This is a genomic window from Collinsella aerofaciens ATCC 25986, from assembly GCF_964237925.1.
GTDB lineage: Bacteria > Actinomycetota > Coriobacteriia > Coriobacteriales > Coriobacteriaceae > Collinsella > Collinsella aerofaciens_BJ.
Genome location: NZ_CAXSKI010000015.1, coordinates 1 through 57,671 on the forward strand (window position 1 = coordinate 1; position 57,671 = coordinate 57,671).

The window sequence follows — 57,671 nt, forward strand, 5'->3', positions numbered from 1 at the left end:
GCGCCCCCCCCCCCCCCCCCCCCCCCCGAGCCGCTTCGCCTTGTCGTGCCCTGCATCGTTGCGGGCATTGGGTGCCGTCGCGGTGCGTGCGCCGAAGCGATCGAGGAGGCGTTTCTTCTCGCGTGCGGGCAGGCGGGTATCTCGCCTTCGGCCGTGCGCAAGGCGGCGACGATTGACGTGAAGGCGCACGAGGAGGGTCTGCTCGCCTTCTGCCGCGCGCGCAACATTCCGCTTGCGACGTATTCCGCAGATGAGTTGTCGCAAGTCGAAGGCAGCGTTTCGCCATCTGATTTCGTGCGCGCGACGGTGGGGGTCGACAACGTGTGCGAGCGCGCGGCGCTCGCGGACGGGGGCAAACTTATCTTCCCGAAGCTCGCTCATGGCGGCGTGACCGTCGCGTTTTCCAAGGTAACTATCGAACTTTCGTTTAAGGAGCGGTGATGGGAAAGCTCTTCGTGGTGGGGATCGGCCCGGGCGGCCCCGACGGCATGACGATTGCGGCCCGGCGCGCGCTCGAGGCGGCCGACATCGTTGTGGGGTACACGAAATACGTGGAGCTCGCGCTCGCCGCCGTGCCCGACGCGGCGCATCTCGCGACGCCGATGATGCACGAGGTCGAACGGTGCCGCCTGGCGCTTTCGCGCGCGCAGAGCGGAGAAGCCGTGGCGCTCGTGTGCAGCGGTGACGCGGGCGTGTACGGCATGGCGAGCCCCGTGCTGGAGCTTGCGGAGGACTACCCCGATGTAGACGTGGAAGTTATCGCCGGGGCCACCGCGGCTCAGAGCGGGTCGGCGGTGCTCGGCGCCCCGCTTGCCCACGACTTCGCGGTCGTGTCGCTCTCCGACCTGCTCACGCCGTGGGAGGTCATCGAGCGCAGGCTCGCCGCCGTGGCGAGCGCCGACTTCTGCATCTGTTTGTACAACCCGCGCAGCAGAAAGCGCGCCGACAGGCTCTCACGCGCGGCGAAGATTATGCTCGAATGGAAGGCCCCCGACACGCTCTGCGGCTGGGTACGCAACATCGGGCGCGAGGGGCAGCAGTCGGGCATGTGCAGGCTCTCCGAGCTGGGGGAGATCGACGCCGACATGTTCACCACCGTGTTCGTCGGCAACGCGGACACGAAGCTCGTAGGCGGCCGTATGGTCACGCCGCGCGGGTATCGGGAGATTCCATGCGAAAGGTAACGATCATCGGGGCGGGGCCCGGAAACCCCGACTTGCTCTCGCGCGCGGCGCTCGACGCGATCGACATCGCCGATGTGGTCATCGGCGCTCATCGCGCGCTTGCCGGCATCGACGTGCCGCCCGACGTGGTGAGATGCGAGCTCGTGAAGACGGCGGACATCGTCGCCGCGCTCACCGATGCGGCGTCGTGGCAGCGCGCCGTGGTCGTGATGACGGGCGATGTGGGGCTGTTCAGCGGCGCGCGCCGCCTGGTGGAGGCGCTCTCCGGCAACGCGCAGGTGGACGTGCGCGTCATTCCCGGCATAAGCTCAGCGTCGTATCTCGCCGCGCGTCTCGCGCGTCCATGGCAGGATTGGCGCTTTGCGAGCGCTCACGGCGTGGCGTGCGACATCGTGGCCGAGGGCGAGCGCGCAGGTGAGCTCTTCCTCGTCACGTCGGGCGGGGAAGACCCCTCGCGGCTTTCCGGCGAGCTTGTGCAGGCGGGCTTCGGGGACGCGCGCGTGACGGTGGCCGAGCGCCTGTCGTACCCCGACGAGCGCATCATCTGTGCGACCGCAAGTGAAATCGCAGGTCAGACGTTCGACGACTTGAACGTGATGCTTATCGATTTCGCAGGCGGCGCCGGGTCGCCTGCGGGCTCTAGCGCAGCCTCCGAGGCGCCGGCCGGCTCGTCTGCGCCCGCGGCGACTTCTTCCGTGGTGGACTCTGCGGGCGCATCCCGCGCCGCGAGCTCCCGCTGGCCGTACGCTTCCTCGGGCATTCCCGACGAGCTCTTCATCCGCGGTGACGTTCCCATGACCAAGCAGGAGGTGCGAGCCGTCGCGCTCGCGAAGCTGCGCCTTACCGCGACCGACACCGTGTGGGACGTCGGCGCCGGCACGGGGAGCGTGTCGATCGAGGCGGCGCTCGTCGCGCGAGCGGGGTCGGTATGGGCGGTCGAGCGCAACGCGACCGGCGTGCGGCTCATCCGAGAGAACGCGGATGCATTCGGGTGCGGCAACGTGTATGCGGTCCCCGGCGTCGCTCCCAAAGCGCTCGCGAAACTGCCCGTCCCCGACGCCGTGTTCGTCGGCGGGAGCGCGGGCGAGCTTCCCTCCATCGTGGAGGCGGCGCTCGAGAAGAATTCGCAGGTTCGCCTGTGTGTGCCATGCGTCACCATTGAGACACTCACTGAGGCGTGCGCGCTCCTCTCGGGTTCGCGCTTTAAGGGGTTCGAGGCGTGCCAGTTGTCGGCCGCCCGCGCCGAGGCTGTAGGCTCGCATCATCTTATGAAGGCGCAAAACCCCGTGTTCCTCGTCAGCGCGCGTGGTGCAGGTGGGGAAGGCGGTGCCCGGTGAGCACGTCCATCCCGCGCTTCATGGTCGCTGCGCCCTCGAGCGGGAGCGGCAAGACGGTCGTAACGTGTGCGCTCCTGCGCGCGCTCGCGCGCCGCGGCCTTGCATGCGCGGCCTTCAAATGCGGCCCCGACTACATTGACCCGCTCTTTCATCGCCGCGTCGTGGGTGCGCGCTCGGGCAACTTAGACGGTTTCTTCACCGACGCCCCGACGCTGCGCGCCCTGCTCGCACGCGGCGCCGCGGGCGCGGATGTCGCGGTGCTCGAGGGGGTCATGGGCTTCTACGACGGCATGGCGCCCGGCGTGGCCTACGCGAGCAGCTACCAGGTTGCGCGCGACACGGAAACGCCGGTCGTTTTAGTGGTGAACGGGCGCGGGGCGTCTTTATCGCTCGCCGCCGTAATCCGCGGCATCGCCGAGTTCCTGCCTTGTGCGAACGTGCGCGGCGTCGTGCTGAACAAGACGAGCGCCGCTGCCTGCGCCTACGCGAAGCCTGCGATCGAGAAGTACACGGGCGTCGCGGTTTTGGGTAATATCCCCGCCGACGAGGCGTTCTCGCTCGAAAGCCGGCATCTGGGGCTTGTGACCGCCGACGAAGTCAAGCAGCTCTCCGCGCGCATCGACAAGATGGCCGAGCTGGTGGAAAAGAGCGTCGACGTCGACCGCTTGCTCGAAATAGCGGCGACGGCACCCGATATCCGCGAGGAACCATACCGGTTGGAGCCGATCGCGGGAGCGCGGCCCATCGTCGCCGTCGCGCGTGACGAGGCGTTCTCGTTCTACTACGAGGAGAACCTGCGCGCGCTCGAGGACCTGGGTTGCGAGCTGGCCTTTTTCAGCCCTCTGTGTGATAGCGAGTTGCCCCGGGGGACAAGCGCCCTCTATCTGGGGGGCGGCTACCCGGAGCTCCATGCGCGGCAGCTCTCCGAGAACGCGCCGATGCGCGAGGCGGTGCGGCGCGCGGTGGAATCCGGCATGCCGACGGTCGCCGAATGCGGTGGGTTTCTGTATCTGCAGCGCGAAATCGCCGATAGCGAGGGGCGGCGCTGGCCTGTTGCGGACGCCCTTGAGGGCGCAAGCGAGAACGGGGGAAGGCTGTCCCATTTCGGGTACGTGGAGCTCACTTCTCAACGCGACGGGCTCTACGGGCCGCGCGGCACACGCATCCGCGCGCACGAGTTCCACTACTGGCAGTCCACCTGCCCGGGCGGCGACTTCTGGGCGCAGAAGCCCCGGCGCGACAAGGGCTGGCCGTGCATGACGACCACCCCGTCCCTGGTTGCGGGCTTCCCGCATGTGTACTATCCTGCGAACCCCGACGTTGTGCGCGCGTTTGCATCTGCCGCAGCGTCGTTCGCAGAGAGGAGACGGCATGGCTGAAGCAACCGAAACCGCGCTTGCCTGCATCCGCGAGGAAGTCGAGCGCGCGTTCTCGTCGGCGCCGGGCGCCGTGCTCGAAGCCGCGCTCTCCCGGATCGCGCCCGCAGACGAGTGCGCCCGCGCCGCCGCGTACGCCGCGTGGGACTCCATCGCGCACCCCTTGGGGGGATTGGGCGACTTTGAAGACGCCGTCGCGTGTATCGCCGCAGCTCAGGGGAGCGCCGAGGTGGCCGAGTTTCCCCGTGCGCTCGCGGTATTCTTCTCCGACAATGGGGTCGTTGCCGAAGGCGTGTCGCAAAGCGGACAAGACGTGACGCGAGCCGTCGCGCGCAACATGTGCGAGGGGGCCACGAGTGCCTGCCGCATGGCGGCGTTCGCGGGTGCCGAGGTCGTGCCCGTCGACGTGGGTATGGCCCGGGGCATAGAAGACGCGCGCATGGTGCTCGCGAACGTGCGGCGGGGGAGCGGTAATATCGCGCACGGTTCCGCTATGTCTCGCGATGGGGCCGTGCGCGCGATCGAAGTCGGAATCGCCGTCGCGTGCGGGCTTGCCCGCGCCGGCGTGCGCCTTCTCGCCGCGGGCGAGATGGGCATCGGCAACACGACCACCTCGGCGGCGGTGGCCGCAGTGCTCCTCCGGGCGGACGCACGGAGCCTCGTCGGGCGCGGCGCGGGGCTCTCGGACGCCTCGTTCGCGCGCAAGCGCGACGTGGTCGAGCGCGCTATCGACGCGAACTCGCCCGATCCCGCCGACCCGATCGACGTGCTCTCGAAGGTGGGCGGCTTCGACATCGCGGCGATGTGCGGCTTCTACCTGGGGGCCGCGGCCTCGAAGGCGCCGGCGCTCCTCGACGGGGTCATATCCTGCACGGCGGCCCTGTGCGCGGCGCGCCTGTGTCCCAACGCCTTGGGCTACCTCGTGGGCACCCACGCATCAAGCGAACCCGCAAGCCAGGAGCTCCTTCGCGAGCTCGGTATAAAGGCACCCCTCGACGCAGGCATGCACTTGGGCGAGGGCGCGGGCGCCATGGCGTATCTGCCCCTTCTGGATTCGGCGCTGCGCGTGTACCGGGATGGGAAGACGTTCACGGCGACTGGCATGGCTGCTTACGAGCATTTCGAGGCTGGGAAATGACGGTGACGTTCGTTATCGGCGCCGCCGCGAGCGGCAAGAGCGCCTACGCCGAGTCCCTGTGCCTCGGGCACGACGGCCCCCGCGTGTACCTGGCAACGATGGAGCCCTTCGGGGAAGAGGGCGCCCGCCGCATCGCGCGCCATCGGGCGCTGCGCGAGGGCAAGGGGTTTTCCACCCTCGAGCGCACGCGTGACGTGGGCGCCGCAGTGCCCGGGCTTCCGCGCGGCTGCACGCTTCTTTTGGAGGACGTCGGCAACCTGGTTGCGAACGAGCTCTTCGTGGAAGGCGGCTTGTCCCCACGTGACCCCGACGCTGCGGCGCGCGAGGTGCTCGGAGGCATCGAACGGCTCGCTCAGGCCGCTGCGTATACGGTGGTGGTCACCGTCGACGTGTTCGCCGATGGGATGCGCTACGATGAGGGGACCGAGGCATGGAGGCGCGCGCTCGCGCGCGTGAACGCGGGCGTGGCGGCGCTGGCCGACCGCGCAGTCGAAGTGGTATGTGGGATTCCCGTGTGGATGAAAGGCGAAGGACCTACAAGGTGAAGATAGCAGAGGCAATTGGCGCGGCGTTCGGAACGTTCTCGCGCATCCCCGTCCCGAAATCGGCCTGGACCGATTTCGGATCAACCCATGCGCTTGCCGCGTTTCCCCTGGTGGGCGTTGCGGAAGGCTTCCTCATGACGGCGTGGGGGCACGTGGCGAACCTGCTCGGCGTGCCCGCGACCATCGTCGCGGCCGTGCTCGTGGCGTTGCCTGTGGCGGTGACGGGAGGCATCCACCTAGACGGGCTCTGCGACACCTCCGATGCGCTTGCAAGTTGGGCCCCGCGCGAGCGAAAGCTCGAGATCATGCACGACCCGCAGGCGGGCGCCTTCGGGGTCATCGGTGTTGTCGTGTACCTTATTCTGCAGTTTTCCCTGTTCACCGCGCTGCCGCTTACGGCGGGGGCGTTCCTCGCGCTTCTGTGCTCGCTCGTGTTCTCCCGCGCGCTTTCGGGGCTCGCCGTAGAATGCTGGCCTGCCGCGCGGGCGGACGGTATGGCCGTGGGGCTCTCGCCTGCGAAGAAGCGCGCGGCGATCGTCGTGCCGCTTTGCGCTTTCGCTGCGGCTTCGGCTGCAGGGATGGTCGCGTGCGCTCAGGCCGCCGGCGCCCTTATGGCGGTGGCGGGGCTTTTGGCGCTCGCGTGGTACCGCCATGTTGCCCTGTCCCGCTTCGGCGGGGTGACGGGTGATTTGGCCGGATGGTTTCTGCAATGGGCCGAGCTCGCGATGCTTGCCATGCTGGTGGCGGGGAGTATGCTCCTATGATTCTCGTGGTAGGTGGCGCGCATTCGGGGAAGAGGACCTTCGTGCGCGAAAAGCTCGGGTTCGCGGCGGACGATTTCGTCGACGCGGCGCAGCTTGCGGAGGGCGGCGTGCCCGCGGCTTTTGCCGGCCGTGTCGTGTACCGTGCTGAGGAACTCGTACGCGCGCTCGACGCTGACCGGGCGCTCGAGCGGCTGATCGGCTTCGACGCAGTGATTCTGCCCTTGGTCGGTTCGGGGGTCGTCCCCATGCGTGCGGAAGACGCCCAATGGCGCGAGCGCGCGGGGCGCCTGGGATGCGCGCTCGCTGCGCGCGCCGACGTCGTCGTGCGCATGACGTGCGGGATTCCCCAGGTCATCAAAGGAAACCTTGCCGATGCGCCTCGAGGGACGCAGGGCGCGGGCGCGCCTTTGGAAGTCGTCTTCGTGCGCCATGGTGCCACGGCGGGCACGGAAGATCATCGCTACAGCGGGGCGGGCACCGACGAGCCCCTGTCGAGCGCGGGCGAGCGCGCTTTGCGCGACCTCGCGTGCGATCGTGACGTGTTCCGTGTTATCACGAGCGGTATGGCCCGCACCGACCAGACGGCGCGCATCCTCTTCCCGAACGCGGAGCTTATGGCGTGCCCCGGTCTGCGCGAGATGGATTTCGGTGACTTCGAGGGGCGAAGCGCCGCCGAGCTAAAAGAGGATGTGCGCTACCGCGCCTGGGTAGACTCCTGGTGCGAGACGCGCTGCCCGCATGGCGAGGGCAAGAGCGATTTCACCCGCCGCGTCGTCGCCGCGTTTCGGGACGCGTGCGAATCGGAGTGCGCCCAGGGGAGTGGGCGCGCCGTCTTCGTCGTTCACGCGGGTACCGTGAAAGCGCTGCTCTCCGAGCTAGCTGTCCCGAAAATGGGATACTTCGACGTGCATACCGAGCCGGGCGGCGCATGGGCCGCCACCTGGGATGGGCGCTGCCTTCGCGACGTTCGCCCCGCTTTGGGGGGCGATGCCCGGTGATGACGATTCTTGCCGTCGCCGCCGGGTTCGCGGCCGACCTTGCCTTCGGCGACCCGCGCTGGCTTCCCCATCCCGTCGTCGCCATGGGGCGCGCGATCACGTGGGCCGAAGGCCGCCTGCGGGGCGCATTCCCGCAAACGTCCGCGGGCACGCGCGCCGCAGGGCTTGTGCTCGCCGTGGCGCTTCCGCTTGCGTGTGGGCTTTTGACCTGGGGAATCCTGCATCTTTGCGGCATGGTTCACCCCGGCTTGCGCTTCGTGGTCGAGGCATGGGCGAGCTATCAGATTCTCGCGGCATGCGAGCTGCGCCGCCAGAGCCTGGCCGTGGCCAGCGCGTTCTCGAAGGGCGGCCTTGTCGCGGCGCGCGAAGCCGTCGGGCTCATCGTGGGACGCGACACGTCTGTTCTCGACGAGCAGGGCGTCGCGCGCGCCGCCGTGGAAACGGTGGCGGAGAACGCGAGCGACGGCGTCATCGCGCCGCTTTTCTACCTTTTGATCGGAGGTGCACCCTTGGGCATGGCGTACAAGGCGGTGAACACGCTCGACAGCATGGTGGGCTACAAAAACGAGCGCTACATCGACTTCGGCTGCGCCTCGGCGCGCCTCGACGATGCGGTGAACTGGATTCCCTCGCGCTTATCGGCCTTGTTCATGATCGCCGTGTGCCCGATCGTCGGGCTCGACGCGCGCGGGGCGGCGCGCATCTGGCGCCGCGACAGGCGTCGCCATGCGAGCCCCAACTCGGCGCAGACCGAGTCATCGTGCGCGGGCGCGCTCGGGCTGCGCCTGGCAGGACCCGCGGTGTATTTCGGCAAGCTCGTTGAGAAACCGACGATAGGCGACGCGTCCCGCGAAATCGAGTGGGGCGACATCGCCCGGGCGACAAGGCTCATGCTCGCCGCGTCCGTATGCGCGCTCGTCGTCTTCGGCGCCGCGCGCGCGGCGGTCGTGCTCGCCGTGGGGGCGATGGCATGAGGGAAGACCACACTGCGCTCCGGGCTACCGGGGGAATCCTGCGCGCCCGTACGCATGGGGGCAGCGCGCAATCGCTCGGCATCGGTTGCGAAGGGGGCGCCTCCGACCTCATCGACTTCTCGGTGAACGTGAATCCGGCAGGCCCATCGCCGCGCGCTGTCGCCGCAGCTTGCAAGGCGCTTTCTCGAATCGACGCATACCCCGATAGGGAAAGCCGCGCCCTCGTTCGCGCCCTAGCGCGCGCCCGGGCCATTCCCGAAGATACTATCGTCTGCGGCGCGGGCGCGTCCGACATCATCTGGCGGCTCGCTGCGGCGGTGCGCCCGAAACGCATCGTCGTGTGCGCGCCGACGTTCTCTGAATATGCGGAGGCGGCATCGTACTACGGCGCATGCGTGCAGGAGTTCCCGCTCTCCGAAGCGGACGACTTCGACGTGCCCGCCTCCTTCGCCCGCGCGATTGAGGGGCCGGGAGACGTGGCGTACCTCTGCAATCCGAACAACCCGACGGGGCGCCTCGTCGACCCCAGCGTGATCGATGCCGCGGCTTGCCGCTGCGAGCAGGTGGGCGCGCTGCTCGTCATGGACGAGTGCTTCCTCGGATTTGCGCCCGACGCCCGCGAAAGGAGCGTGGCCGCACGCGCCGCGTGTTCGCGCCATGTGGCCGTGCTCTCCGCGTTCACCAAGCTCTACGGAATGGCGGGGTTGCGGTTGGGATATCTGATCAGCGGAAACGCCCAACTCATCGAGGGGATTCGCCGGGCGGGGCAGGCATGGCCCGTCTCGTCGGTCGCCGAGGCCGCGGGCATCGCCGCCCTGGAAGACGTCGAATACGTCTCGCGCACGCGCGATGTATTGGCGGGCGAGCGAGCGTGGCTTTTCCACGAGCTCTCCTCGCTCGGGCTTTCCGTCGTGCCGTCGGATGCGAACTTCCTTTTAGTCCGCACGCCGGCGAAAGACATCCCCGAGCGCCTATATAAACAGGGGGTTTTGGTCCGCACGTGCGACTCGTTTTCGGTACTGTCCCGTTTCTGGTGCCGCGTCGCGGTGCGCACGCGCAAGGAGAATGCCCGGCTTGCGATGGCGTTCAGCCGCGCGCTTCGGGCGGAAGGCGCATCAGGCGAAGGCGAACCCGACGAACGGGGCGGCGCTTCTTGCAGCGGCGCTATGGCGGGCTCGGATGGCCGAGGCTCTGCGAAGGAGGTCGATACCCGTGGGTAGGGCGAAGCCCATCATGATCCAGGGCACCATGTCGAACGCGGGGAAGAGCCTGCTTGCGGCGGGGCTGTGCCGCGTGCTTTCGCAGGACGGCCTGCGCGTGGCTCCCTTCAAGAGCCAGAACATGGCGCTCAACAGCGGTGTCACGGCCGACGGGCTCGAGATGGGGCGTGCCCAGATCATGCAGGCCGAGGCGTGCGGCATCGCGCCCGACGTGCGCATGAACCCCATCCTGCTCAAGCCCGAAAGCGACCACCGAAGCCAGCTCATCGTGGCCGGCAAGGCGCAGGGAGCCTTCGCTGCGAGGGACTACTTCGCGCGAAAGAAGGCGCTCATGCCGCAGATTTTGGAGGCGTTCGATTCGCTCACGGAGGAAAACGACGTCATCGTCATCGAGGGCGCCGGCAGCCCCGTCGAAATCAACCTTGCCGAAAACGACATCGTCAACGTGGGGCTCGCGCGCGCCGTGTCCTCCCCCGTGCTGCTCGCGGGCGACATCGACCCAGGCGGGGTGTTTGCCCAGCTCTACGGCACGGTCGCGCTCTTTGCGCCCGAGGATCGTGCGCTTTTGCGGGGGCTTGTGGTAAACAAGTTCCGCGGCGATGTGGAAATCCTGCGCCCGGGTTTGGCCCCGCTCGAGAAGATGTGCGGGGTTCCCGTCGTGGGGGTCGTGCCGTATCTTACGCTCGACCTGGACGACGAGGACTCGCTCGCGCCGCGCCTATCTGCCCGCGAGGCGCGCGGCGTCATCGACGTCGCCGTCGTGCGCCTTCCGCATCTGTCGAACTTCACCGACTTCGACCCGCTTTCGCGCGTGCCCGGCATGGGCGTGCGCTACGTTTCCTCGACGACCGATCTGGGCCGACCCGACCTGGTGGTGCTTCCCGGCTCGAAGTCCACGGTCGACGACGCGCGCTGGCTTGCGGCTAGCGGCATCGGAGCCTGTGTACGCGCGCTTTCGGGCGCGGGCACGCCGGTGCTCGGCATATGCGGAGGCTACCAGCTTTTGGGAGACGAGCTTTCCGACCCGCACGGCAGGGAAGGCGCTGGCACCGCGCGCGGGCTCGGGCTCATCCCTGCAAGTACGGTGTTCAAGGAGGAAAAGCGCCTCGCCCAGTCGGAGCTGCGCATCACGGGCGCCCAAGGCGCGTTCTCGGTGTGGAACGGCATGACGGCGCGCGGGTACGAGATTCACGACGGCGAAACGACCGTCTCCTGCGCCCCTGCGGGCACGATTGGCGGCAAACCAGAAGGCGCGGCCTGCGGAAACGTGTTCGGAACCTATCTCCACGGCCTGTTCGACGAACCGGGGGTGGCACTCGCCCTCGCGCGCTCGCTCGCGCGCATGCGCGGCCTGCCCGAGAGCGTCGTGGGTGCTGAGGGCGCGGTGTCCGCGGCCGATCACCGTGCGCGCGAGTTCGACCGCCTGGCCGACTCCGTGCGCGGGGCGCTCGACATGGAGTATGTCTACCGCATTATCGAGGAGGGCGTATGATCCACGTGTATCATGGCGACGGCAAAGGCAAGACCACGGCGGCGATGGGGCTCGCCCTTCGCATGCTCGCCGCAGGCCGCCGCGTCGTCGTTGTGCAGTTCCTGAAAGACGGCGAAAGCGGGGAGGCGCGCCTGCTCGCCGAGCATTTCGGCGTGCCCGTGTTCGCGGGGAAGGCGTCGGACAAGTTTACCTGGTCCATGACGTCGGAAGAACTTGCCGCGACGCGCGAGTTGCACGATGGGAACCTCGCTTCCGCGCTCGCCGAGCTCGAGGGCGCGCAGGAGGGGCTGCTCGTGCTCGACGAGGCGCTCGACGCGCTTTCGAAGGGGCTTGTCGACGAGGCGCTCGTGGACCGCGCGCTCGATATGTCCGCGCGCGGCGTCGAAGTAGCGCTCACCGGGCGCGCGCCTTCCCGCAAGATCGTGGAGAAGGCCGACTACATAACCGAGATGCGGTGCGAGAAACACCCCTACGAGCAGGGGATATGTGCAAGGGAAGGAGTGGAGTACTAGATGGATTCCAAGGAGATGGCGCCCGGCGACATCGAGCGGCGCAGCTTTGAAATCATCACCGAAGAGCTCGGCGGCCGCACGTTCCCGCCGCTCGAAGAGCCCGTCGTGAAGCGCGTCATCCACACCACTGCCGACTTCTCGTACGCCGATTCCCTCGTGTTCACCCATGACGCCGCGCACTGTGCGCTCGACGCACTGCGCGCAGGGGCTACGGTGCTTACCGATACGAACATGGCGCTCGCAGGCATAAGCAAGCCCGCGCTCGCGAAGCTCGGCTGCAAGGCCGTGTGCTACATGGCCGACCCTGATGTCGCCGCGGCCGCGCGCGCTGCGGGCACGACTCGCGCCGTTGCGAGCATGGACAAAGCTTGCGGCATCGAGGGTCCGCTTATCGTGGCCGTCGGCAACGCTCCCACAGCACTTCTGCGCCTCGCCGAGCTCATGGACGCGGGGAAGATCGCGCCCGCGCTCGTCGTTGGGGTGCCGGTCGGGTTTGTGAACGTGGTCGAGGCGAAAGAGGAGCTACTCGCGCGACGCGTGCCGGCCATCGTCGCGAGGGGTCGCAAGGGCGGCTCGACCGTGGCGGCCGCCATTATGAACGCGCTGCTCTACCAGATCACGCGCACGGGCGGCCCGAAGTGACGGCCCCCGCATCCGCGTCGGCGCTGCGCATCTTCGCCGGCACCACTGAGGGCCGCCTTCTGTGCGAATGGGCGAGCGGGGCGGGCATCCCCGCCCGTGCCTACGCGGCAACCGAGTACGGAGGCGAGCTTTTGGGCGAGCTTCCGGGCATCGAGGTGCAGGCGGGCAGGCTCGACGAGGCCGACATGGAGCGCGAGCTTTCCGGCGCGCGCATCGTCGTCGATGCCACGCACCCCTTCGCTACGCTCGCAAGCGGCAACATTCGGGCCGCTTCGCTCGCCGTGGGTGCACGATGCCTGCGCCTTGCGCGCCCGGCCGAGGTGCTGCCCAAAGGCGTCGTGCCGGTCGCGTCGATCGCCTGCGCGGCGCGCTTTCTCTCCGAGAACCCGGGTCGCGCGCTTCTCACGACGGGGAGCAAGGAGCTTGCTCCCTACACGCGTGTCGCCGATTTCGCGGAGCGCTTCTTCGTGCGTGTGCTCCCGCTGCCCGGTGCTATAACGAAGTGCATCGACGCGGGGTTTTCGCCGTCGCACGTCATCGGCATGCAGGGGCCCTTCACCCGCGAGCTCAACGAGGCGATGCTTCGGCAGGTGGGCGCCCAGTGGCTTGTGACCAAGGACTCGGGAACCGTAGGCGGCACGGCCGTGAAGCTCGCTGCTGCGCGCGACGCGGGAGCGCGCTGCATCGTGGTCACCCGTCCCGCCGAGGGAGGCGGGGCCCTTTCGCTTCGGGAAGTGGAAGACGCGCTTTTACGCGAGTTCGCGCGCTAGGCGCTCGCCGCGCCTGCGCGCCCTTCCGCCCGCGAGGAGGAGCGCCCCGAGCAAGCTCGACCCGTACAAGCCCGTCATCCGCCAAAAGTTCGAGGACGACGCCCGGAACTGGCGCAAGTAGCCCTTCAATAAGTTGCGGTGAAATAGTGTCTGTTTTTGCTGCTAGATAGCATATTCAGTCCCTAATTCACCGCAACTTGTTGGTGTTGGCTTACTGGTAGCGTAGGCACTCGACGGGGTCGAGCTTTGCTGCGCGGCGAGCGGGGTAGAAGCCAAAGATTACGCCGATGCCGACCGATACGGCAAACGCGATCAACACTGTCGTAATGGAGAAGCTTGGCGTGATCGTCCCGGTGGCTCCAAACTTGCTCATGATGCCCGAGCTTGCGGCAAAGAACGTGAGTCCCCAGGCCAGCAGATAGCCAATCAGGACACCCAACAGTCCGCCGGTGACGCACAGCGCCGAGGACTCGGCCAAAAATTGGGCGGTGATATCGCGACGACTGGCGCCCAGAGCGCGGCGGATGCCGATCTCGCGGATGCGCTCAGTCACGTTGGTGAGCATCATGTTCATAATGCCGATACCGCCGACAAGCAGCGAGATGCTGGCGACAGCACCCATGATGAGCGAGAACGCGCCCATAAAGGAGTTGAGCGCATCGATGGCGCTTTTCATGGAGGTCGCCGATACGCTGTCGTACTCATCATCCTCCGCGATGCCCTTCATCGCGCGCACCTTGGACTCGATGGTCTTGCAGAGTTCATCCATGTCCGTGCCCTCGGCGGCAAGTGCCGTCACGCTGGGGAATGAAGGATTCTCGTCGCCAAACAGCCCGGAGATGGTTTCGCGTGGCATATACAGCGTGAGCGAGCCCATTGAGTCGCTGCCGCCATCTATCACGCCTACAATCTGCACCTCGCCGTTGGACACCTTGATAGTTTTCCCCAGCGCATCCTGTTCGTTGCCGTAAAGCTGATCGGCGCCGCCGCGGCTGATGAGCGCCACGCGTGAGCCTGATTGAGACTCGGCCTGGGAATAGGTGCGCCCCGCAACGAGCTTGCTGGCCCCCACGGCATCGAGCATGTCGCTATCGACACCCTGTGCCATGACGGTATAGCTTTTATCGCCGGTCTTGTACTCGGTATACGCGCTGTCGACAATGCCGATCTGCTCTATCTCCGGCACCAGTTTTTGAAGCTTCTCGATGTCCGACTCGGTAAGTTCTTGGGACGAATAGATCTGAACCATACGAGCTGCGTTGAGGCCCAGGCTGTTGACCAAGCTGTTTTGGATGCCGCCGATGAGCGAAGTCATGGCAATAACCGAGGCGATGCCGATGACAATGCCCAGGATGGTGAGCAGGCTGCGCCCCTTGTTGGCCTCGAGCGAGTGAAGGGCTTCCTGGATGAGATCGCGGGCGCTCATGCCACCACTCCTTTCGGCGGGTTGGCGGAGGCGGAAATCATGGGCAGGCTATCTACGGCGCTGCGCAGGGTCCGCGGTGCATGTGGAATATACGCGCCGTCGTGAATGCGACCGTCGCGGATGGTCACGGCACGGTCGGCCTCGGCGGCGATGCCGGGGTCGTGTGTGATAAGAACGATGGTTTTGCCGCGCTTCTGGAGCTTATGGAAGGTCTCCATCACAAGCGCTCCAGTGGCGGAGTCCAGGTTTCCCGTCGGCTCGTCGGCCAGAATGATGGGCGGGTCATTGACGAGGGCGCGTGCGATGGCGACACGCTGCATCTGGCCGCCCGAGAGCTCGGATATGCGGTGGTCCCAGTGGTCAACGGGCAGCGTGACAGCCTGCAGCGCGTGCACGGCGCGCAGTTCGCGCTGGCTACGGGGCACATTGGTGTAGGCCAGCGGCAGCATGACGTTTTCGATAACCGACAGGCGCGGCAGCAGGTTGAAGCTCTGAAAGACAAAGCCAATGCTCAGGGCGCGAACTTCGGTGAGCTCGTCATCATCGAGCTCGGCCACGTTGACCCCTTGCAGGTAATAGTCGCCTGCCGTCGGCTTATCCAGGCAGCCTAGGATGTTCATGAGCGTTGATTTGCCCGAACCCGAGGGGCCAGTGATAGCGACGAATTCGCCGGGATTTACCGCCAGGCTCACGTTGTGCAGGATGTGGGCGCAACCTGCCTCGCTCTCAAAGATGCGGTGCACGTTGCGGATGTCGATAACGGGACGCATTACATGTCCTCATCGGCAGACATACTGCCCGAATCCGCGCTGTAGCCGCCGTCAGCCGTTGCGTCCGCTCCGGTGTCCATGACGAGGGCGTCACCATCGCGCAGCTTGGTAACCGGCACGTTGGGGTTGATCTCGTTGCCCTGGTCGTCGCGCTTGACCTGTGTCTTGCCGACTACGGTTTCGTTGTCGTTTTGCGTCACGACGGTCACCTTGACGCGGCGGGTTTGCTTGCCCTCGTCATCGGTTGCCACGTTGACGTAATAGTGTTCGCCGTCTTCGGTCATGAGCGCCATCGTCGGCACCATCACCACGTCGTCGAGCTGCTCGGTCACCACCGAGACCTCGGCCGTCATGCCCGGCTTCAGGCGCGCGTCGGGCGCCTCGATGAGGATGTCGACGTTAAAGGTCACGCTGCCGCCGCCGTTGGCGGCGTCGGAGTTTGCCACCGACGCGATAGCCGTGACGGTTCCCTGGCTCACGATATCGGGAAACGCGGGATACGTGACGTTGGCGCTCTGCCCAACGGCGATCTTGGCGATGTCCTTTTCGCCCACCTGCACGGTCACCTTCATCTTGGATAGGTCGGCGATCTGCATGCACTGCTTGCCGCCGCTCGTATCGCTTTCGCCCATGATCATGCCGCCTGTTACCGTGGCGCCCACCTTGGCGTTAAGCTCCACGATGCTACCCGAGCTCGGGGCCGTGACCGTGCGACTGGCGGCCTTGGCGTTCGCCTGGTCTAGGTTTGCCTGGGCTGAAGCGAGGCTGCGCTGCGCGGCCGATACGGCGTTCGTGTCCGCTGATGCGTCAGAGACGCCAGCCGCTGCGGAAGCTCCATCGACGTCCGTCGTTGGGGTGGCCTGCGCGACAGCGGCGGCTTTCTGCGCGTTGGTGAGGTCTTCCTGGGCGGCTGCAACTGCACGCTGCGCCTCGGCAACGTTGCGATCGAGCTCGTCGTTTTTAATGGTCATAAGCACGTCGCCCTCGCTGACGGATTGGCCTGCCTGCACGTTGATCGAATCGACCGTGCCGTCGACAGAAGGGGAGACCACTGAGGACGAAATGGGTTTGAGCTGGCCTTTCGCCTCGACCGTTGTGGTAAACGTGCCCTCGGTCACCATGTCGGTCACAGGCCCGCTAGCTCCCTGTGGCTGCGCATTGAGAACCAGGGTAGCGACAATGGCAATGAGCGCGATGGCACCTACGACGCCGGCGGCAATACCGCGTCGAATCAGCTTTTTGCGTCGACGTTCGGCGCGTTTTGCCTTGAGCTTGGCATATGCCTCTTCATCGGAAATCTCGACCGTATCGTTCGTGCGTCCGCTCTGCTTGTCGGTGTGCGCGTTTGTAATCAGAGGAATCGTTTCGGTGGCATCTTCGGGCGTGCGCTCGGTATCATCCGCGCCCGGGGTGATGGTGGGGACATTCGGCATAGCGTCTCCTTTATAGAAAGAACCTCGATAATTATATGCGCCCACCGGTTGGGGCGGGCGCATAGGACGGTTTCTTTCGGAACTGTTAGATTGGTCGCAGCGGTTCCACGTTGTAGGAATGCGCGCGTTGCACTACGAGTGGACAACCACGCACAGGCCGACTTTGATGCAGTCGTGAAGTGCCTTGGCGTCTGCCAGGCGCAGGTTGATGCAACCGTGGCTGCCGCACCACTTGTACGACTCGGCATTATCGAAGCTCTTGTCGTTTTGCCAGGTGGCATCGTGGAAGCCGATCATGTTGCCCTCAAAAGGCATCCAGTAGCTCACCGGGCTCTCGTATTTGGGCTTACCGGTCTTGGGGTCCTTGGCTCCGATCAGGGTGCTGCCGCCGTCGTTGCTGTTGATCTGCCAGACGCCCTCGGGCGTGGCGTCCTCGCCCGGCTTGCCCGAGATAAAGTTGGCCTCCCAAACGATATTTCCGCTCTCGTCATAGTAGCGCGCGTGCTGTTCGGACAAGTCGACGTCGATATACGCCTTCCAGTCGGGCTCTCCCTTTGCGGTAAAGGTGTCGGCCTTCTGGGAGTACTTGATCTCGATTTCGCCGGTCTGCTTGTTGTTAATGGCGTCCTCGACCTGCTTGGCGAGCGAGCTGCTGTCGATGGACCAACCAAAGTCGCCGCCTTCGACGGCGCACTGCTTGCCATCGGCGCGCGTCCACCAGCGAGTGGAGCCCACGGTATTAAAGCCGTTGGCGAGTTCGGCTGCCCAGTTGCTGATCTGCGACGTATCGAGCGTTGGGTTGGCGGGATCGGCAAAGCTGATCCACTGCAATACGGAGCTGCCATCAACCTTGCCGGCATCCTCGCCGTTGAGCTTGAGGGTCACGTTGACGCCCAGGAAGTTGTTGGCGGCATCGCATGCGGCCTGAATCTGATCATCGGTCAGCGTTCCATTGAGCGGCTCATAGGCATCGTTGCCGAGCTTGGAAAGATCTACGGACTCGGCCAGCGAGGCAAGTTCGAGCTCGGCATACTTAATGACGTGCTCGCGGTTGAGTTTTTCGTTGGAGCGCGCCTTCTCGACGGTAAACTTGCCGGCCTGCTCGTCATAGGAGCTATTGGCCTCGAACGTGCCCGAACGGCCCTCGTTAAACTCGTCGATAGCGGCGCCCAGGTCCTCCTCAAACTTCTTTTGGTCAAAGGCGTCGGAGAGCATGGACAGGTCGACGTCTTGATCAAGATCGACTTCGTTGGAGGTAGCGGTTGTTTTGGTCTTGCCGCTTAAGGATTCCACAAGGCGGACCGGCCAAATAAAGGCTTCGTTGTGGCTGATGATTTCTTTTGCGGCAGCTTCGCCGTCGACGATGGGCTCATCGGACTCGGGCTGATAGGTCCAGCTAAAGTCATCGCCTGTCACGGTGAGCTTATAGTGCTTCCATGCCGAGTTGACCTTGGTGGCGGCAGACGAAGCGTTGGAGAAGGAGACGTCGACGCCGGCAATGGTGGTGTTGGGGTAGGCTACCTGCGAAAACGCTACGACGCCTACGATATAGACAATGACGATTAGACCCAGGATGACAAAGAGCGTCGTCTTTTTGCCCGACTTATTGTTCTCGGCGGGTTTGCGCGCGGGGCCGCGATCGCCTCGAGCGTGCGTGGGGGGCTGCTTGGGCGCATTGCCGTTTGCCTGGCGCTGCTGACGTTGTTGACGCTGCTGTCGCTGTTGGTTCGGGCGTTGGGAAGCGTTTGCCGCACCACGCTGCTGACCGTGGCTCGGCGCGATAGGACGCGGCGACTGAACGCCGCCGGTGTGCCTGCTCGGCTGCTGCGGATCGGGAATCAGTTGAGTTCGATCGTTTTGCGACATCGTATGCATATCCTTCGATTTTCGCCTTGCGGTTCATCGTGTTTTTACTGGGCTTGCATTATAGCGATTGCCCTGCTGTTTGTGGTACGGAAACGGTGGCATTCAAAAGAGGTGGGACATTTGTCCCACCTTTGAGTCGTTCTTTGCCGCTATCCGCACACACCGCATTTTGCACAGGCCGAAAGTGCGGCCGGAGCCTGCGCGATGCCGCCCTTTGCCGTCTCGCGCAGCGTGGCCGGCAACGCGTGGCCCACTGAGAGCATGACATGTGCCATCTGGTCAAACGGCACCAGGCTCTTAATGCCTGCGAGGGCGAGTTGTGCCGAGCTAAAGGCCGCTGCCACGCCGATGGCGTTGCGGTTTTGGCAGGGCACCTCCACGAGGCCACCGACGGGGTCGCAAACGAGGCCCAGCAGGTTACTCAGCGCGATGGAACTGGCGTCGAGAGCCTGCTCGGGCGTGCCGCCGAGCATCTGCACCAGAGCGGCGGCTGCCATGGCGGCGGCGCTTCCCACCTCGGCCTGGCAGCCGCCCTCGGCGCCGGCGACGCAGGCGCTCGTGGTGAGGTTGAGACCGATGGCGGCTGCGCAGTAGAGCGCGTCCATGACCTGCTCGTCGTCGAGCTGAAGGTGATCGGCGAGCGCCAGCACGCAGCCGGGCACAACACCCGCGGAGCCGGCCGTGGGGGCGGCGACGATCACGCCCATGGTAGCGGAGCGCTCGAGAACGGCCATGGCGCGGGCAACGGCGTCGGTCTGGACGGCGCCCATCAGGCTTGCACTCAAATCGTTGCGGCGGGTTGCTTCGACGAGCTTGGCCTCGCCGCCGATAAGTCCGCCGAGCGAGCGCTGCGGATTTGCGATAGGGGCTGTGGTCTCTTCGCGCATGACGTCGAGCACGCGGCGCATGGCGGCGACGGCGTGGGTCTCGCCGGTCAGACGCGCCTCGCGCACGGCCATGACGGCACCGATGCTGAGTCCCAGTTCCTCGCACGCATCGAGCAGCTGCTCGCCGTCGTCGAAGATCTCCTTTGCCGAGACACCGGGGGAGAGCGACGAGGCAGAACCGGGGAGCTCGATAAAGGTCGCGTAATCGACATTGTCGAGTTTGCGTAGCATGGGGATAACGGTGTCGTCGGGCGCGCCGTCGGTCTCAAAGACGGAGTAGGCCTGGCCGCCCACTTCGGTGCGGTAGGTACGGCAAAACGCGATGTTTACATGGGCGTAGGCGAGTAAGTTCGTGAGTGCGGCGAGTACGCCGGGAACATCCTGGTGCGCCACGAAGAGCGTGGAGTACATGCCCGAGATGTCGACGCCGACGCCGTTGATGCGGCTGATACGCATCTTCCCACCGCCCAGACTTTCGCCGCGGACCTGTGCCGTGGCGCCCGTGTCGTCTACCATGTCAATGTCGACGGTATTGGGGTGGATGGAGGCGTCGTCGCCCTTGATGTCAAAGTGATATTCGAGGCCCTGCTCGCGAGCGAGGTCGAAGGCCTGCTTGATATTCTCGTCATCGGTGTCGAGGCCTAGGATGCCCGCGACGAGCGCACGATCGGTGCCGTGGCCGCGGTAGGTGTGGGCGAAGGAGTTCCACAGGCCAAAGGTGGCTTTGGTGATGCGGCCTTCCAGCAGGCTGGCGGCAACTTGGGCGCAGCGTAGGGCGCCGGCGGTGTGCGATGAGCTGGGGCCGACCATGACGGGGCCCAAGATCTCGAATGCCGAGGTCGTAGCTAGTGTTTGCGGCTTGCCTGCCATGGCTGCTCCTTCTTTGTCCCGTCGTTCCGAGGGCTTTGGTATTTGGTCGCCTGCTCGGGCAGTCCTGCTCGCACGGAGAGCACATTAAGTGCTCTCCGGCTCGTGCGGAACTCGCGACCGACCAAATACCAAAGCCCTCGGAACTAAGGATACATGGTAGAGGCGCGTGTGCTGCAAAATTCATTAGCTGGTGACGCAGCGTGGGCTCATATCGAAGCATCTTCACCACCGTTTAAATAAAAAGAAGTACCGGTTGGGAGCGGTACTTCTTTTTTAAGCGCTTATGTCGTTGAAACCTTGGCGGTTCTTAATTACAGGCCGCAGGCTGCTTTGAGTTCTTCGACTCGATCGGTTTTCTCCCAGGTGAAGTCGGCGTCTTCGCGGCCGAAGTGACCGTAGGCTGCCGTCTTTTCGTAGATGGGGCGACGCAGGTCTAGGTCGCGGATGATTGCGCCCGGGCGCAGGTCGAAGGTCTTCTCTACGGCCTCGACGATCTTGTCCTCGGCAACATGCGCGGTACCGAAGGTGTCGACCATGATTGAGAGGGGCTTGGAAACGCCGATGGCGTAAGCAAGCTCGACTTCGCAGCGGTCGGCCAGGCCGGCGGCGACCACGTTCTTGGCGACCCAGCGCGCGGCATACGCGGCGGAGCGGTCGACCTTGGTGCAGTCCTTGCCGCTAAAGGCACCGCCGCCGTGACGGCCGTAGCCGCCGTAGGTGTCGACGATGATCTTGCGGCCGGTGAGGCCCGTGTCGCCCATGGGGCCGCCCACGACAAAGCGACCGGTGGGGTTCACGTAGATGTCCGCGTTGTCCCACGGCATGTTCTCGGCGGCCATGACCGGGGTGATGACGTGCTCGATGAGGTCGGCCTTGATCTTGCCCATGTCCTCGATCTCGGCGGCGTGCTGCGTGGAGATGACGATGGTCGTGACCTCGACGGGCTTGCCTTCCTCGTAGCGCACGGTGACCTGGGTCTTGCCGTCGGGACGCAGATAGGCGAGGGTACCGTCGTGACGCACGGCGGCCAGGCGCTCGGCCAGGCGGCTTGCCAGGTAGTGTGGCATGGGCATGAGGGTCTTGGTCTCGTTGGAGGCATAACCGAACATCATGCCCTGGTCGCCGGCACCGATCAGGTCGATCGGGTCGGTGGTAGCGCCGGTCTGGGTCTCGAAGGACTCGTCAACGCCCTGGGCGATATCGGGTGACTGTTCGTGGATGAGGCTCATAACGCCGCAGGTGTCGCAGTCAAAACCGAACTTGGCACGGTTGTAGCCAATGCGGCGGATAACACCGCGGGCGATTTCCTGTACGTCGACGTAGGCCTGGGTGCGAATCTCGCCGGCGACGATGACGGTGCCGGTGGTCACGAGGGTCTCGCAGGCGCAGCGGACGTTCTCCACGTTGGCCGGCACGCCGTTGGGGGCGATGTAGCCCTGCTCCTGGAGCTCTATTTCTTTAGCGAGGATTGCGTCGAGGACGGCGTCGCTGATCTGGTCAGCGATCTTATCGGGATGACCTTCGGTCACCGACTCCGACGTAAAAACAAAGGACCCGTGTTGGGGCGGGATGGAACGAAGTTCTTCTGACATGATTGTCCTTTCAAAAACGTGTCCCGGCGACCGTTACCATTCCGCCGGGCTCTCTATGCAAGGGCACATCATAGCGCGTAAATCAAACATTCACACCCTTTCCGCACCTACTCATTGGGGACAGACATAAATGGCCGGCCGGGTACTCATTGGGGACAGGCTTAAACGAACAGTCTTACCTAAATGCCGACAGGTTGCCCAAAGACTGGTCATTTAAGTCTGTCCCCAATGAGTAGGTCGGTGCCCTTTGTGCGGAGGTTGCTTTGATGCTTTATACTGGTGCGGTTAGACATCCATCCTGCAATCGAGGAGATTTCCATGGCATCAGACGTTCGCGTCCGCTTTGCACCCTCACCGACGGGCAAGCTGCACATCGGCGGCGCCCGCACCGCTATCTATAACTGGGCTTTCGCCCGCGCAAACGGCGGCACGTTCATCCTGCGCATCGACGACACCGACCCCACCCGCTCCACCGACGAGAACACGCAGATCATCCTGCGCGCCATGCGTTGGCTGGGCCTGGACTGGGACGAGGGTCCCGAGGTGGGCGGCGATTTTGGCCCCTACGCCCAGACCGAACGCCTGGACCTGTACAAGCAGGCTGCCCAGAAGCTTTGGGACGAGGGCAAGGCCTATCCGTGCTTCTGCACCAAGGAGCAGCTCGACGCCGATCGCAAGGCCGCGCAGGAGCGCAAGGACCCCTTCCAGGGCTATCAGCGCCGCTGCCGCGATCTTGATCCCAAGGAGGCCCGCCGCCGCATCGAGGCCGGCGAGTCCTACGTCCTGCGCATCAAGGTGCCCGAGGACCGCGGCGACGTCGTCATCCACGACGCCGTCCACGGTGAGGTGACCTTCGACGCCAAGGAGCTCGACGACTTTGTCATCTTCCGCTCCGATGGCACGCCCACGTACAACTTCGCGACCGTCGTCGACGACGCTATGATGAAGATCACCCACGTCATCCGCGGTGACGACCACCTGTCCAACACCCCGCGTCAGGTCATGGTCTACGAGGCCCTCGGCGCGCCCGTGCCCACGTTCGCCCACATCTCCATGATCCTGGGCGCCGACGGCAAGAAACTCTCCAAGCGCCACGGCGCTACCTCGGTGGAGGAGTACCGCGACGCCGGCTACCTGTCCGACGCCTTCGTCAACTACCTGGCGCTGCTCGGCTGGTCGCTCGACGGCGAGACCACGATCATCCCGCGCGATGTCCTGGCCAGCAAGTTCTCGCTCGATCGCATCTCCAAGAACCCGGCGACCTTTGACCCCAAGAAGCTCGATTGGGTCAACGCTGAGTACATCAATGGCATGTCCGATGCTCAGTTTGCCGACGAGATCATGGTCCCCGAGCTGCACGAGGCGGGTCTCATCGAGGGCAATGTCGAGTACGGCGAGGATTGGATCGATGCGCTTGCCGCCATCGTCAAGCCGCGCACCAAGATGCCGACCGACGCCGTGACCGTCGCCGCTCCCATCTTCGCTACGGCCGAGACGCTCGAGTATGACGAGAAGTCCGTCAACAAGGGCCTGGCCAAGGAGGGCATGGGTGCCATTCTGGATGCCGCCAAGGCCGCGCTCGAGGGCGTGGATGAGTGGACGGCCGCGAACATCGACGCCGCGCTTGAGCCGCTGCCCGAGCAGATGGACCTCAAGAAGCGTGTGGTGTTCCAGGCCGTGCGCGTCGCCGTCTGCGGCAACATGGTGAGCCCCCCGCTGGGCGAGACCATGGCGCTCGTCGGCCGCGACGACTGCCTGGCGCGCATCGACCGCGCCCGCACGATGGCGCTGTAGCAGCTGCGTAAACGCTTGTATCCGAGCCCCGTTCACCCGAGCGGGGCTCTTGTTTCTAAAGACGAATGGGATAGGAGGTGCTGGGGCCATGGCCGAGCAACTGTCGCTGTTTAGTTCGCCGGAACCGGAGGAGACTCCGGCGGCGCCGGCGCCCGCTGCCGCCCCGGCGCAGCCCGAGCCCTTAGCCGAACCCGTCGCCGCCTACGCGAGCGTGGTCCTCGATATCCCGACCCGAGCGCTCTCCGAGCCGTTTGCCTATGGCATTCCGCAGTCACTCGCCAACGATGCCCAGATCGGCTCCACCGTCCTAGTTCATTTTGGCAATCGTGCGGCCGCTGGATACATCGTCGACATCGCGCCCGAGCTGGGCGACCTGCAAGGTAACGACGCTCTCGACCCTTCGCGCATCAAGCCTATCGAGGCCATCCTCAGCAAGCCGCTCTTTACCGCCGAGGCTGCACGCATTGCGCGCTGGATGAGTCGCGAGTACGTCGCAACGCTTTCCGAGTGCCTGCGCCTTTTCTTGCCCCCGGGTGGAAGCCCGCGCGTGGTCAAGGGCGATGACGGCGTGTGGACCGTTGAGCGCCCCGCCGTCAAACCCATCCAAAACCGCTGGGTCATGCTCACGCCCGAGGGCTTCGACTATACGCCGCCCAAGACCGCGGTTCGCCAACGCCAGCTCATCGAGGCGCTCCAGTGCGGACCTGTCACGACGCGCGACCTCAACCTGCTCTACAGCAGCATGTCGGCGACCGTTAAGGCGCTCGAAAAACGCGGCGTCGTGGTGGTGGAGGAGCGCCGCGCCTGGCGTGGCTGCAGCGAGCAGACCATGCTGTCCTCGGCGAGCGGCAAGGCCCCGGTCGCGCTCACGAACGGCCAGCAGCAAGCACTTGCGCAGATTGAGCGCGCACGCCTGGACGCTCACGGCGACGTGGTGCTCGTGGACGGCGTCACTGGTTCCGGCAAAACCGAGGTCTACCTCTCTGCCATCGAGCGCGTGCTCGCGGCCGGCCGCTCAGCGTGCGTGCTTGTGCCCGAAATCTCGCTGACGGCCCAGACCGTCGGCCGCTTCCGCTCGCGCTTTGGCGAGACGGTCGCTGTGTTCCATTCGCGCCTTTCGGCCGGCGAGCGCCTGGACCAGTGGGATATGGTCGCCAGCGGTGCGGCCCGCGTGGTCGTTGGCGCCCGCTCGGCGCTTTTTTGCCCGCTCAGTGACCTTGGTCTCATCATCATCGACGAGGAGCACGAGATCAGCTACAAGCAGGGTTCCAGCCCGCGCTACCATGCGCGCGAAGTGGCTGCCGAGATGGCGCGCCGCTATCGCTGCCCACTCGTGTTGGGCTCGGCCACGCCTTCTGCCGAGGCCCTCGACCGCTGCCGCCGCGGCACGTATAACGGTGCCACCTGGACGCGCGTCGAGATGCCCGAGCGCCCGGGACACGCCGTGCTGCCAACGGTCCGCATTGCCGATCTGCGCCGCGAGTTCGCACACGGCAGCCGCTCCATGTTCTCTAAACCGCTGATGGAAGGCCTGGAGCGCGTAGTCGAGCGTCGCGAAAAGGCCGTGTTGCTGCACAACCGCCGCGGTTTTGCGCCGTTCCTTATGTGCCGCGAGTGCGGCTGCGTGCCCACCTGCAACCACTGCTCCACTGCGCTCACGTACCACGAGCGCACTCACACGCTGCAGTGCCACACCTGCGGATCGTCCTGGCGCGTGCAGCCCTATCCGGCGCCCACGAGTCGCTGTCCCAAGTGCGGCAGCCGCTATCTGGCAAAAATGGGGCTAGGCACACAGCAGATCGAGGACGCACTGCACCAGATGCTGCCCGACGACGTCGCCATCATTCGCATGGACGCCGATTCCACGCGCGGCAAGGACGCGCACAAAAAGCTGCTCGAGCAGTTCGATGCGGCCGATTGCGCGGTGCTGCTGGGCACCCAGATGATCGCCAAGGGTCTCGACTTTCCCGAGGTCACGCTCGTGGGCGTGGTCAATGCCGACTTTGCGCTCAAGCTTCCAGATTTTAGAGCAGGGGAGCGCGCCTACGATCTGCTGGAGCAGGTTGCGGGTCGCGCCGGTCGCGGCGATCGCCCCGGCGAGGTTATCATCCAGACATACCTGCCCGATGACCCGGTCATTCGCGCCGTCGCCGAGCATGACCGCTCGATCTTTACCGACTACGACCTGGACCAGCGCCGCGACGCCCTGTATCCGCCGTTCGTGCGCCTGGCCAACATCTTGGTATGGTCGACGAACGCGGATGACGCGCGGGACTACATCGGTCGCATCGCGAAGCTCCTCAAGCGTCGTTGGCATGCCGCCGCGCCCGACTTTTTGCGGGCGGGGAGCGCCGTGCCTCAGGTGCTTGGTCCGGCTTCGTGTGTAATCGAGAGAGCCAAGGACCGTTACCGCTTCCATCTGCTTGTAAAGTCGCCGGTAGGGTACCATGTCTCTGATGATATCGACGCCTGCCTCAAAGAGGTGGGCTCCGTGCGCGGCGTGAGCGTGAGCGTTGACGTCGACGCCTATGATTTGATGTAACAACCCGAAAGGATGGCCATGGAAGCCAACGGAATCGTACTGTCGCCCGACCCTCGTCTGCGCCAGGAGTGCGCCGTCATCGAGGAGATCACCCCGGCTATCGAGGCGCTTGCCGAGAAGATGAAGAAGATGATGTTCGACAACGGCGGTTGCGGCCTGGCTGCCCCGCAGATCGGTGAGCTCATTCAGCTCGTTACCATCGACTGCGACTACAGTGACAAGAACGACTATGACCCGTACGTGCTCATCAACCCTGTCATTGTTGAGCAGAGCGACCATCTGGTGCCGTTTAGCGAGGGCTGCCTTTCCATCCCTGGCATTAGCTGCGAGATCGAGCGTCCCGATCACGTTGTCGTCGAGGCGTATGACCTGGATGCCAACCTGATTCGCTACGAGGCCACGGGCGATCTGTTCTGCGTGTGCCTGCAGCACGAGATCGATCACCTGCACGGCAATACCATGTTCGAGCGCCTTAAGCCGATGCAGAGGATCAAGGCCGTCAAAGAGTACCAGGACGCCCTGGCCCGCGGCGCTCGACCGGGCGAGACGGAATAGGTTTGTCCGTCCCCGGGGCGCCCGCCTATATCATCCCGTGCTCAAACATTCTCGCTGCGCTGCGAAACTGCGCGCGGGACGATATAGGCGGGCGCCCCGGGGACTATGTTGACGCTGCTTGTCTCGCCCGGGTGCCGTCGGGTCGGGGAAAGGCGTCTTCGCTGATAATTGCTTTGTTGGAAGAGCTGCTTTTATTGCGGCTCTTTCTTTGGTTTTGGGTATATTTGTTCTTGTTGAATTGTTAATGCGGATGGGCTGGGTACTTGGCTTTCCGCTGTTATTTGTAGCCGTCTCGGCTTTGGTTGAGGGGAGACGTTCTTTATGCGTATTGTGTTTATGGGTACGCCTGACTTTGCTGTGCCTTCGCTGGCTTCGCTTGTTGAGGCTGGGAACGAGATTGCGCTTGTTGTTACTCGTCCCGATGCTGTTCGTGGGCGTGGTAAAAAGTTGGAGCCGTCTCCTGTTAAGGCTAAGGCGCTTGAGCTGGGGTTGCCGGTCGTTGAAGCAAATCGTATGACGCCTGAGGTTGTTGAGACGCTCCAGGCTGCCCAGGCTGACATTTTCTGTGTGGCTGCTTATGGCTGCATTTTGCCCGATGAGGTGCTGCATATGGCACCGCTCGGTATTGTGAATGTTCATGCGTCCTTGCTGCCTCGATGGCGTGGAGCCGCTCCCATTCAGCGTGCCATTCTTGCTGGTGATGAGGTTGCTGGCGTTTCTATCATGCGCATCGGGCATGGCGTGGATACTGGTGCTTATTGTGCTCAGGCTTCCACGTCGGTTGCCGGTAAGCATGCTGAGGCACTGACTATGGAGCTTGGCGAGCTGGGCGGCAAACTGCTTGCCGATACGCTTCCTTCTCTTGCCGATGGCACCGCCGTGTGGACTGAACAGGATGAGGCGCTCGTTACCCATGCTGCCAAGATTTCCAAGCTGGAGATGCGTCTGGATCCGCAGATGGCTGCGCTCGATTGCGTGCGTCATGTGCTCGCTTCGTCCGATACTGCGCCTGCTCGTTGCGTGATTGCCGGCAAGACCGTGCGCGTGCTCGATGCTGCGCCGGCTGATGTGTCGCTTGGCAAGGGCGGCGTTGACGTTAAGAATAAACGTGTTTTCCTTGGTCTTTCCGATGGCCCGGTTGAGTTGCTCGAGGTTAAGCCCGATGGCAAGCGTGCTATGGCCGCTTCCGCTTGGGCTGCCGGCCTGCAGGGTGCCGATCTTATCTGGGGTGTTTTGTCATGAGCAAGCTGTCTCCCGCGCGCAAACTTGCGCTCGATGTGCTAATGGAGGCCGATCGCCGCGGTATGTATGCGCGCGACGTGCTGTCCTCTCGCGCATCTGCCAAGGCTATTGACCAGCGCGATTCCGCTTTTGCCGCTCGTTTGGCACTGGGCGTTGCGGCTACCCAGGGTATTTTGGACGAGCTGCTCGATCAGTTTCTTGATAAGCCTAAAAAGGTTGCGCCGCGTGTTCGCATGGCACTTCGTATCTCGGCCTTCGAGATGCTCTATCTGCATACGCCTGGCCGCGTTGCGGTGAGTCAGGGCGTTGAGCTGGTGCGCAGCGGAGCTAAGTCTGCCGCCGGTTTGGCCAATGCCGTGCTCCATAAGGTCGCGGACAACGTTGAGAACTTTGCCACTGCGTCCGATGTAGATGAGTCTGAGCGACGCTTGGTTCGTCTGTCGCGCCTGATGGGTCTGCCGCGTTGGCTTTGCGCTCGTATTATGGCCTCGTTCGATACCCCAGAGGGTGCGCTCAACTTTGCTGGCAATCTGGCCCCCGCGCCGCTGGCCCTGCATGAGAACGCCTTTGCGACCAAGCCCGATCCGTATATCTCGCAGCTCGTCGCGCCTGTCTTCCCGGGCTGCCATGCCCCGGTTGATGCCCAGGTTACCGTTGCTTCGGGTGTGTTTGAGCGTGCTGCCGCGGTGGCATCTGATCTCAACGCGCAGCTTATCGCCACGGCTGCCACGCGCCCTGGAAGCTGCCTTGAGATTGGTGCCGGTCGCGGCACCAAGACCTATGTGATGATGTGCCAGGCCAAGCGTGCGGGCTATGAGCGTCAGCATACGGCGCTCGATCTGCATGATCGCAAGTGTGATCTGAATCTCGCTCGCCTGCATAAGGCCGGTATTCAGGGTGTTCGTACGGTTTCGGGTGATGCCTGCGAGCTTGATGAGGTGCTCACATCGTTTGATGCCATGCTTGGCGAGCCGGTTAAGTTCGACACGGTTTTTATCGATGCGCCGTGCTCGGGCACCGGCACCATGCGCCGTCATCCCGAGATCCCTTGGCGACTGACCGAAAAGGACGTGACGGTTGAGCTGCCCAAACTGCAACTGACGATGCTCAAGGAAGCTGCCGCGCGCGTGGCTGCCGGCGGCGAGCTCATCTATGCGACGTGCTCGGTCTTCGACGAGGAGAACACACAGGTGGTGGACGCGTTCCTTGCTTCTCCCGAGGGTGCCGGCTTTAGCGTGGCGCCGCTTTCCGAAGCACAGATTCTGCAACTCCCCGAGTTCGATCAGGCCAAGAAGCTCGTTTCCGTACGCCAGAACGATCGAGGCCTCTTCCAAAGCGTTCCCGTAAACGCCGACTCCTACGACGGCCACTTCTGCGCCAGACTGGTCCACAAGTAACGACTAAGTTGCGGTGAAATAGGGATTGAAAAGCCGCTTCTGTCCGCCAAACAGTCCTTATTTCACCGCAACTCATTAGGAAACTTGGGTAGCTAAAGAAGCAGCCCCGCGATCGGTGTCGGTCGCGGGGCTGTTTGGTTCCTAGTGGTTATGCGGGCAGTTGGCGCAGCAGCCGCTGGTGGCGCTGGTGCTGGCGCCACCGCTTCGCTGGTCGGTGTTGTAGAAACCGCTACCCTCAAATTTAATGCCGCTGGCCGAGAACGTCTTGGCCGCCGGGGCACCGCAGCTGGGGCACACGACCTCGGGAGTCTCGGACATGGGATGCTCAACCTCAAACACGTTGCCGCAGCTCGAGCACTTGTAATCGTAGCGCGCCATAATACTTCCTTTTCAGCACAAAGCGGGCAGATTACTCTGCCCGCAAAAATTCAAACGTCTGTAACTGTACCCTATATCGGGGGTTTTATCACGCTTCGCCCCAGAATCTATGGTTGTTGCGCAGGAGCTGTGCGGTTTTGTTCTCGGCGGCTGCAATGTCCGCCTCGTCAGCCTGCCAGGTCCAGTTGCCCGTGGCAACGCCCGGAACGTTCATGCGCGCGTCGTCGCCAAGCCCCAGGATATCCTGTAGTGGCATCATCACTAGGGGAGCGTCGCTTGCCAGCGCGTCGCTCATCAGCTTGGCCGCCACCTCAACACCGCTCGGCTCGTCGCCGCCCGCAAAGGAACGCGTGCACCAACCGGCCAGCGTCGACGTATCGTGCGTTGAGGTGTACAGGATCTTTCCTGGCGTGGGGTGCACGCCGCAACGGACGTCGTAATCGCTAAACTCCAGCACGTCCATGCCGGGGAAACCGCAGGTCGAAGCCATGGCGCGAACACCGGGCGTCAAATAGCCCAAGTCCTCAGCGATAAAGTTGAGCGGACCCAGCTCATCGTAGGCAGTCTGGAACAGGTCCTTGCCCGGGCCCGCCAGCCAGCGGCCGTCGGCGCAAGCCTTGCCCGCGGGGATACTAAAGTAGCTGTGGAAGCCCAGGAAGTGATCCAGGCGCACGCGGTCGTAGAGCGAAAACGCGCGACACAGGCGATCCATCCACCAGCTATAGCCGTTCTGCTTCATGTGGTCCCAGCGGAACGTCGGGTTGCCCCACACCTGGCCTTCGGGCGCAAAGTTGTCGGGCGGCGCGCCAGAAATTTCGATTGCTTTGCCGGTATCGGACAGCCAGAAGTTCTCAGGTTCGCTCCACGCGTCTGCCGAATCGTCGGACACGTACATAGGAATATCGCCGATGACCTCGATGCCTTTCTTGTGCGCATAGTTCATGAGCTCGCACCAAGCCAGGTCAAAGCGGTACTGCATGTAAGCCTGCAGCTCTGCCTCGTCGTGGAAACGCTTGTCGTCAATCAGATGCTCGTTGTAGCGCGCGACATCTGCCGGCCAATCGTGGCGCGACTCGCCCTCAAAGTTCTTTTTGACGGCCATATAGACGCAGTATTTCTCGAGCCAATCGGCATTGCGATGTTTAAAGGCGGTGTACAGCGGATCGGCATCCTCGCCTCCGCGGGCCTTCCAGGTCTCAAAGTCGGCTGCCAGCTCCTCGTGGCTCTCGGGTAGCAGGTCGATATTGCCTGCAAAGGCCGAAGGACCGGCGTAAGGGGAGCGGAAGAAGTCCGTGGGGTTGACGGGGAGAACCTGCCAGTAGCGCATACCCATGGCGGCCAGATGGTCGATAAAGCGACGCGTGGGTGCGCCGATCGTACCGGGCTTGCCGTCGTCGGTCGGCACCGATGTGATATGGCACACAACACCCGCACCGTGATCGAGCGGCTCCTGCAGGCGCTGCTCGGCATGGTGATAAATGATCGACGAGCCCAGCGGATACAGATCGAGTGTGACCGTGCCGTTGTGGATCTCGCACTCGTGACCGCTGATCACGTCACTTGCACATTCGCCGAGCGCCGGAATCGTCACGCGGTGTGAATTGCGCAGGCTGCGGTTGATGATGACGGTCGCGGACTCGCCGTCCTTACCGGTGCGCGTATAAGCGAGTACTTCGTCATTGAGCGCAAAGGCCTTGATTCCACCGTCGATCATAAACGGCAACGCGCGGCGCACAGCAGATGCGTTCTTGACGATCGCAAACGTATCGAAGTCGTGCAGGTTTTCCTTGGTCGGCATGGTGCGACGATTGCCCGGATCGGTGAGTCCCTCAAGGCCGTACTCGTCGCCATAGTAAATCGAAGGCACACCCGGGAACGTCATCTGCATGAGCGTCGCGAGCCAAAAACGACTCTTGGCCAGGCCCATGGAGTTCTCGTCCAGGCGCCACTTGCTGCGCTCGCTCTCGGGCAGCTGCGACTCGTCGGGGCCGCCGCCGAGCACCGAGATGATGCGCGGACGGTCGTGACTCGAGAGCAGATTGAGCGCGCAGGACAGGGCTTCGCGTGGATAGTTCTCACGCAGGGTTTCGATATCCTCGGCTGCCTGGTAGGCGTTCTTGTAGCCCATCAAAAAGCCGATGACCATGTCGCGGAAGGGGTAGTCCATGGCGGAGTCGAGCTCAGAGCCCTGCAGGTAGCGGCGCAAATGACCATAGCTAATCTTGTTGGAGGCGTCTTCCCAGACCTCGCCGAGCAGCAGCGCGTCGGGCTTCTCGGCGAGCACGGCTTTTTTGATCTCGGCCAGGAAGTCGTCGGAAAGCTCGTCGGCCACATCCAGGCGCCAGCCGTGAGCGCCGGCGCGCAGCCATTTACGAATAACGCCGTCCTTGCCCAGGAGCCGCTCGCGTACCAACTCGGAGCTCTCATTGATGGCGGGCATATTGCCCACGCCCCACCAACAGTCGTACGAGCCGTCCTCGTGGAAATAAAACGCATCGCGCCACGGCGAGTCCTCGCTCTGCCATGCACCGACGCCGGGATAGTTGCCGTAGCGGTTAAAGTAGATCGAGTCGTCGCCCGTATGGTTGAAGACGCCGTCCAGGATGATGGAAATGTCCAGCTTCTCGGCTGCCTCGCACAGCTCAGTAAAGTCCTGCTCGGTGCCCAGAATCGGATCGATCTTGGTGTAATCGGCGGTGTCGTAGCGGTGGTTGCTTGCGGCTTCGAAAATGGGGTTGAGGTAGATGGCTGTAAAGCCCAGCTCGGCGATGCGAGGCAGGTCTTCTTGGATACCCTTGAGCGAGCCGCCGTAAAAATCCCAGGTCTTGATGGAGCCGTCCTCGGCGCGCTCGTACACAGGCGGCTCGTTCCAGTCCTCGACCATGCGGCGCTGAATGCCCTTACGCGGTTTTTCGACCTCGGCCAGCGTGCGCTCGCGCCAGTGCTCGTCGCGGGCATAGCGATCCGGGAATATCTGGTAGACCATACCGCGCTCGTACCACTCGGGACGAACCTCACGGTGTTTGTAGACGGTGACCTGGAATGACGGCACCTCGGCGTAGTCGTAGGTTACGCCCTCGCCGCCGGTGCGGCCCTGCGGTGCGCCCAGGCGAACCTCGGGCTGGCCCTCGATATTGCAGATAAAGCTGTACCAGATAAGACAGGGCTCGGCGCACTCCAGCTCGGCGGTAAAGAAGCCGTCGCCCTCGTGCGTCATGGGATACAGAGACTCACCGATCTCATCGACCCAGGTGCGCAGCGTAAGCGTTGCCTGGTTGGGGTCGGCGTCCTCTAGAATCACCGAAAGCGAGAGGGTCGTTCCTGTGGTCACAGCGCCAAACGGAGTGCGAAACTGCGGCAGACGGCTGTTGTGAATCAATCTCATAATACGGTCCAGTTCAATAGAATCATGGCCTGCGGACCATGGGCTTTACGCACAAGTTGTAAGTATATCTGTTGTACACAGGCTGTATAAACAACATCCGTTTACCATCGGCGAACGGTTGTCCTAGAAAATCGTTTTACCAACTACCTACAGAGAAGGGGCGCCCGGTTGGAGCGCCCCTTACATAGGGTTTAATGAGGTTTTGGATCGTTTGTGGACTAGCGGCGCTTGCGGGTGGCCGTGGCCTTGCGGACGGACGTCTTCTTGGACGGAGCCTTTTTCTCTGCCGGAGCGGCGGGGGAGACCGGGGTCTCCTTGGCGGGCTCGGGCTTTGCCTCCACCTTCGGGGCAGCCTTAACCTCAGCGGCCTTCGGCGCCGGCTTGGCCTTTACCTCGGCCTTGGGCTCCTCTTTGGTGGCAGCGGACTTGGGCTCTGTCTTGGTAGCTGCGGCCTTGGTCGTGGTCTTTTTGGCCGTCGTCGTGGTGCGCTTGCGCGTGGTGGTCTTGGCGGCCGGCTTCGTCTCGACAGCCGCCTCGGTCTTGGGCTCGACGGGGGTTTCCTCGACCTTGACAGCAGACTTTGCGGCGGCCTTCGAGGTCGTCTTCGCAGCGGCCTTCGTCGCGGCAGCCTTCGTGGTCGTCGACTTCGTTGCCGTGGTCTTCTTGGCTGCCGTTGCCTTCTTGGCGGTCGTGGTCTTGGTCGCGATCGCCTTCTTAGCAGCGGTCTTTGCCGGAACCTTGGCGGCCGGCTGGGCCTCAGCGACCTCGGCCTTTACCTCGGGAGCAGCTTCGGCTTCGGCGGCCTTCTTGGCAGCGGCGGTCGTGCGCTTGCGCGTGGTCGTTGCCTTGGTAGCGGTCGTCTTTGCTGCGGCGGTCTTGGTGGCAGCAGCTTTGGTCGTCGTAGCCTTCTTGGCGGTCGTCTTGCGGGTCGTGGTCTTCTTAACTGCGGGCTTTGCAGCGGGCTTGACCTCGGCCTCTGCCTCAGGAGCAACCTCAGCCTTCACCTCAGGCTCGTCCTTTGCGGGCTCAGCCTCAACCGGCTTCTCCTCGGCCTTGGGCTCCTCAGCGGCCACCGGTTCAGCAACAGTCTCAGGCTCGTCGACAACAGCCGCCGGCCTCTCAATCTCCGGATGCATAAAGAAGTACAGGTCCAGATACTTGTCGGCCGAGCGCGTCCAGCTAAAGTCCTGGCTCATGGCCTGCGTGACCAGCTGGTTCCAGGCGTCGCGGTTATCCCAGAACAGGCGTGCCGCGCGGAACACGGCGTCGCCCATCTCGTCGCCGTTAAAGTTGCTAAACGAGAAGCCCGTGCCCTCGCCGGTAAACTCGTTGTACGGGATCACAGTGTCCTTCAGACCACCGGTCTCGCGAACAATCGGCAGGGTGCCGTAGCGCATGGCGATAATCTGCGACAGGCCGCAGGGCTCAAACTTCGAAGGCATCAGGAACATGTCGGCGGCAGCATACATGCGCTGCGACAATGCCGGATCGAACTCGATGCGAGCCGCCATGGTGCCGGGGTACTTGTCCTGGAAGTATCGCAGGCCGTCCTCGTAGTCGCGGTCGCCGGTGCCCAGCACCGCCACCTGCACGCCGCCGGTCAGGATGCGGTCGAGCGCGTACATGACCAGGTCTAGGCCCTTCTGGCGCGTCAGACGCGTGACCATGACCATAAGCGGACGGTCGTCGCGAACCTCGAGCCCCAGCTCTTCCTGCAGCTTGGCCTTGCATACGGCCTTGCCGGAACGGTCCTCCACGGTGTAGTTGGCGGCAATGCGCTTGTCGGTCGCCGGGTCAAAGCCCGCGACGTCGATGCCATTCAAAATGCCCTGCAGCGCGTAGGAACGCTCGCGCAGTACGCCGTCCAGGCCCTCGCCAAACTCGGGCGTCTGGATCTCGCTCGCGTAGGTGGGGCTCACCGTGGTGATGGCGTCGGCATAGTGCAGCGCGCCCAGCATGTAGTTGATGCTGCAGGCGTCGCAGCGCAACTGCGTGGCGGCCGCGGGAATATGCGCCACTCCCAGGATGTCCTCCATCACGGTGTCGCTAAACTGGCCCTGGAACGCCACGTTGTGGATCGAGAACACAGTCTTGACGCGGTCGTACAGCGGCAGGCCCTGGTAGAACTCGCGCAAGAACACGGGCGCCAGTGCCGTCTGCCAGTCGTTACAGTGCAGGATGTCGCACTCAAAGCCCTCGGGCAGGTGCTGCAGGCTCTCGGTAATGGCCTTGGAGAAGAACGCGAAGCGCTCGCCGTCGTCGAAGAAGCCGTACGGATAATCGCGCGCAAAGTAGCGCTCGTTGTCCACGAACATATAGGTGACGCCGTCGTGCTCGAGCTTCTCCAGCCCGCAGTACTCGTTGCGCCAGCCCAGGCTCACGTAAAAGTCGGAAAAGTGCTCCATCTGCGCCTTGTACTCATCCTTGATGGTGGCGTACTTGGGCACCATCACAATGACTTCGGCGCCGGCGCGCACGAGCGCCGCAGGCAGCGAGCCCGCCACGTCGCCCAGGCCACCGGTCTTAACAAACGGTGCGCACTCGGCCGAGGCAAACACGATCTGCATCTTTTTGCTGGAATCTGCCATATTGTCTCCCATGTTGCAATTCGAGAATAGCCGCCTGGCGCTAACCGGGCGGCTATTCTACCTGTTACGAGCGATGTTGCGGTGCCAACGTTAACGTACGATGGTGGTGTCGGATGTTAACGGAGCCTTTCCCAGCACCAGGATGTTCTCGGGCGTGCCGCGAAGCTCGGTGTTGGTGGGAACCACGTTGTTCTTGTCCAGAATGGCATTCTCGACACGGGCGCCGCTCTTGATGATGCAGCTCTGGTTGATGATCGAGTTGGTCACCGATGCGCCTTCCTCAACCACGACGCCGCGAGACAGGATCGAGTTGCGCACGGTGCCCTTGATGATGCAGCCGGCCGAGATGATCGAGTTGCATGCGTGACTGCCGGTCGCATAGCGCGAAGGCGGCACGTCGTGAGCCTTGGTCAGGATCGGACGCTCGGGGTCAAAGAGATGGTCGGCCACGGTCTGGTCGAGCAGGTCCATGCTGCGGCGATACAGCGACTTCTCGCTAAACACGCCCACGACCTCGCCCTTGTACTCGTAGCTGCACACGTCGATGTTGCCAAAGTCGCCCTGGAGTGCCTCGAGCAGGTCCAGATAGTCGGCGGCCTGGTAGTGGTCGATGATCTCGAGCAGCGTCTCACGGTTGATGATGCAGCAGTCCATAGAGGCGTTGTCGCCGTATACGACGCCGGCGCTCACGCCCGTCAGGCGGCCGTTCTCGTTAATTTCGAGTTTGGTCTCGTCATCGACGTTGTGCGTGGCCTTGCAGTACACCACGGTCATCTGGGCACCGGAGTTCTCGTGCGCGTCGATGATGGTGTTGAGGTCCATGTTAAAGATGATGTTGGTGCCCATCATCACAACATAGGGTTTGTCCGAGCGCTGGAACAGCGTCTTGTTGGAAATGATGTCGCGCAGCAAGAAACGCATGCCGCCCTTGGTGGTGCCATACGCGTTGCCGGGCACCATAAACAGGCCGCCCTTCTTGCGGTCCAGGCCCCAGTCCTTGCCCGAGCCCACGTGGTCGATCAGTGAGCGGTAGTTGCCCGGCATGACGACGCCGACGGTCTTAATGCCGGCATTCATCATGTTGGACAGCGGGAAGTCGATCAGGCGGTAGCGGCCCAAAAACGGAACGGACGCGATGGGGCGGTCCTTGAGCAGCACGCTGCCGTAGGTCGAAGAGTAGTTAGCGGTGATATAACCGATGGCCTTGCGATTGATCATCGGATCATTCCCCCTTCCCGATAACGACGTCATTTCCAACGACGGCCGTATCCTTGGTGGTATCGACAGAGCCGAGCTTCACGCCCTCTTCGACCGTGGAGTTCTCGCCCAAAATGGCGCGGCAGATGTGCGCACCGCTCTTAACGTGCGCGCCCGGCAGCAGCACGGAGTCCTCGACCACGGCGCGCTCCTCGATGATGACATCGGTCGAAAGGATCGAGTGGCGAGCGGTGCCGTAGATCTTGCAGCCGTTGGAGACCAGGCAGTCGTCCAGGCGACCGTCAGGGCCAATGTAGTGCGGCGGACGCGTGGTGATGTTGGACATGATGGGGAAGTGCTTGTCAAACAGATCGAACTCGGGGTTGTTGCCCAGCAGGTCCATCGAGGTCTCGTGGAAGCTGGCGATGGTACCGACGTCCTTCCAAAAGCCGTGGAACTCGTAGCTGTACAGGCGCTTGCCTTCGCCGAGCAGCTTGGGGATGATGTCCTTGCCAAAGTCGTGGCTCGAGCGCTGGTCCAGAGCGTCCTCCTCGAGCGCCTCGATCAGCACGTCGGCCGAGAAGATGTAGATGCCCATGGATGCGAGGTTCGAATCGGGCTTATCGGGCTTCTCGGTGAACTTGGTGATGCGGCCGTCCTCGGGGTCGGTGGTCAGGATGCCAAAGCGGCTGGCCTCCTCCCACGGCACGGGCATAACGCTCACCGTGAGGTCGGCGTTGTTCTCAATGTGCGTCTTGAGCATCTTGCGGTAGTCCATGCGATACAGGTGATCGCCCGAAAGAATCAGGACGTACTTGGGGTCGTTGGCCTTGATGTAGTCGAGGTTCTGCGTAATGGCGTCGGCCGTGCCCGCATACCAGGCGCCGCCGGTCTGCGTCTCGTACGGCGGCAGGATTGACACGCCACCGTCGCGGCTGTCCAGATCCCACGCCTCGCCGGAGCCCACGTAGGCATGCAGCAGGTAGGGGCGATACTGCGTCAGAACGCCCACCGTGTCGATGCCCGAGTTGGAGCAGTTGGACAGCGAAAAGTCGATAATGCGGAACTTGCCACCAAAGCTAACCGCCGGCTTAGCGATCTTTTGGGTGAGTGCCCCCAATCGGCTGCCCTGTCCTCCTGCGAGGAGCATCGCGATGCATTCTTTCTTACTCATCGATTTCTCCTTCTGTCATCGATGTTCCTAAACCCATTAGCGACGGGCACGGCGCCTGGTCGCGCCCGTCGAGTAATGCCGTGCTGGCATAAGGGAACTCGCGCGCCTTTACGCGTGCCAGATCTCGTCGCGGTACTCGCGAATGGTGCGGTCGCTCGAGAACCAGCCGCTCGAGGCGGTGTTGAGCAGGGCCTTGCGGTTCCAGGTCTCCTGGTCGCCGTAACTGTTCGTGAGCGCCTCCCAGGCGTCGACGTAGCTGCGGAAGTCTGCCATGACCAGGTCGGGGTCGTTGTTGTTCATGAGCTCGTTGTAGATGCTCTCGAAGTTGCCCGAAAGACCCGCAAAGGTGTTGTCCTTGAGCTCGTCCATCACGCGGCCCAGACGCTCGCGATCGTTGTTGAGCGTATCCCACGCAAAGTAGCTGTTCGACGCCCAGAGCTGCTCGACCTCGGGAGCGGTCAGGCCAAAGATGGCCTCGTTCTCGCGGCCGGCCAGGTCGGCGATCTCGATGTTGGCGCCGTCGAGGGTGCCCAGCGTAATGGCGCCGTTCATCATGAGCTTCATGTTGGACGTGCCCGAGGCCTCCTTGCCGGCTGTGGAGATCTGCTCCGAGATCTCGGCGGCGGGGTAGATGAGCTGGGCGTTGCTCACGCGGAAGTTGGGGATAAAGCAGACCTTCATGACCTCGTTGACGCGGGCATCGTTGTTGATGACGTCGGCCACGGAGTTAATGAGGCGGATGGTCTCCTTGGCAAAGGTGTAGCTCGAGGCCGCCTTGCCGCTAAAGATGAAGGTCGTCGGCGTCACGTGGAAGTCGGGATCGGCGATGCGACGGTTGTAGATGTCCATCACCTTCATGATGTTCATGAGCTGGCGCTTGTAGGCGTGGAAGCGCTTAACCTGAACATCGAAGACGGTGTTGGGATCGATGACCAGACCGGTCTCGGCCTTAACGTAGGCGGCCAGACGCTCCTTGTTGGCGCGCTTGGAGGCACCCACGGCCTTCAGGAACTCGGCATCGTCCTTAAACTCCTTGAGCTTCTCCAGCTCAAAGGCGTCCTTAAGCCAGCCGTCGCCAATGGCCTCGGTCACGAGCTTGGCGTAGGTGGGGTTGGCCTCGGCAAAGAAGCGACGGTGCGAGATGCCGTTGGTCTTGTTGTTGAACTTCTCGGGCGTCAGGGCATAGAAGTCCTTGAGCACGATGTTCTTGATGATGTCGGAGTGGATCTTGGCCACGCCGTTGACGCTGTGGCTGCAGATCACGGATAGGTTGGCCATGCGAATCTCGCCGTCCCACAGGATGGCGGTCTGGCGCAGACGCTCCTGCCAGCCATCCTGCGTGGTGTCGAACGACTCGTGCCAACGACGGCTGATCTCGTCGATGATCTGGTACACGCGGGGGAGGAGCTTGGAGAACGTGCCGATGGGCCACTTCTCCAGAGCCTCGGGCAGGATGGTGTGGTTGGTGTAGCTCACGACCTGCGTCACGATGTTCCAAGCGTCGTCCCACTCAAGCTTCTTCTCGTCGATGAGGATACGCATGAGCTCGGGGCCGCACATGGCGGGGTGCGTGTCGTTGGTGTGGATGGCCACAAACTGCGGCAGCAGCTCCCAGTTCTCGCCGTGCTCCTTCTCAAAGGTGTCGAGCAGGCTGTAGATGCCGGCCGACACAAACAGGTACTCCTGCTTCAGGCGCAGCAGACGGCCGTGCTCGCCGGCGTCGTTGGGGTAGAGGATGGCGCTGATGGCCTCGGCCTCGGCGCGCTCGGCGTCGGCCAGGGCGTAGTCACCGCGGTTGAAGGCCTCAAGGTCAAAGTGCTCCTCGACCGGCTCGGCAGCCCAGACGCGCAGCTTGTTGACGGTCTCGCCGGCATAGCCCACGACAGGGATGTCATAAGGGACGGCCAGGATATCCTGCGTGTCCACCGTGCGGTAGAACGTGCGGCCGTCCTCCTCAAAGCCCTCAACACGACCGCCAAACTTGATGGTCACGGCCTTGTCCTGACGACGCACCTCCCAGGGATAGCCGTGCGTGAGCCACTCGTCGGTAGCCTCGACCTGGCTGCCGTTGACGATCTCTTGCTTAAACAGGCCGTAGCGGTAGCGCATGCCGTTGCCGTAGCCGGCAATGCCCTCGGCTGCCATGGAATCCAGGAAGCATGCGGCCAGACGGCCCAGGCCACCGTTGCCCAGAGCCGGATCGGGCTCCTGGTTCTCGATGACGGACAGATCGAAGCCCATGTCGTTGAGCGCCTCGGCGACCATGTCGCGCACGCCAAAGTTGAGCAGGTAGTTGTCGAGCAGGCGGCCGATCAAAAACTCGATCGAGAAGTAGTACACGCGCTTCTTGCCCTCGGCGGTGGCGCGGGCGTCGCTCTTGGTGGCAACGGTGCGCGCCTTCTCGGCCACGAGCTTGGCCAGGGCGTTAAAGCGGTCGAGGTCGCTGGCGGCCTCGACGCTCTTGCCGCTGATGCTCATGACGGCATCGCGATAGAGCTCGGTAAACTCCTGCTTGTTGTCGAAGATCTTATTCATACGTTCCTTTCCCCCGGGGATATCTCCCGGAACGGTTATGACATGTATCCTACGCCCCCGCGGGGCGGGTAGTTACAGTGGTAACGCCTTTGTTACGCTTTCTTGGCAGGAGCCTTAACAGCAGCTGCCTTGGTCTTGGGAGCAGCCTTTTTGGTGGCTGCCTTCTTGGCTGTGGTGGACTTGGCCGAAGCCTTGGCAGCGGGCTTGGCAGCCTTCGCCTTGGTCGGAGCCTTCTTAGCAGCCGCGGTCTTGAGCTTCACCGAGGACGCACGCTTGCGCGTCGCCTTCTTGGGCTCCTCGACCACGGGCGGCTTATAGCTGCTGGGACCACGGCGCTTAAGGACCACGCCAGCCAGACCGGGCACTTTGATCTCGATGGAGTCCATCTGCCCGTTCCAGGGATAGGGCTCGCTCGAGCAGGTATAGGGCTCCTCGCCGGCGTATCCGCTGCCGCCAAACTCGGGACGGTCGGAATCGAAGATGACCTCCCAGTCGCCCTCGCGCGGCACGCCCACACGGAAGCTCTCGTAGCTCGCCGGATCAAAGTTGATCAGGATCACCAGGTCGTCATCGACGTCCTCGCCCTGGCGCACAAAGCTCACGATGGACTGTTTGGAGTTATCCGCGTCGATCCAGGTAAAGCCGTCGTCGGTGTAGCCGCGCTCGTACAGGGCGGGCTCGGCGGTGTACAGGTGGTTGAGCGCCTTGATAAACGCCTGATGATGACGGTGGGTCTCGTACTCCTCGGTCAGGAACCACTGGATGGACTCGTAGTAGCGCCATTCAATAAACTGGCCGATCTCGTTGCCCATAAAGTTGAGCTTGGCACCGGGGTGTGTCATTTGATAGAAAGCCAGCGTGCGCAGGCCGGCAAACTGGCGCCACCAGTCGCCCGGCATGCGGCCGATCAGCGAGCACTTGCCGTGCACGACTTCGTCGTGGCTCAGCGGGCAGATGAAGTTCTCGGTAAAGGCGTACATGATGGAGAACGTGAGCAGCCCGTGGTTGCCGGGGCGCCACGGAAAATCGGTCTGCATATAGTGCAGGGTGTCGTTCATCCAGCCCATGTCCCACTTGTAGTGGAAGCCCAGGCCGCCGTCCTGCGGCGGATAGGTCACGAGCGGCCACGCGGTGGACTCCTCGGCCATCATCATCACGTCGGGGTAGTGCGCCTCCACGGCGCAGTTGACCTGACGGATAAACGCGCTGGCGTCCAGGTCCTCCTCGGTACCGTACTTGTTGAACTTCTTTTGGCCCGGATCGTCGATGCCAAAGTTGAGGTACAGCATACTGGACACGCCGTCCATGCGAATGCCGTCAACGTGGAAGTTCTCGAGCCAATACAGCACGTTGGAGACCAGGAAGGAGCGGACCTCGCCGCGGGCGAAGTCAAACTTGTGAGTACCCCAGTTAGGGTGAATCTCGTGCTCAAACAGCATGTGGCCGTTAAAGGTTGCAAGGCCGTGGGAGTCGGCGCAAAAACCGCCGGGCACCCAGTCCATGATCACGCCGATGCTCGCCTCGTGGCACGCATCGATAAAGTGCATGAGCTGCTGCGGGTTGCCGTAGCGCGACGTGGCGGCGTAGTAGCCGGTCGTCTGGTAGCCCCAGGAGCCATCGAAGGGATGCTCCATAAGCGGCATGACCTCGATATGCGTGTAGCCCATGTCGCGCACGTAGTCCACGAGCTCCACCGACAGGTCGTCGTAGGTGTAAAACTCGCCGCGCTGCGCGGGGAAGGGATCCATGGGGCCGGGGTAGTTGCCGTACTCATCCGGCTCGCCCTGTGGTGCGTCGCCGTGGCGCTTCCACGAGCCAATATGCACCTCGTAGATGTTAAGCGGCTGCGACATATGGTTGTGGCCGGCGCGGCGCTTGAGCCACGCGGCGTCGTTCCACTTGTAGCCATCGAGGGTCCACAGCACGCTCGCGGTGCCCGGAGGACACTCGGCCTTAAAGGCGTACGGATCGGCCTTGTAGAGCTTTTCGCCCTCGTTGGTCTCGATGAGGTATTTATAGAGCTGGCCCTGCTCGGCACCAGGAATAAAGCCTTCCCAAATAGCGCTCGTATGCACGGGCACCAGCGGGTTGGCTTGTTCATCCCAGTCGTTAAATTCGCCAATGACATGGACACTTTTTACGTCGGGCGCCCAAACACAAAAGCGCCAGCCGCGCGTGCGCTGCTGCGTGTCGGGGTGCGCGCCCATCTTTTCCCAGCTGCGCTCCCACATACCAATGCCAAACAGGTAGACATCGTCCTTGGAGAGCTCCGGTGCGTGCGGGGCGGCTTTACGGGTAGCGGGCTTTTTAGCCGTTGGCTTTAGCTTTGTATCGCTCACGTTTGATCCCATCATGACGCGGCAGCGTGTTGCCTTGGTGACTAGATGCGAAAGGTCCAAGGCTGCACGAATCGAAGGGACGGCGAAGTTTCTGTGATTCGTTCCACCTCGCGTGCTCGGTGGAACTTTCGGCAGAAACTACGATAACACCTGTGCGTTAGTTTTATGGACGAAAGCGGATTTGCGGGGGCGTTTAATCGGTAAGCGACATGTTTATACCACTGGCAGATTTGACGTGGTAAAACTCTTGACAGTTTTACCAATTTGGGTTTCAAAATTGTTTGGCTGACGTTTGGTAAAACGTTTTTAGCAGGATGTTTACCATTTGACATTGAAAGGTTCGTTTATGTCCCATACCGCCGCTCCCAAGGTTGCTTTTATTTTCGATTGCGACGGCACACTGGTTAATAGCACCCCCGTTTGGGCCTATGCTCAGCCCGAATTATTGCACCGCCACGGAGTTGACGTGACGGTCGATGATTTTGCACAGTTTGAGCATTTGTCGCTCGAGGACGAGTGCCAGGCCTACCACGACATCTGGGGCATTGGCGAAAATGGCGAAGAGCTCTACCGCGAGCTGAGTGATATCCTGATTGATGGCTACTCCAAGGTGCCGCCGCGCGAGGGCCTGCTTGCATTTTTGGAGCAGGCGAAGGCAGCGGGCATCGCTATGGGCGTGGCCACGTCCACGCCGGCCGAGCTGGTGCAGTCTGCGCTCGCCGGTGCCGGGCTCGACGCTTACATGGAGTTTGTTACCACGACGGGCGAGGCAGGACGCTCCAAACAGTTCCCCGATGTGTACGAGCTGGCGCTGCGCCGCCTTGAGGAGCGCCATGGGTGCAAGTTTGAGCGCGCGTGGGTGTTTGAGGACGCAGTCTTTGGCCTTAAGAGCTCTGGCACCGCAGGCTTTAAGCGCGTGGGCATCTATGACCCGCACGGCCGCATGAAGCGCGAAGACGTGCGCGCCAACTGCGATATCTTTATCGACAGCTACGAGGAGCTGGAACTGGCCCGCGTGCTTTCGTTTGAGGGCTAGGCGAGGGCCGTGGCTTGCAAAGTACTTGTAGTCTGCGGCTCGCCCGTGGTGGCGAGCGCGGATTTGTTGCGTAGGCTAGCGGGGGCGTGCGACCACGTTGTCGCCGTGGACCGCGGGCTCGACGCTCTGCTGGGTGCGGGACTGGGCTGCAACGTGTATGTGGGGGATGCCGACACGGTGAGCGACGCGGGCCGCGCGTTGGTCGATGCCGCCACTGACTTTGAAGTTGAGCGCCACGATCCGTACAAGGACTATACCGATCTGGCGCTGGCGCTCTGTTCCGTCCGCCGCCGCTGGCCGGGTGCCGAAGTGGTTGCGACCTGCGCCACCGGCGGTCGCCCGGACATGGCCCTGTCTGTGTTAGGTCTGCTGGCAGGCTATGCGGACGCCCCCGTCTGGATCGATGAAGACGAAGTGACGGCCAGAATCCTGCGCCAGAACGAGACCTGGACCATCGAGGGCGCCGAGGGCAAAACCTTCTCCATCATCGCCATTGCCCCTGGGACGGTGGTAAGTGAACATGGCTTGGAGTGGGAACTAGATCACGCCCCGCTGGGCCTGCTAGCCGACACGGGCATCAGCAACGTCGTCAGGTCAACAGCCACGATCCAAGTCCATCAAGGCGTCGCAATCGGTTATTTGCTGCATCAGGGTTTTATCGGGACGGCGGATAAAAATAATCGCTCGTAGAGTGATTATTTTTGCCCCGTCCCAGGAAAACCCGTAAGGCGGAAAATCAATCCAAAATTCCCCCTTGCATCCCCGTAAACATTCCCCTATAGTACTACCTCGTCACGGGGGCGTAGCTCAGCTGGGAGAGCGCTTGACTGGCAGTCAAGAGGTCAGGGGTTCGATCCCCCTCGTCTCCACCATCGTGAATGCAAAGGCTTTCGGAATCCCGAAGGCCTTTTTTCATGCCCAAAACACCACGTGCCACAAACGCCACCCACACCAACAAAAAGTTGCACAATTTATTTCCCATGTCTGTACATAGTTTGTTAGACAAACGCGATTATCAGTGTAGATCGCCGTTCCATTTGGGCTTCAGGAACGCCCCTAATCACCGCCACTACCTCAATAACCTGCATCAATGTGAACAACATCGCAAAACAGCCCCCTTGAACACGCTAAATGAACGAAATGTTGTCCGGTACTGCCCAAATCAGTTTCGCTAACAGCTTGTGCTAGGATACCTAACGTTACATGAGTTCAACTGTGCTCGCGGCTTCAGTAAGCCACAAAGCGCAGGGTCGATCAGCATCCGGCCGTAACGGCGGTGCCAGAAACACCACGAGCTCCAATAAAGAAGTTATGCGACGTTATTTAATTGCATTGCGCTAATTGCATGATGCAATTAATAGTTTGTATGCCAATGCGAAGCAGTCCTTCAGCTGTTTGCGTGCGGTCCAGTTTTGAAATCACTTGACCGGCTCGCACGCAGCCAGCTGAGGTTGCAGGCATTTGTTGCAATACGTGCCTGTAGCCTCAGCGCTGCTTTTATACATACCGTTCACGGTGGGGCAGAGCCACGTGCTTGTCTGACTGGGCTCAGGGTTTGAATATGGAGCGCCTTCGCGCACAAGCGCCCTGGCGAAGCCATACCCAAACCCCGTGAGCCACGCGTAAGACAGCAAGGGGGTGGTGCTCGTGTGGTATGTGATCCAGGTCATTAACGGTCGCGAAGATGCAATGCGCGAGCGCATCGAGCGCATGGTGCCGGAGAGCTCCATGCAAGAGCTCTTTTATCCCCAATACCAAACCGAGATCAAGGTGCACGGCGAATGGGTCAGCACGACCAAGCCTCTGTTCCCCGGTTATCTCATCTGCGATACGGCAGATCCCCGAGCCGTGCAACAGTATCTGCTACGCATGGACGACTTTGCGCGGGTGCTATCCCAGGACGGTCAGTTTGTGCCGCTGGCAAAAGAAGAGACTCAGCTCATTGGCAGTTTCACTAACAGGGGAGACCGCGTGGTGCCCATGAGCGAGGCCCTAAAAGACGGCGACCAGGTCGTAGTGACGGCTGGTCCGCTGTTGGGCCACGAAGGCCTGATCAAAACCATTAACAGACGCAAAAGCACTGCTTATTTGGAGCTTGACCTGTGTGGCCGACGCGTAACCACCCGCGTTGGCCTTGCGGTGCTTTCAAAAGAGCAGCGCGTTATGCGCAATCACAGAAGAGCGATTTCCTAGCTGCAAGCTCGCAAGCGGACGAGCGAAGGCAAAAAGTGTCGGGGGAGGGACTATTGGAGCCTACGATGATGACCATGGCACAGGGCGCGCGGGAGACGCGCACGGCCGCCACGGCGAATTCCGTCACTGCCGCAGCCGGTGCTGCGGGGGATTACCTTACAAACGAAGAAGCGTACAAGATGCTGCGCGGTGCCAACTCCGGCGTGAAGCCCGAGCTTGGGCACAGGCTCTACCGCGTTGTTAAGCGTACGGTGGACATTGTCGCCGCCGGCGGAGCCCTGGTGTTGCTCTTTATTCCCGGGGTAATTCTGAGCGTGGTCATTTGCATAAAGAGCCCGGGCGCCAGCCCCCTATATTCACAGTGGCGCGTGGGCCGCGTGCGCAAAGACGGCACGTTCTACCTGTTTAAGATCTACAAGTTCCGCAGCATGGTTCCCAACGCAGACCAAATGCTCAAGGACTTGCAGGCCCAAAACGAGGCCACTGGCCCCATGTTTAAAATGAAGCACGACCCGCGCATTATTCCCGGTGTGGGTAACTTCATTCGCAAGCACAGCATCGACGAGCTGCCCCAGCTCATCAACGTGTTCTTGGGCCAAATGAACCTCATTGGCCCGCGCCCCGGCCTGCCGCGCGAGGTTGCCCTGTACAGCGAGCACGACATGAAGCGCCTGGCGGTAAAACCCGGCTGCAGCGGTCCTTGGCAGGTAATGGGCCGCAGCTACCTGGGCTTCAACGAAATGGTTGAGCTGGATCTTCGCTATATAGAGAATCGCAGCCTGCGCCAGGACCTGCGGTTGATATTCGGCACGCTGAAGACGATGTTCTCTGGGGAAGGTGCCGTGTAGCATGCGCATCGCCATGATAGGCCAAAAGAGAACGGGTTCGCGCGAGGGCGGCGTAGAAGTGGTGGTAGGCGAGCTTGCTCGCCGTATGGCAGACCTTGGTCACCAAGTAACCTGCTACGACCGTATGGGCGAAGGAGCTCCTTCCGAGCCCTACGAGAAGGATGGCTACCGCATCGTTCCCGTAAAGGCTCTGGACATCAAGGGGCTCTCTGCGCTCACGAGCAGCTTTGCCGCAACAAGGGCCGCCATCAAAGACGGGGCAGACGTAATTCACTATCACGCAGAGGGGCCGTGTGTCCCCCTTCGTTTTGCGCGTTCCGCGGACATCAGGACCGTGGCAACGATCCACGGCCTGGACTGGCAGCGTGCAAAATGGGGCGGCTTGGCTTCCAAGTACATCAAGTTCGGCGAGGCGACGGCGGCCAAGTGCGCGGATGCGCTCATCGTGCTTTCCCGGGGCAATCAGGAGTACTTCAAGGAGGCTTACGGCCGCGAGGCTACGCTCATTCCCAACGGCATCACTCCCGAGGCGGATCTTCCCGCGAAGGAGATCTCCGAGCGCTTGGGGCTCACCCAGGGCTCCTATGTCCTCTACCTCGGTCGCATTGTGCCCGAGAAGCGACCGGAACTGTTGGTGGAGGCGTACAAGCAGGTAAAGACGGATAAGCGCCTGGTTATCGCGGGCGACTCCTCCGATACGGACGACTACGCCGTGGCGCTCAAAGAGGCTGCCGCGTCCGACCCCCGCGCGCTCTTTACCGGCCACGTTGAGGGCAACCTGCTCTCCGAGCTGTACTCCAACGCGTATTGCTACGCGCTCCCCTCCGACGTTGAGGGCCTGCCCATGAGCTTGCTGGAGGCCATGTCTCACGGTGCGGCATGCGTTACCTCGGATATTCCCGAGTGCGCGGATGTTCTGCAGGGTTGCGGGCTCACGTTCCCACACGGAGACGCGGGGGCGCTGCGCGACGTGCTTGAAGGCCTGATAGCGGATTCTGCCCAAGCGGAGAGGCTGGGCGCCATGGCACGTGACCGCGCGATTAATGGCTATGACTGGAACAGCGTCGTCCAAAGGACGCTTGCTTTGTATGAGGGTGTTGCGTAATGAAGATCCTTCTTGTAGATAAGTTTCATTGGCGCAAGGGTGGAAGCGAGACGTACTACTTTGCTCTTGCCGATGGTCTTCGCGCTCTTGGGCATGAAGTTGCCTTCTTCAGCATGGAGGATGAGCGTAATGAGCCGACTGAGTGGTCGCGTTACTTTGTAACGAATCGCGACTATAACGGACCGAGCTCTATTGTCGATAAGGCGAAGGCCGCGCAGGCACTTGTGTATTCCAAAGAGGCGCGCGAGAAGTTCGATGCGCTGTGCCGTGAATTCCAGCCCGATGTAATCCATCTCAATCTCACTCATAGGCAGATTACGTTTTCCATCTTGGACGCTCCTTGGCTAAAGCAGCATCCAACGCCGGTTGTGTATACCTCGCACGACTTGATTCTTGCTTGCCCGAGCTATCTTATGCTTGATTCCGAGGGCAACGTTTGCGATTCGTGTCTCGGGGGTCATTTTGGCAATTGCCTTAAGAAGAAGTGCGTAAAGGGTTCGATCGCAAAAAGCGCGTTAGCGGTGGCTGAGGCGGAGTGGCTTAAACGGCACAAAACCTATTCACGTCTCGATCGCATCATCTGCCCGAGTGAGTTCATGCGGAACAAGTTTATTGAAGCGGGGCTTCCCGAGCGTCAGCTTGTCCTCATGCGGAATTTCCTGAATCCCGATTCGATGTCACGGGAAGTTGCCAACCAAAATAATGAAGATCCCTACATGCTGTATCTGGGACGCCTTTCTCGCGAGAAAGGCGTGTTAACGCTCGTGCATGCTTTTGAGAAGGCGGCACCGGTGATCCCTGATTGGCGTCTTGTTATTGCAGGCGATGGCCCTGAATGTGATGCTGTGAAGGTCAAAGTTTCCGCAATGCCAAACGAAATAAGCTCGAGGATTGAGCTGGTTGGATATAAAACCGGTGACGCCCTGCGCGGACTTGTGAATCGAGCCACTCTGGCGGCTGCGCCGTCAGAGTGGCTCGAGAACGCGCCATATGCGGTTCTCGAGGCACTCGCCGCGGGCAAGCCCGTTATCGGTACGAACATGGGCGGAATACCCGAGCTGGTACGTGAGGGTGAAACGGGCTTCCTGGCTGAAGCCCACGATGAGGCAGGACTCGCAGATGCAATCCGTAGGGGTGCGGCGGTGGCCGCCGATCCTGCGGCTTACGCCGCGATGAGCGCGCATTGCCGTTCATTCGTGGCAGAGAACTGTAATCAAGAGAAATACATCCGGAATCTCGTCTCCCTGTATCAAGAACTAATTGACCGGAAGGTGGTGGCCTAACCCATGGCCGAGAAGAAACTCAACGGAACCGTAATCGTAACGTACCGCTGCAACGCGCGCTGCACCATGTGCAACCGCTACAAGGCTCCCAGCCGTCCGGAGGAGGAGCTCTCCCTCGACGTGATCAAGAAGCTCCCGCGCATGTACTTCACCAACATCACCGGTGGCGAGCCCTTCATCAGGACCGACCTTGCGGATATCGTGCGCGAGCTGTACAAGAAGTCCGACCGCATCGTCATCTCCACCAACGGCTTCTTCACCGACCGCATCATCGCCCTTGCCGAGGAATTCCCCCAGGTGGGAATCCGCATCTCCATCGAGGGTCTGCAGCAGACCAACGATGAGATCCGCGGTCTCCAGAACGGCTTCAACCGCGGCTACGAGACGCTCAAGAAGCTCGTGGAAATGAAGCACCCGGACGTGGGCTTTGGCATGACGGTGCAGGATCGCAACGCTGCGGACTTGGTGCCGCTGTACAAGCTTTCCGGCGAGCTCGGCATGGAGTTCGCCACCGCCAGCCTGCACAACAGCTTCTACTTTGTCGAGGCGAAGAACATCATCAAGGACCGTCCCATGGTGGCCCAGAACTTCGAGGACCTGGTAAACGAGCTCCTCAAGTCCAACGAGCCCAAGAAGTGGTTCCGCGCGTACTTCAACATGGGCCTCATCAACTACATCTATGGGCAGAAGCGCCTGCTCCCGTGCGATATGGCGTTCGACACGTTCTTCATCGACCCCTACGGCGACGTCATGCCCTGCAACGGCACCAAGGAGAAGCTCGTTATGGGCAACCTTAACGACGAGTCTTGGGATGAGCTGTGGGAGAGCGCCCAGGCCGAGAAAGTGCGCGGCTGCGTGCGCCACTGCGACCGCAACTGCTGGATGATCGGCTCCGTGTCTCCTGCCATGCACAAGTACATCTGGAAACCCGCGTCGTGGGTGCTGGCGCACAAGCTCAAGCCCGGCAAGAAGTTCGACATGCACGAGCTCCCCATCGTGCGCGACTACGAGTCGGGCAAGGTGACGAAGGAGGAGCTGGACGCTCTTTCCACCTGCGACATGCACGCCGCGATCAACGACGGCCTTTCCGACGCAAGCCGAGCCGACGCGCACGTGTACGAGACTGAGGAGGCGCTGTAGTGCAGCCGGGTGGAAAAATCGAATGCAAAAATTCAGAAATAGCGGTTGCTCGATATCAATCGGAGGAAACACGTGAAAGTATCCTGCATAACCAGGCACGCAATCTCTAATTATGGCTCCCTGCTCCAGGCATATGCGACACAACGAGCGGTAGAGAGCTTGGGGCATGAGTTCGAGATTATGGACTATGTACCTGCTTGTGAGGACGTATCCCAGCAGGTGAGGACGCTTCTTTCGACAAAGCCGTCCTGGAACGGGAACCCGTTGAAGAAGTCTGTCTACAGACTTCTGATGGAGCCTGAGACAAGGGTGGCGGGCAAGCGGTTTGCGCGTGAGCGTTCCCAGCTGCTTAAGATGAGCCCTCACTATGCATCCCTGGAGGAGCTGAAGGCTAATCCGCCCAAGGCCGATGTCTATATGACTGGAAGCGATCAGGTGTGGGGTCCCATCAGCTCGGGCGCATACGACCTGTCATACGCGCTTGAGTTTGCTCCCGAGGGCGCAAGGCGCATCTCATATGCGGCAAGCTTTGGTAAGAAGAATATGCCGGATAGCGTGCGCCCCAGGTTTCTCGAGGACCTTCGAGCATATGAGGCCGTGTTCGTACGCGAGGATGCCGCGCGCGAGCAGCTTGCCTCGTGGGGCATAGAGGCCGGACAGGTTGTCGATCCCACGCTGCTGCTTGATGGCGAGGCGTGGAGAAGGATGGCGGCACCTGCCCCGAAGGGCGAATACATCCTCGTCTACCAGATTCACAGCGACCCGACGGTGGGGCAGTACGCCGTGAAGGTTGCCAAAAAGCTTGGCTTGCCCCTGATACGGATCTCCGCAAGCCTGCACCAGGCCTCACGCGAGGGCAAGTTCAAGTGGCTGCCGACGCTTGCTGAGTTTCTCTCGTATGTCGACAACGCAGCATGCCTAGTCACGGACTCGTTCCACGGTACGGCTTTTGCCATAAATCTCAATACGCCGCTGGTAGAAGTGCTGCCCAAGAACGGAACCTCGAGCAGGAACGTGAGTATTCTGCGACTCACGGACCTCACGGACAGAGTGCTTCAGAATCTAGATGATGTCGAGTTAGCATCCAAGCAGATTGACTTTGGTCGGGTCAACGACGTGATGGGTGCGGAGAGGGAGAAGTCCCTAGCGCAGCTCAAGAGCATGATTGAGGAGTAGGGCATTGTCAAACGTTGGCACTAGGACGGTATGCAAGAAGGATATGTGCGCTGGCTGTATGGCCTGCGTCGATTCATGCCGACATGGAGCGATTGCCATTGAGGATACGATTGAGGCGTATAACGCCCGTATTGATCCTACAAGGTGCGTGGGATGTGGACTGTGCGAGAAAACGTGTCCCCAGATGGTATCCCCATCTTCGTTGCGTCCTCTCGAGTGGCTACAGGGGTGGGCGAAAGATACATCGCTCAGGATGTCATCTTCGTCCGGGGGTCTGGCTACGGCCATCTCGGAGGCGTTTGTGGCGTCAAATGGATTAGTGTGTTCATGTGCACAGGAGGGCGGTGAGTTCCGGTTCCACCTCACTTCTGATGCGGATTATTTGAGGAGGGCCCAAGGCTCCAAATACGTCAAAAGCAATCCGCTTGGTGCGTACCGCGAGGTTAGGGAGGCCCTGCAAGGTGGTCAAAGGGTTCTCTTTATCGGTCTTCCTTGTCAGGTTGCTGCGATGCGTAACTTCGTTGGAAGCCGTTTAGCCGATTCCCTTTACACCATCGACCTTATCTGTCATGGTTCACCGTCCCCCAAGGTCCTGAGCCGATTCTTGGAAGAGACAGGTAACAACCTGTCTAATGAGCTGATACTGGACTTTCGAAAGAAAGTCCAGTTTCAGCTCCGCTATCGCGGAGCTGAAACTGTGGGTAGGACGGGTGTCCGCGATCGCTACTCGATTGCTTTCCTCTCGGGTTTACCGTATACGGAAGGCTGCTACTCCTGCCGCTACGCCAAGGGTGATCGTGTCTCCGATATTACGCTTGGCGATTCATGGGGTAGCGAGCTTTCTGATGAGGTCGCGAACGGGATATCCCTCGCACTTGTGCAGACAGACAAGGGTCGAGAACTGTTAGAAATGACGGACCTTGAGCTTTTGCCGGTTGATCCTGGTCTAGCTGTGGCCAACAATGAACAGCTTCAACGTCCTTCGACGAAGCCTATAGAAAGAAATACCTTTATGGACGGCTTTCGTAACGGGGTACGGGTTAACCGACTCGTTCTCAGGGCGAGGCCAAAAGACTGCGCCAAGTACTTGGTCAAGGATATACTGCTTGCACTGGGTTTGCTCAGGGGTTAACACATCGAGAGCGTTTGCTTTAGGCATTAATGATAAGGTAATCCATATGTTGAGTAATTCCAAGGTGCCAAAGTGCGTCGTATTAATGGCGTCATACAACGGCATCCCATTTATTTCAGAACAAATTGACAGCATTCTCTCGCAGGCTGAAGTTGACGTACGTCTTTTTGTCCGTGATGACGGGTCATCTGATGGTACTCGTGATCTTCTGCAGCGCTATGCAGATGAGGGCAGTCTGACTTTGTTAACAGGAGAAAACCTAGGACCTGCTTTAGGGTTTTTGACGTTGTTGCGGAATGCTCCCGAAGCTGATTACTATGCATTTTCCGACCAAGATGATATTTGGGATAGCGATAAACTGATAACTGCGATTAAACAGCTTAAGAAGCAGGAGAATTCGGCTCTTTATCATTGCAATTCAAGACTTGTAGATTCAGCTGGTAATGAGATGGGCCGGTTAACCTATGGGCAACAAAGGTGCATATCTTATCGAGATAACGACCCTCTCAACCAGCTTTGCATTGGGTCACCTATGGGATGTACGCAAGTATTTGATAGGCGTATTTGGGAAGTTGTTTGCTTGCATGAGCTGCCCCATCCCGTCATCATGCATGATAAGCTGATAGCTAATCTATGCGTGCTGCTGGGTTATCGGATTGTTTTCGATGCTTCTCCTCATATGGGATATCGCCAGCATGGTCGTAATGTGGTCGGTGTGAGTACTGATTTACCATCTAAAGTGATTGAGAAAATCAATAGTTTTTGTCATCCGCGAGAGATTACTCTTGCAAAGCAAGTTACTGGACTTCTTTCAACTTATTCCGACTGCATTCTTCCTCCAGAGCGTGCTCTTGGAGAGTTGGTATCGAAAATGGACGCTTCTTTCATGGCTAGGTGCAGGGTTTCTTTCTCTTCGAGGCTGAATTTCGGCAGTCTACAAGAGGGCCTTTTCAATAGATCTCTCCTCTTGTTTGGGAAGCGATGATATGAGTAAAAGCATCCCCAAACCGCACAATAGTGGGTACGTCCTAGCGCTTGCCTTTTGCGACTATCTCAAGGACAAGACCGGCACCCCAAAGGCTATTATGGCGAGTCAGCAGGCCATGGCGTCGCACGGCATAAGTTACGTCTATCTCCACTCGGTTAAGAAGACCCTGTTCAGGGACGACCAGATGCTATTTTGCGAATTCGGGGTTACGGTCGACGGGGTGGAGGCTGGTGTTTTCAGTATTGCCCAGGTGTGCGAGGCCCTTTGCAGCTGGCAAAAAAGCGGCTTCAGCCTTCTTGAGCTTCATATCCACCACCTTCTGTACGTGAGCCTTGAGAAAGTCTCCGAACTGTTAAAAGTTACAGGCAAAACACCGGTCAGGGCCTTTCTCCACGACTATTACCTGTGTTGTACAAGCTATAACCTCCAAAATAGGAGCGGCTTTTGTGACAGCTCAAGGCTCGGCGACGCTCCCTGCGAGAAATGCCCCCACTTCAGTAACAGCCTTCGTGTGGAGTCGAAGATCCAAGGGCTGTTTGACTCCATCAAAAATCTCCGTTTTGTTGCACCTTCGACCTATACGAAGAATCGGTTTCTCTCATTCAGGCCCCAATACGAGGGCCTTGTTGATGTAATACCGCACCAAAAGCTGCTTGGAGAGTATCTGGGCAACAGACGTCCTCTGAACGCAGGGGAGCGCATCAGGGTTGCCTTTCTGGGGATGCCGAGGAAGACAAAGGGCTGGGAGACCTGGCTTCGCCTCGTATCTGCGGTCGATGAACAAGAGTACGAGTTCTTCGTCTTCAACAGCTCGAACGATATGTATCCAGGGATGAACAAGCGGTTTGTCGAATTTGATGAGAAGCACCCAAATGCCATGACCGACTCTCTCAGGGAGTGCGAGATTGCCATCGTTGTCATGTGGCCATCTTGTCCAGAGACCTATAGCTACACCTGTATGGAATCTTACTCCGCAAACGCTTATACGATTTCGAGTGCATGTGCAGGCAATGTCGCCGACTTTGTCGTTGAGCATGGGTCCGGTTTGGTGCTGAATAACGAGGAGGAGCTAATCGGGCTGTTTAGGGATAAGAGCCGGCTTATCAGGGAGGTCAATCGTTTCAGGAGCGGAAAGCCTGGTCCGCTCGATCTTGTCGATTCAGATGAGATCGTAGACCTGCTTCCATGCTCCTCGGTAGGTCTCAACACGGGAGTTCACATGCACACGAGGCTGATTGAACGTTTGCTGCTGGAGGTACTCAATGCAAGATCATAGGCATGCGAGGCTCGTTATAAATAAAGCGGAGGAGCGGGCTGGTCGAAGAGGTCGTTGGTATCTCCCTAATAAGCAAGGCGTTCTAACCGTTTGCATGGGTGACCTGGCGGATGCGACGATCGTTATAGGTATCTTGGCGCAGGTTTTCTTCCTTGAGTACTATGGTCTGGGGCGATACCTCAACTGGGTAATTACCGGCATGATTTGCGTGAGGGCGCTCTTCTCCGGATGGAAATATAGCGGTAGAGCGCTACTACTTGGGCTGATTACCGTTGCAGGGTGGCTGTCTGGTGCCCTCTTGGGTGGCAATATGGAAACGTTTAGGGCGAATATTTTGCTGCTCCTCTACCCGTTTGTCTATACGCTTTACTTCTTTCTTTTGGTCACTAACAAGAGGGATTTTCTTCTTGGACTCTTTGATGCAGGTTTTCCGGTCTTCAACGCCATATTGCTTCTCAATATGGCGATCATGTTTATCCAGTACTCTACCCATGGGATGATCGCCGCGACAACGAACGACATCAGTTACTTCGAGGACAATATCTCCGGCCTGTTCTCTTATGCGTCCGTCCATGCGGTGGCCCTTTACACTTCATTCGTCGTGCTCTACAACTTCGTCTGGATTAGGAGGCTTCGGGGTCCTCTCTGGCCAACCCTTGCCATCGCTTACAACGTCTGCCTTATCGTCCTGTCCTTCTATCTTGCGACACTCAACGATAATAAGGCGCTCTTCATAATCCTTCCTCTCGTTTTAGTGATGTTCTGGCTTATTTCAGTCATGAGAGGAGAAGCGGATGTTTCGGGTCCCTTCTTTTGGCTTGTCGCCTTGTATTTTATCCTGACAATTGCATACGCCTTGGTGCCTGCGTTCCAGATCCTCGTGGATACGCAAGTGTTTGGTCTGTTCGATATGGTTGGCAGTTCAGCTTCCGTCGGTACTGCTGCCGACGGCAGTAACGAGAGGATTGCTATCATCGGCTTCGCTCTCTTGAGACCGGCTACATGGAGTCTCGGAGAAGGTCTTGGAGCCTCAAGCTTCTACGCGTCCGGGTTCATGTCGTTTAACCACTTTGGTCAAGCGGATATGGGGTCTTTCTTGATTCTCATGGGGGTTTGGGAGACGGCAGCGTATGTAGCGTTTTTCCACTCCGTGGTTAGTGAGTTTATAGAGCAGGAAAAAGGATCTAATGGCCGGATTGTTCGTTTGCTCCTTTTGCTAACAATTCTTATTACCTTTCTGTATACGCAGTGCTTTACAAGGGTGAACTGCTGCTTGTGCCTACTGCTGCTCTGTGGAGCGCTGGCTTGGTCGTGGAATTCCTCGGCTGCAGACTATTTGATTATTGATAGAGACGAAGAACAGGTTTGAACATGAAAATAGGCATTTCCACATTTACGCATGGGGACAACTATGGGCAGAGGCTCCAGAACCTTGCTGTCCAAGAAACTCTCAAACTCTCGGGTGCAGATGTCCTTACGTTCAGACAGAAGGACTCGAGATCTGCCAAATACAAGCTCAAGTCTTTGGCTTCGCTCATTCCAAAGGGGCTTGCCGTTGCCCACATCCAGAGGCATCGTTCGTTTGAGGATTTCAATTCCCGTAACATTTCCTTTAGCCGGGAGGTTATATCTGATTCCAACCCTCCACGTGACATTAAATCCTATGACTTTTTCGTTGCTGGGAGCGACCAAGTTTGGTCTCCGTATTCCCCTGACGCTAACTCCACTATGTTTCTCACGTTTTCGCCAAGAGAAAAGCGCATTGCTTTTTCGCCAAGCTTGGCAGCTCCGACGATTCCCGAGGAGAAGCGTGAGCTGTTCCACGGCTATTTCGACGGGTTTGATAGGCTGTCCGTTCGTGAGCAGAAGAGCGCCGAGCTTATAAACAGTCTGTACGGCTTAAAGGCCGAGGTGTTGATTGACCCAACACTGATGTTTGACGGCTCCTGGTGGGAAAGGTATGAAAAAGAGCCGCACTGCGGGCTTCCAAATGATTATGTATTGACGTACTTCCTCGGGAGTGCAGCTTACGAAGAGAGGGTTGCCGAAATCTGTGATTCACTTAGCTGCAAGAGGGTCGATTTACTAGGGGATGCGCGCTACTACGCCCTCGGGCCTTCAGAGTTCCTCTATGCCGTCCGTCACGCAAAACTTGTAGCGACAGATTCATATCACGGATCAATTTTCTCGATCTTGTTCGGGAAGCCGCTGATTTATTGCCCTCGTGAGTCCACTGGTCCAGACATGAGCAGCCGATTCGACACGCTAGCCAGCGAGCTGGGTGTTTCTTTCGTTGAGCGGTCAATTCTTTCCGTATGTAATTCGGAACTGCTCGAGAGTGACTATTCAAAGGCGTATGACAGGTTGGCAGCTCAGAGGAAGATCGTTGTTGAATTCCTCGATAGATGTGGATTGAGCATTCCCTCGGAGGCCGCCCGTGGCTAGCCAGCGTAAGGCGGGCGCCCTCCTCGGCTACGCCAACATCCTCGCAAAGAACCTCGTCAACCTCGTCTACACGCCGATGCTACTGTCCTACGTGGGGCAGGCGGACTACGGCGTCTTCCAGAGCTCG

46 protein-coding genes, 1 tRNA gene and 1 pseudogene (1 of these 48 running past the window's edge) are annotated in these 57,671 nt (G+C 61.2%); 35 read left to right on the forward strand and 13 right to left on the reverse strand.

The genetic code is table 11. The features are described from left to right. Positions 1-45 precede the first annotated feature (45 nt). Genes ACESWY_RS07665 through cobK form a run of 14 tightly spaced genes read left to right on the forward strand, consistent with a single transcriptional unit; the run spans position 46 to position 12,952 of the window. The gene (locus ACESWY_RS07665; protein WP_373093659.1) at positions 46-441 is read left to right on the forward strand and encodes a cobalamin biosynthesis protein; all 396 of its coding nucleotides are present in this window, start codon (positions 46-48) and stop codon (positions 439-441) included. Next, positions 441-1,184 carry a precorrin-3B C(17)-methyltransferase gene (gene cobJ, locus ACESWY_RS07670; RefSeq protein ID WP_117769633.1) on the forward strand — a complete coding sequence of 248 codons (744 nt, stop codon included), beginning with the start codon at positions 441-443 and terminating at the stop codon, positions 1,182-1,184. The genes ACESWY_RS07665 and cobJ overlap by 1 nt, the downstream gene beginning before the upstream one ends. After that, positions 1,172-2,521: a precorrin-6y C5,15-methyltransferase (decarboxylating) subunit CbiE gene (cbiE, locus tag ACESWY_RS07675; protein WP_373093657.1), complete on the forward strand. Its 1,350-nt coding sequence runs from the start codon at positions 1,172-1,174 to the stop codon at positions 2,519-2,521. Before cobJ ends, cbiE begins: the two co-directional genes overlap by 13 nt. After that, complete coding sequence (locus tag ACESWY_RS07680; protein ID WP_373093655.1) at positions 2,518-3,900, forward strand: cobyrinic acid a,c-diamide synthase CobB; 1,383 nt, start codon at positions 2,518-2,520, stop codon at positions 3,898-3,900. The genes cbiE and ACESWY_RS07680 overlap by 4 nt, the downstream gene beginning before the upstream one ends. After that, on the forward strand, positions 3,893-5,035 hold the full coding sequence (locus ACESWY_RS07685; protein WP_373093653.1) for a nicotinate-nucleotide--dimethylbenzimidazole phosphoribosyltransferase: 1,143 nt from the start codon (positions 3,893-3,895) through the stop codon (positions 5,033-5,035). The genes ACESWY_RS07680 and ACESWY_RS07685 overlap by 8 nt, the downstream gene beginning before the upstream one ends. After that, entirely contained in the window at positions 5,032-5,580 is a 549-nt protein-coding gene (locus tag ACESWY_RS07690) for a bifunctional adenosylcobinamide kinase/adenosylcobinamide-phosphate guanylyltransferase (RefSeq protein WP_138112467.1), read from the forward strand. The genes ACESWY_RS07685 and ACESWY_RS07690 overlap by 4 nt, the downstream gene beginning before the upstream one ends. Next, a complete protein-coding gene (locus ACESWY_RS07695; RefSeq protein ID WP_175406032.1) occupies positions 5,577-6,344 on the forward strand; it encodes an adenosylcobinamide-GDP ribazoletransferase in 768 nt (255 codons plus the stop codon). Before ACESWY_RS07690 ends, ACESWY_RS07695 begins: the two co-directional genes overlap by 4 nt. Beyond that, entirely contained in the window at positions 6,341-7,342 is a 1,002-nt protein-coding gene (locus ACESWY_RS07700; protein WP_138112471.1) for a histidine phosphatase family protein, read from the forward strand. The genes ACESWY_RS07695 and ACESWY_RS07700 overlap by 4 nt, the downstream gene beginning before the upstream one ends. After that, the gene (gene cbiB, locus ACESWY_RS07705; RefSeq protein WP_138114294.1) at positions 7,342-8,316 is read left to right on the forward strand and encodes an adenosylcobinamide-phosphate synthase CbiB; all 975 of its coding nucleotides are present in this window, start codon (positions 7,342-7,344) and stop codon (positions 8,314-8,316) included. The genes ACESWY_RS07700 and cbiB overlap by 1 nt, the downstream gene beginning before the upstream one ends. Then, a complete protein-coding gene (locus ACESWY_RS07710; RefSeq protein WP_175406033.1) occupies positions 8,313-9,536 on the forward strand; it encodes a pyridoxal phosphate-dependent aminotransferase in 1,224 nt (407 codons plus the stop codon). Before cbiB ends, ACESWY_RS07710 begins: the two co-directional genes overlap by 4 nt. Continuing rightward, entirely contained in the window at positions 9,529-11,028 is a 1,500-nt protein-coding gene (locus ACESWY_RS07715) for a cobyric acid synthase (RefSeq protein ID WP_373093649.1), read from the forward strand. Before ACESWY_RS07710 ends, ACESWY_RS07715 begins: the two co-directional genes overlap by 8 nt. Next, the gene (locus tag ACESWY_RS07720; RefSeq protein WP_035138235.1) at positions 11,025-11,540 is read left to right on the forward strand and encodes a cob(I)yrinic acid a,c-diamide adenosyltransferase; all 516 of its coding nucleotides are present in this window, start codon (positions 11,025-11,027) and stop codon (positions 11,538-11,540) included. Before ACESWY_RS07715 ends, ACESWY_RS07720 begins: the two co-directional genes overlap by 4 nt. Further along, positions 11,541-12,182: a precorrin-8X methylmutase gene (locus ACESWY_RS07725; RefSeq protein WP_138112479.1), complete on the forward strand. Its 642-nt coding sequence runs from the start codon at positions 11,541-11,543 to the stop codon at positions 12,180-12,182. It abuts the gene before it with no gap. Further along, positions 12,179-12,952: a precorrin-6A reductase gene (cobK, locus tag ACESWY_RS07730; protein ID WP_138112481.1), complete on the forward strand. Its 774-nt coding sequence runs from the start codon at positions 12,179-12,181 to the stop codon at positions 12,950-12,952. The genes ACESWY_RS07725 and cobK overlap by 4 nt, the downstream gene beginning before the upstream one ends. A gap of 211 nt (positions 12,953-13,163) precedes the next feature. Here cobK and ACESWY_RS07735 read toward each other — a convergent pair whose 3' ends face one another. From ACESWY_RS07735 to metK, 6 genes are all read right to left on the reverse strand, one after another. Then, a complete protein-coding gene (locus tag ACESWY_RS07735; RefSeq protein WP_138112483.1) occupies positions 13,164-14,378 on the reverse strand; it encodes an ABC transporter permease in 1,215 nt (404 codons plus the stop codon). Further along, the gene (locus ACESWY_RS07740; protein ID WP_138112485.1) at positions 14,375-15,148 is read right to left on the reverse strand and encodes an ABC transporter ATP-binding protein; all 774 of its coding nucleotides are present in this window, start codon (positions 15,146-15,148) and stop codon (positions 14,375-14,377) included. Before ACESWY_RS07740 ends, ACESWY_RS07735 begins: the two co-directional genes overlap by 4 nt. Further along, positions 15,148-16,581 carry an efflux RND transporter periplasmic adaptor subunit gene (locus ACESWY_RS07745; RefSeq protein WP_175406034.1) on the reverse strand — a complete coding sequence of 478 codons (1,434 nt, stop codon included), beginning with the start codon at positions 16,579-16,581 and terminating at the stop codon, positions 15,148-15,150. The genes ACESWY_RS07740 and ACESWY_RS07745 overlap by 1 nt, the downstream gene beginning before the upstream one ends. 132 nt (positions 16,582-16,713) lie before the next feature. Continuing rightward, on the reverse strand, positions 16,714-18,447 hold the full coding sequence (locus ACESWY_RS07750; protein ID WP_175406035.1) for a L,D-transpeptidase: 1,734 nt from the start codon (positions 18,445-18,447) through the stop codon (positions 16,714-16,716). Positions 18,448-18,596: 149 nt separating this feature from the next. Beyond that, entirely contained in the window at positions 18,597-20,204 is a 1,608-nt protein-coding gene (gene sdaAA, locus ACESWY_RS07755; protein WP_138112491.1) for an L-serine ammonia-lyase, iron-sulfur-dependent, subunit alpha, read from the reverse strand. A gap of 311 nt (positions 20,205-20,515) precedes the next feature. Continuing rightward, the gene (gene metK / locus ACESWY_RS07760; RefSeq protein ID WP_022094972.1) at positions 20,516-21,796 is read right to left on the reverse strand and encodes a methionine adenosyltransferase; all 1,281 of its coding nucleotides are present in this window, start codon (positions 21,794-21,796) and stop codon (positions 20,516-20,518) included. 318 nt (positions 21,797-22,114) lie between these two features. Here metK and gltX point away from each other — a divergent pair, with 318 nt between their 5' ends. The 5 genes from gltX (at position 22,115) to ACESWY_RS07785 (ending at position 29,326) form a co-directional block, all read left to right on the forward strand. Then, a complete protein-coding gene (gene gltX, locus ACESWY_RS07765; protein WP_138112493.1) occupies positions 22,115-23,590 on the forward strand; it encodes a glutamate--tRNA ligase in 1,476 nt (491 codons plus the stop codon). Between the two features lie 88 nt (positions 23,591-23,678). Further along, the gene (priA, locus tag ACESWY_RS07770; RefSeq protein WP_373093644.1) at positions 23,679-26,132 is read left to right on the forward strand and encodes a replication restart helicase PriA; all 2,454 of its coding nucleotides are present in this window, start codon (positions 23,679-23,681) and stop codon (positions 26,130-26,132) included. A gap of 18 nt (positions 26,133-26,150) precedes the next feature. Then, positions 26,151-26,687, forward strand: a complete 537-nt coding sequence (gene def / locus ACESWY_RS07775) for a peptide deformylase (RefSeq protein ID WP_055250379.1) — start codon at positions 26,151-26,153, stop codon at positions 26,685-26,687. Between the two features lie 321 nt (positions 26,688-27,008). Next, positions 27,009-27,929: a methionyl-tRNA formyltransferase gene (fmt, locus tag ACESWY_RS07780; RefSeq protein ID WP_373093642.1), complete on the forward strand. Its 921-nt coding sequence runs from the start codon at positions 27,009-27,011 to the stop codon at positions 27,927-27,929. Next, the gene (locus ACESWY_RS07785) at positions 27,926-29,326 is read left to right on the forward strand and encodes an RsmB/NOP family class I SAM-dependent RNA methyltransferase (RefSeq protein WP_373093640.1); all 1,401 of its coding nucleotides are present in this window, start codon (positions 27,926-27,928) and stop codon (positions 29,324-29,326) included. Before fmt ends, ACESWY_RS07785 begins: the two co-directional genes overlap by 4 nt. Positions 29,327-29,467: 141 nt before the next feature. Here ACESWY_RS07785 and ACESWY_RS07790 read toward each other — a convergent pair whose 3' ends face one another. The 7 genes from ACESWY_RS07790 to glgB all read right to left on the reverse strand — a co-directional run bounded on the left by ACESWY_RS07790 (position 29,468) and on the right by glgB (position 42,937). Then, the gene (locus tag ACESWY_RS07790; protein ID WP_022094966.1) at positions 29,468-29,704 is read right to left on the reverse strand and encodes an FmdB family zinc ribbon protein; all 237 of its coding nucleotides are present in this window, start codon (positions 29,702-29,704) and stop codon (positions 29,468-29,470) included. A gap of 88 nt (positions 29,705-29,792) precedes the next feature. Then, on the reverse strand, positions 29,793-33,089 hold the full coding sequence (locus ACESWY_RS07795) for a 4-alpha-glucanotransferase (RefSeq protein ID WP_138112503.1): 3,297 nt from the start codon (positions 33,087-33,089) through the stop codon (positions 29,793-29,795). A 218-nt stretch (positions 33,090-33,307) separates the two neighbouring features. Continuing rightward, positions 33,308-35,677, reverse strand: coding sequence for a glycogen synthase GlgA (glgA, locus tag ACESWY_RS07800; protein ID WP_373093638.1), 2,370 nt, complete (start codon positions 35,675-35,677; stop codon positions 33,308-33,310). A 90-nt stretch (positions 35,678-35,767) separates the two neighbouring features. Further along, positions 35,768-36,895, reverse strand: a complete 1,128-nt coding sequence (gene glgD / locus ACESWY_RS07805; protein WP_373093637.1) for a glucose-1-phosphate adenylyltransferase subunit GlgD — start codon at positions 36,893-36,895, stop codon at positions 35,768-35,770. A 4-nt stretch (positions 36,896-36,899) separates the two neighbouring features. Further along, entirely contained in the window at positions 36,900-38,048 is a 1,149-nt protein-coding gene (locus ACESWY_RS07810) for a glucose-1-phosphate adenylyltransferase (protein ID WP_006233920.1), read from the reverse strand. 108 nt (positions 38,049-38,156) lie between these two features. Continuing rightward, a complete protein-coding gene (locus ACESWY_RS07815; RefSeq protein WP_373093635.1) occupies positions 38,157-40,583 on the reverse strand; it encodes a glycogen/starch/alpha-glucan phosphorylase in 2,427 nt (808 codons plus the stop codon). A 92-nt stretch (positions 40,584-40,675) separates the two neighbouring features. Next, positions 40,676-42,937 carry a 1,4-alpha-glucan branching protein GlgB gene (gene glgB / locus ACESWY_RS07820; protein WP_373093634.1) on the reverse strand — a complete coding sequence of 754 codons (2,262 nt, stop codon included), beginning with the start codon at positions 42,935-42,937 and terminating at the stop codon, positions 40,676-40,678. Between the two features lie 331 nt (positions 42,938-43,268). On the opposite strand from glgB, the gene ACESWY_RS07825 reads away from it, so the two are divergent. The 16 genes and pseudogenes from ACESWY_RS07825 to ACESWY_RS07895 all read left to right on the forward strand — a co-directional run. Further along, a complete protein-coding gene (locus tag ACESWY_RS07825; protein WP_373093633.1) occupies positions 43,269-43,958 on the forward strand; it encodes an HAD family hydrolase in 690 nt (229 codons plus the stop codon). A gap of 9 nt (positions 43,959-43,967) precedes the next feature. Beyond that, positions 43,968-44,648 carry a thiamine diphosphokinase gene (locus tag ACESWY_RS07830; RefSeq protein ID WP_373093632.1) on the forward strand — a complete coding sequence of 227 codons (681 nt, stop codon included), beginning with the start codon at positions 43,968-43,970 and terminating at the stop codon, positions 44,646-44,648. Between the two features lie 106 nt (positions 44,649-44,754). Then, positions 44,755-44,830 (forward strand) — tRNA-Ala (locus tag ACESWY_RS07835). A gap of 775 nt (positions 44,831-45,605) precedes the next feature. Continuing rightward, on the forward strand, positions 45,606-46,151 hold the full coding sequence (gene loaP, locus ACESWY_RS07840) for an antiterminator LoaP (protein WP_373093630.1): 546 nt from the start codon (positions 45,606-45,608) through the stop codon (positions 46,149-46,151). Between the two features lie 53 nt (positions 46,152-46,204). Continuing rightward, a complete protein-coding gene (locus ACESWY_RS07845) occupies positions 46,205-46,999 on the forward strand; it encodes a sugar transferase (protein ID WP_199576402.1) in 795 nt (264 codons plus the stop codon). A 1-nt stretch (position 47,000) separates the two neighbouring features. After that, positions 47,001-48,104 (forward strand): glycosyltransferase family 4 protein, encoded by a 1,104-nt coding sequence (locus ACESWY_RS07850; protein ID WP_035138271.1) that lies wholly within the window; start codon positions 47,001-47,003, stop codon positions 48,102-48,104. Continuing rightward, a complete protein-coding gene (locus ACESWY_RS07855) occupies positions 48,104-49,387 on the forward strand; it encodes a glycosyltransferase family 4 protein (protein WP_373093628.1) in 1,284 nt (427 codons plus the stop codon). The genes ACESWY_RS07850 and ACESWY_RS07855 overlap by 1 nt, the downstream gene beginning before the upstream one ends. A 3-nt stretch (positions 49,388-49,390) precedes the next feature. Continuing rightward, on the forward strand, positions 49,391-50,527 hold the full coding sequence (locus ACESWY_RS07860; RefSeq protein WP_373093626.1) for a radical SAM protein: 1,137 nt from the start codon (positions 49,391-49,393) through the stop codon (positions 50,525-50,527). A gap of 72 nt (positions 50,528-50,599) precedes the next feature. Continuing rightward, entirely contained in the window at positions 50,600-51,703 is a 1,104-nt protein-coding gene (locus ACESWY_RS07865; RefSeq protein ID WP_197032254.1) for a polysaccharide pyruvyl transferase family protein, read from the forward strand. 58 nt (positions 51,704-51,761) lie between these two features. Beyond that, a pseudogene (locus tag ACESWY_RS10300) lies at positions 51,762-51,887 on the forward strand (4Fe-4S binding protein); the annotation flags it as partial. Positions 51,888-52,004: 117 nt separating this feature from the next. After that, complete coding sequence (locus tag ACESWY_RS07870; RefSeq protein WP_233540610.1) at positions 52,005-52,835, forward strand: Coenzyme F420 hydrogenase/dehydrogenase, beta subunit C-terminal domain; 831 nt, start codon at positions 52,005-52,007, stop codon at positions 52,833-52,835. A 46-nt stretch (positions 52,836-52,881) separates the two neighbouring features. Next, positions 52,882-53,820, forward strand: coding sequence for a glycosyltransferase family 2 protein (locus ACESWY_RS07875; RefSeq protein WP_117774366.1), 939 nt, complete (start codon positions 52,882-52,884; stop codon positions 53,818-53,820). 1 nt (position 53,821) lies between these two features. Further along, positions 53,822-55,099: a glycosyltransferase family protein gene (locus tag ACESWY_RS07880; protein ID WP_373093625.1), complete on the forward strand. Its 1,278-nt coding sequence runs from the start codon at positions 53,822-53,824 to the stop codon at positions 55,097-55,099. Positions 55,100-55,193: 94 nt separating this feature from the next. Next, positions 55,194-56,468: a hypothetical protein gene (locus ACESWY_RS07885; RefSeq protein ID WP_117774365.1), complete on the forward strand. Its 1,275-nt coding sequence runs from the start codon at positions 55,194-55,196 to the stop codon at positions 56,466-56,468. 2 nt (positions 56,469-56,470) lie between these two features. Then, positions 56,471-57,544, forward strand: a complete 1,074-nt coding sequence (locus ACESWY_RS07890) for a polysaccharide pyruvyl transferase family protein (protein WP_117774364.1) — start codon at positions 56,471-56,473, stop codon at positions 57,542-57,544. Next, a protein-coding gene (locus tag ACESWY_RS07895) for a lipopolysaccharide biosynthesis protein (protein WP_373093624.1) crosses the window boundary here: on the forward strand, positions 57,537-57,671 show its beginning. It continues 1,371 nt past the right edge of the window; the window shows 135 of its 1,506 coding nt (coding positions 1-135); it begins with the start codon at positions 57,537-57,539; the stop codon falls past the right edge of the window. The genes ACESWY_RS07890 and ACESWY_RS07895 overlap by 8 nt, the downstream gene beginning before the upstream one ends.

What these genes read in the sequence shown, in the direction of transcription:
- cobJ (WP_117769633.1), top strand. Translation starts at nt 441, where the DNA reads ATGGGAAAGCTCTTCGTGGTGGGGATCGGCCCGGGCGGCCCCGACGGC.
- cbiE (WP_373093657.1), top strand. Translation starts at nt 1,172, where the DNA reads ATGCGAAAGGTAACGATCATCGGGGCGGGGCCCGGAAACCCCGACTTG.
- ACESWY_RS07685 (WP_373093653.1), top strand. Translation starts at nt 3,893, where the DNA reads ATGGCTGAAGCAACCGAAACCGCGCTTGCCTGCATCCGCGAGGAAGTC.
- ACESWY_RS07690 (WP_138112467.1), top strand. Translation starts at nt 5,032, where the DNA reads ATGACGGTGACGTTCGTTATCGGCGCCGCCGCGAGCGGCAAGAGCGCC.
- ACESWY_RS07700 (WP_138112471.1), top strand. Translation starts at nt 6,341, where the DNA reads ATGATTCTCGTGGTAGGTGGCGCGCATTCGGGGAAGAGGACCTTCGTG.
- cbiB (WP_138114294.1), top strand. Translation starts at nt 7,342, where the DNA reads ATGACGATTCTTGCCGTCGCCGCCGGGTTCGCGGCCGACCTTGCCTTC.
- ACESWY_RS07710 (WP_175406033.1), top strand. Translation starts at nt 8,313, where the DNA reads ATGAGGGAAGACCACACTGCGCTCCGGGCTACCGGGGGAATCCTGCGC.
- ACESWY_RS07720 (WP_035138235.1), top strand. Translation starts at nt 11,025, where the DNA reads ATGATCCACGTGTATCATGGCGACGGCAAAGGCAAGACCACGGCGGCG.
- ACESWY_RS07725 (WP_138112479.1), top strand. Translation starts at nt 11,541, where the DNA reads ATGGATTCCAAGGAGATGGCGCCCGGCGACATCGAGCGGCGCAGCTTT.
- ACESWY_RS07735 (WP_138112483.1), bottom strand. Translation starts at nt 14,378, where the DNA reads ATGAGCGCCCGCGATCTCATCCAGGAAGCCCTTCACTCGCTCGAGGCC.
- ACESWY_RS07740 (WP_138112485.1), bottom strand. Translation starts at nt 15,148, where the DNA reads ATGCGTCCCGTTATCGACATCCGCAACGTGCACCGCATCTTTGAGAGC.
- ACESWY_RS07745 (WP_175406034.1), bottom strand. Translation starts at nt 16,581, where the DNA reads ATGCCGAATGTCCCCACCATCACCCCGGGCGCGGATGATACCGAGCGC.
- ACESWY_RS07750 (WP_175406035.1), bottom strand. Translation starts at nt 18,447, where the DNA reads ATGTCGCAAAACGATCGAACTCAACTGATTCCCGATCCGCAGCAGCCG.
- sdaAA (WP_138112491.1), bottom strand. Translation starts at nt 20,204, where the DNA reads ATGGCAGGCAAGCCGCAAACACTAGCTACGACCTCGGCATTCGAGATC.
- metK (WP_022094972.1), bottom strand. Translation starts at nt 21,796, where the DNA reads ATGTCAGAAGAACTTCGTTCCATCCCGCCCCAACACGGGTCCTTTGTT.
- gltX (WP_138112493.1), top strand. Translation starts at nt 22,115, where the DNA reads ATGGCATCAGACGTTCGCGTCCGCTTTGCACCCTCACCGACGGGCAAG.
- priA (WP_373093644.1), top strand. Translation starts at nt 23,679, where the DNA reads ATGGCCGAGCAACTGTCGCTGTTTAGTTCGCCGGAACCGGAGGAGACT.
- def (WP_055250379.1), top strand. Translation starts at nt 26,151, where the DNA reads ATGGAAGCCAACGGAATCGTACTGTCGCCCGACCCTCGTCTGCGCCAG.
- fmt (WP_373093642.1), top strand. Translation starts at nt 27,009, where the DNA reads ATGCGTATTGTGTTTATGGGTACGCCTGACTTTGCTGTGCCTTCGCTG.
- ACESWY_RS07785 (WP_373093640.1), top strand. Translation starts at nt 27,926, where the DNA reads ATGAGCAAGCTGTCTCCCGCGCGCAAACTTGCGCTCGATGTGCTAATG.
- ACESWY_RS07790 (WP_022094966.1), bottom strand. Translation starts at nt 29,704, where the DNA reads ATGGCGCGCTACGATTACAAGTGCTCGAGCTGCGGCAACGTGTTTGAG.
- ACESWY_RS07795 (WP_138112503.1), bottom strand. Translation starts at nt 33,089, where the DNA reads ATGAGATTGATTCACAACAGCCGTCTGCCGCAGTTTCGCACTCCGTTT.
- glgA (WP_373093638.1), bottom strand. Translation starts at nt 35,677, where the DNA reads ATGGCAGATTCCAGCAAAAAGATGCAGATCGTGTTTGCCTCGGCCGAG.
- glgD (WP_373093637.1), bottom strand. Translation starts at nt 36,895, where the DNA reads ATGATCAATCGCAAGGCCATCGGTTATATCACCGCTAACTACTCTTCG.
- ACESWY_RS07810 (WP_006233920.1), bottom strand. Translation starts at nt 38,048, where the DNA reads ATGAGTAAGAAAGAATGCATCGCGATGCTCCTCGCAGGAGGACAGGGC.
- ACESWY_RS07815 (WP_373093635.1), bottom strand. Translation starts at nt 40,583, where the DNA reads ATGAATAAGATCTTCGACAACAAGCAGGAGTTTACCGAGCTCTATCGC.
- glgB (WP_373093634.1), bottom strand. Translation starts at nt 42,937, where the DNA reads ATGATGGGATCAAACGTGAGCGATACAAAGCTAAAGCCAACGGCTAAA.
- ACESWY_RS07825 (WP_373093633.1), top strand. Translation starts at nt 43,269, where the DNA reads ATGTCCCATACCGCCGCTCCCAAGGTTGCTTTTATTTTCGATTGCGAC.
- ACESWY_RS07850 (WP_035138271.1), top strand. Translation starts at nt 47,001, where the DNA reads ATGCGCATCGCCATGATAGGCCAAAAGAGAACGGGTTCGCGCGAGGGC.
- ACESWY_RS07855 (WP_373093628.1), top strand. Translation starts at nt 48,104, where the DNA reads ATGAAGATCCTTCTTGTAGATAAGTTTCATTGGCGCAAGGGTGGAAGC.
- ACESWY_RS07860 (WP_373093626.1), top strand. Translation starts at nt 49,391, where the DNA reads ATGGCCGAGAAGAAACTCAACGGAACCGTAATCGTAACGTACCGCTGC.
- ACESWY_RS07875 (WP_117774366.1), top strand. Translation starts at nt 52,882, where the DNA reads ATGTTGAGTAATTCCAAGGTGCCAAAGTGCGTCGTATTAATGGCGTCA.
- ACESWY_RS07880 (WP_373093625.1), top strand. Translation starts at nt 53,822, where the DNA reads ATGAGTAAAAGCATCCCCAAACCGCACAATAGTGGGTACGTCCTAGCG.
- ACESWY_RS07885 (WP_117774365.1), top strand. Translation starts at nt 55,194, where the DNA reads ATGGGTGACCTGGCGGATGCGACGATCGTTATAGGTATCTTGGCGCAG.
- ACESWY_RS07890 (WP_117774364.1), top strand. Translation starts at nt 56,471, where the DNA reads ATGAAAATAGGCATTTCCACATTTACGCATGGGGACAACTATGGGCAG.